Here is a 57,671-nt window from a genome sequence, read left to right on the forward strand (position 1 = left end):
GAAGTTCATGTCGCTGCGAAGACTTTGCGAGGGTTACGATCCGTCGACGATGGGGACAGTTGTGTATAACCGCATGGCCTCGCCTAGGGGAATTGCTGCTGTGGCCCCAGGAATGTTCGTCATCGCATCCATGCCGTCGCGGCTGCTGAGATGGCGCGGATGCGGATCCATGTTGGGGCGGTGCATAAGCGGGGTCGCGCTGACTGCGCTCGATGATTTTGTCGAGTTCTCCCCGGTCAAGCCAAACTCCCCGGCATTGAGGGCAATAGTCGATTTCGATCCCTTGTCGTTCGGTCATGACAAGGGTGGGTTCTATACAGACTGGGCATTTCATGACGGTTCTCCTTGAGTTAGGCCGAACGTGCTTCGGACCTTGAAACCGCTCGGCACCTTGGAGCGAGCATTACCGGCTCGCCTTGAAATCATTGCTCCGAATCCGGATCGAGCCGGCGCACGATTGCGTCTCGGCTCGAACTGTCAGCCCGCTCCAGCGCTTGGTTACCGCGTAGCGGCGTGCCAGGCGCGCGAGCGCGAGATCCCCTTCGCTACTTCAGCCGACGTTCTCCGTTGCCGTCCTTGCCCGCTGTCGGGCGCCTTGCCCGATAGGCCGCCTGCCGCTGGGCTGCCGTCTGCGCCATCCTGCACTCCTTCGCCATGGTTACCCGGTAACGCTTCTAGTCTGGCGGCAGTCGCTGCGGGGCCGCTTTCATTAAACTCGGCGGCCCCACTGTTTTCGCATAGTCTGAGGGATGCACAAAATCTGGCTTCGTACGAGCCGCGCTGTGGGCACAGTGATCGCTTGGCCGCTTCCCCTACTTGCTGCTAGTGTCCAGCGCCCTCATTACGTCGTTGGTGATGTCGATGCGCGGATTCACATAGACGGCATCCTGTATGACCAGGTCATATCTGCGCTCCTCGGCCAACTGACGGATCACGCGGTTGGTGCGCTCCAGCACCTGGGCCAGTTCCTCGTTGCGGCGCCGCTGCAATTCCTCGCGGAAATCTCGCTGCATACGCTGGAGTTCGCGGTCCAGGTCGGCGACCTCTCGCTGGCGGCGCTGACGGTCGGGGTCGGCGAGCATGGGTGTGTCCTTGTCGAGCTGCTCGACAAGGGTCCTGATCTTCTGGGCCATGTCCTGCAGTTCACGGTCGCGCTTGGAAAACTCCTGTGCGAGCTTGTTCTGGGCCTGCTCGGCGGGCCGCGAGTCGCGCAGGATACGCTCGGGATTGACTGCGGCGATGCGCGGCTGCGCTTGCGCCGGTGCTGCTGCGCACAGCGCGGCGGCCATTGCGGCAGCGGTCAGCGTTCTGCACATTGGGGTCGACGTTTTCATCAATCGGAATCTCTATTGGAGCGCCGTGGCAATCAGAGGTGGACTTCCCACAAGGAGAAGTGTCTTGCTATCGACACAGAGAATCACTACTTGGCTACCGTAGTCTCTGATCGTTTGAACCAGCCGCTTCCACTACCGACCAGTCGCGAAGGTGGTAAGCCGACCGCCTCAGCGGTATGCTGCCAACGCTGTGCCTTCGCGGTCTGCGAGGTGCGCTGCTGCCTTACCCATGGGATGCTTCTGCATCAGGAGCTACAGGTCATCAAGGAGACGCGGTGCGCCCACTAGGTGGTGGCTTAGAATGCCCCGAAATGCGAGAATCAGTGACAGCGCCAGCAGCAGTTACCCCAACAGTCTTAGTTTCCGGCGGATAGCACACGCCCATTGCTTCGTAGCACCCCTGGTACCTTGCGACGACGGTCACGGGCTCGTGCGATGCCCCTTCCAGTTGCAAGGTGAGCACGAACGGCTTGGTATAGACTTCCGACCGCCCAAACGTCTGATCCTGCTTGGTTACCGTCGGCGGATAGTCGACGCGGGCGATGCGCACGCCCGGCGTGCCTTTTAACGCGACAAACAGGCGTTCCTTGTACAGGTAATAGCCCGGACGCACCGAGAAATCGAGTGCGATACGCGATGCATTCACTCGGCGGGCCGTGACCGAGAAAGCTTGGTCCGGCGACACGGGTTCGGCTGTCTTTCCGGTTAATTTTTCCAGCAGGCTGGTAGTCTGTGCCAGTGCAGGCAGCGCGAACAAAACAAGGCTAGCTATACACAGCATTGCATGTCGCGGGAGCATACGAACACGACGGCGAAGATCTAGACTATTCATTCGGCTTTTCCGTTTGACGCAGGGTGACATACACCAGCAACACGGCGCCGCAGACGATACCGACATCCGCCGCGTTAAATGCCGGCCAATGCCAGCCGCCAAGGTGGAAATCAAGGTAATCGACGACATGGCCGCGCATGACGCGGTCGACGGCGTTCCCGAGCGCACCTCCGAGTATCAAGCTATAGGCCAATGCTTGCAAGGCCGGCAGCGGCTTGCGCAGTTCGAGGACCAGCCAAATGGAAACGCCGAGCGCAAACAGTACAAAAAGATACCGTTGCCATCCCCCGGCATTGGCTAAGAAACTGAACCCGGCGCCGGTATTCCAGGTATGCACCAAGTTAAAAAAACCAGTCAGCGGAATTGACTGTCCATACGGCATCAGCGCCGTTACGGCAGCCTTGCTGCTGATATCCGAAAGCAGTACCGCGAGCGCGATTTTCCACCAGCGCTGCGCATGTGGGCGAACCTGACAGGGTGCGCCGGAGTGCATCAGTCTACCCACCATAGTGTTCCTCCAGACTCTCCTTGAGACGGGCGGGTATCGGCATTGGCCGGAATGCACTCACTTGCGCATCCCCAGTGTTACCCAAGGGCAGTCGCCCCATGACATTGCCAATCGGGACCAAAGCAATCCGCAAAAGCTGTCCGCGCATTTCTTCCCCGTCACGGTGCGCGAAGGCCAGGCGCAACATCCAAAGATGGCTGAGTAAATGCGGCCACAACAAACACTGCCCGAGCACGTGCGCATCCTGCAGCAGTGCGAACGCCCGCGCCCGTTGGCCGGCGACATGTGCTCGCCTGGCTTGCGCCAGCACGTGATCAAATGCGCGTCGCATCGGAGCCGGATTGCCCTCCCCTGGCAGGGCCTGTACCAAGCGGTGTGCTGACATCCCCGCCACGGAGCCAAGCAGGGCACCCGCTACCACGTCGGCGGGAAAATGCGCACCCGCCACGACCCGCGACCACCCTACCCATGTCACGAAAATCAGAAGCAACGGACGAAACACGGGGGTCACAAGCATCCAGGACACCACCGCGACCAAAGCGGCATAGGCCGTATGCCCGCTCGGCAGGCTGTAAAGATCGTGCGGGGTGCCGAACACATGCACGTTAGCGCCCAGTACCGTTAGAGGCCGCGGAAAATCGAGCCAGACTTTCAGCAGCGCTACCCCCAACCACGTGAACAAGAAGCCTGCGATCAGGCGTCGGACTTGCAAACGCAACCGGGCCGCGGCGAGCAAATCATTGCGATGCGTGCTGTTGCGTGCCAACAGCACGAGCACGCAGAATAGCGCCGGCATGCCCCAGTAGTCGCCGGCAAGATTGCCGGCATGCGCAAGGCGAATCAGGAACTCGCCGCTGGAGTCATTGATTGCGTGAAACAGCGACACGTTGACGCCGCCCCAATCGTAAAAGAGCTGTTTTAGGGTCATTTCCGCAATAGGCGCAAACCGTTGAACACCACCAACAGACTGGCACCCATGTCGGCGAATACGGCCATCCACATTGTCGCTTGGCCGGTAAACGTCAGCACCAGGAACACCGCCTTGATCGCCAAGGCCAGCACGATATTCTGTGTGAGGATGGCGGCCGTGCCGCGCGACAGCCGCACGAACGCCGGTACCTTGCGCAAGTCGTCGTCCATCAACGCCACGTCGGCGGTTTCGATCGCGGTATCCGTGCCTGCGGCGCCCATTGCAAAGCCGATGTCGGCCTTCGCCAGCGCCGGCGCATCGTTGATGCCGTCGCCGACCATGCCGATAGCCGCGCCTTGCGCGGCAAACGATTCCACTGCCCGCAACTTGTCTTCGGGGAGTTGGTTGCCGCGCGCGTCGTCAATCCCGACTTCGTCCGCGATGGCTTGCGCGGTATGTTCATTATCGCCGGTCAACATTACCGTCTTAACATTCAACGCGTGCAATTCCGCGATCGCCTGCCGGCTGGTGTCGCGCACAGTGTCAGCCACGCCAAAGATTGCAAGAACGCGCTCGCCCGCACCCAGCATGACCACAGTGCGGCCCTGGCGCTCCAGGGTTTCCAACTGGACTGCAAGTTCCGGCGTCACCTGACCGCGCTCGGATGCAAGCCGATGGTTGCCGAGCCAGTAAGGCTGAGCATCGACCGTCCCCTCGACGCCGCGGCCGAGCAGCGCACGGAAGCTATCCACCTCGCGATGCCTTGCCGCCTGTGCATCGCCATACACCGCTATTGCGTGCGAGACCGGGTGGTCGGAACGTCCTGCCAGACTGGTGGCCAGTGCGAGGATCGTCTCGGGATGATCTGCCAGCGGCCGGTAGTCGGTCACGCTCGGTTTGCCCAGCGTGAGCGTGCCGGTTTTATCGAGGGCCAGCCAGGTAAGCTTGCGTCCCTGCTCCAGGTACACGCCGCCCTTGACCAGGATACCCTTGCGCGCGGCCGCGGCGAGGCCGCTGACAATTGTCACCGGCGTCGAAATCACCAGTGCGCACGGGCAGGCGACGACCAGCAGCACTAGCGCTTTGTAGATCCAGTCATACCACGGCTGTCCGAACGCCAGCGGCGGCACCACGGCGACCAGCAGGGCAACCACGAAAACTGCCGGAGTATAAACCTTAGCGAACTGATCGACAAAGCGTTGCGTCGGCGCGCGACTGCCCTGAGCTTCCTCGACCGCGTGGATGATGCGCGCCAGCGTTGTGCTGTCGGAACGTGCAGTGACTTCGAATTCAAAGGAACCCGCTACATTAATGGTGCCGGCGAATACCGGATCGCCGATGCCTTTCTCGATCGGCACGCTTTCGCCGGTAATCGGCGCCTGGTTGATCGTCGACTGCCCGCTGACCAGCTTGCCGTCCAGCGCGATGCGTTCGCCCGGACGGACTCGGATCACCGCCCCGAGGGGAACCGTCTTCGCCTCCATTTCTTCCCAGGAGCCATCAGCCTGGCGCACCGTAGCGGTTTCTGGCGCCATGTCCATCAGCCCGCGAATTGCGTTGCGCGCGCGGTCCAGCGATTTCTGCTCGATGAATTCGGCCAGCGCAAACAGGAACATCACCATTGCCGCTTCCGGCCACTGGCCGATGACCATCGCGCCGGTAACCGCGATCGACATCAGCGCGTTCATGTTGAGATTGCGGTTCCTGAGGGCAATCCAGCCTTTCTTGTATGTATGCAGTCCGCCGGTGAAGATTGCCGTCAGCGCCAGTGCGATCACGATCCAGGTGTTGCCGCCGCTGGCCCAGTGAACCACTTCGGCCGCCGCGGCCGCGATGCCGGAAAACGCCATCGGCAACCAGGAAATGGTTGACATCGGCTTGGCCTGCGCCCCGTCCTGGCCGGCCTCCAGCATATCCGCCGCGTCCGGCTCCAGACCTATCTCCTTCAGCGCCTGCCTCGCCGCCGCCAGCGCCTCAGGCGCATGCGTGAGCGTTAGCGTGCGCTGCACCAGGTTGAACTGCATATCCTCGATACCGGCCATGCCCTGCAGTTTCTTGCGGATCAGCGTTTCCTCTGTCGGGCAATCCATCTTGGAAATGCTCAGCGTGGTACGACTGCCGCCCAGTTCCCGCGCTTTCATGCCGACACCCGACAATGCCGTCAACAGCGGCGCACTCGACGGCAGCGAGTGGGTGACTTTGAGCTTGCGTTGTAGCAGGTTGAAGTCGAGTGACTTGACCCCGTCGATCTTATGCAGGCTGTTGCGGATCAACGCCTCTTCGGTTGGGCAGTCCATGTTCTCGATGTGGAATACTGCTTGCTTGCCGGTTGCAGCTGGCGCTGCAGGTGTCAGAATCGGCATCGCGCTATCGCAGTCACAGGAGGGGGAGGACGATGCCCCGGGCGAGCAAACTTTCTCGGCAGTCGTTTTAGTGCGGCGTGTACCCTCGTCCGCCACAGCGGGATTCGGCTGTGGCGCGAACCCGATCTCATCGAGTGCCGCGTTCGCCGCCCTTAACGCTTCGGGTTCGTGTGTTGTAAGCGTCAGAGTCCGCTTTGCGAGATCGAACTGCAACGCTCCAATACCCGCGATGTCCTGCAGCCGTCTACGGATCAGACCTTCTTCCGTCGGACAGTCCATATTCGGTATATATAAGGTGGTACGCGCATCGCTTTCATGGCCGTCCCATTCCTGCGCCTGCATGCCGATGCCTGACAAGGTCGATAGCAACGGTGCCGTCGACGCAAGCGTATGGGTCACCCGAAGTGTGCGATGCGGCAGATCGAAATCAAGGTCCGTCACGCCTTGTAGCGTCTGCAGACTGGTGCGAATCAGCGCCTCTTCCGAGGGGCAGTCCATGTTGCTGATGCGAAACATCGTTTGAGTAGAGCTCCCTGCGCGGACATTGTTTTCGCCCTCGGCAGGGGCGCTGCATCCGCATGACGTTGGCGCTGATGCGCAGGTGCTCATGATTCCCTCCTGGAGGGGCTCCGATCGAAATAATATTAAAAACCATGCACCCACTTTAGGGTCAAGAGCTTCCATCACAGCTTGACGACAACTCGGAAAACCGTGAAGCTGTTATAAGGTTTTGGATGAGGAGGCGATGTGGACAAGAAGACCCTTAGGATTGGTGAGCTCGCCAAGTTGGCTCACTGCCAAATACCGACGATCCGGTATTACGAACGAGAAGGCCTGCTGCCAGCGCCAGCTCGCACTGAAGCTAACTATCGTATGTATGGCGACGCACATGTCGAGCGTTTGTCCCTAATTCGTCATTGCCGCTTGCTCGACATGACGCTGGAGGATATTCGCACCTTGCTGCAGTTCCGAGATACACCCGACGAAAACTGCGGTGAGGTTATCGCCCTACTTGATGCGCATATCAGCCATGTCGCCGCCCGTATTGCCGGTCTGGAGGTGTTGAATAAGCAACTGAAGGGGCTGCGCAAACTTTGCAATACGGCACAGGTGGCCAAGAACTGCGGCATACTGAACGATCTTGCGGTTGAGGCGTATGCAGTCAATAAACGACGTCACTCACAGCTGCGTCAGGCATAGCCCAAGGTAGCAGCGCGGCATAGTCATCGGCCGTGGTGGCCAGAGGCAACTTTGAACAGCCAGAGCAGGTAGCGATACGGGTCAATGCCGTTGGCTTTGCACGTCTCAACGAGGGAATAAAGGTTGGCACTGGCAGGCCCCTCCGGCATGTCCGGCAAGTCTGCGTTTTGCTCGGGGGCGACCGCTTCTATCGACGCTGCCGTGGTAATCGCGCGCTCGCGCTCCAGCAGATACTGCGCAATCCACTTGGGCAGCAGGTTGGCGTTGAAGCCGTTCTCTTGTGCCTGACGCACGATGGACACGCCAGGGCGCAGGCAAGCCTCGACCAATGCTCGCTTGCTAGCTTTATCGTATCGCCGCCGGCCTCTGCTGTTGCAACTGACGACTTTCAGTTCCGGGGATTTCTCTGTCATCGGTGTCCTCCTGAAGTAGGGGTCATCGTACTTTTTGTGCGAATTCTGGCGATTTGCATCGAAAAGGCTATGTAATTCAAAGGCTTGTGATTCGTGATATATCACAGTTGGTCAGCAACGAGTAACCCTTGCTGCGCGAGGCTTTCCAGCCACCGACCGCCAGGTTCTGCACAAAAAGTACGATGACCCCGAGACGGCGGTGCAACTTGTCCGATCATCGACGTGCTGGCGAAAGATCGACCCGGAAGCACGGGCCCAATGGATTCTGATAATGTAGTTGGTACGCGCCGCATCGGGCGCGACTGCATTGGCTGATCTCCGGTCATGCCGATGCGCAACGGGCAACATTGCATCGCCGACTTTGCCTTGCCCCGAGATCGGGCCCGTATCGACATCGAGCGGCAAGGCCGCGTTCCTACTGTTTGGTGGAGCCTGCCATGAAGGCGTGCCATGCCTTGACGACGATGATGCTGGCCATCGCCGCGACCTCCGTCTATGCAAACGGCACCCCCCCTCGCCCCTTCGGCTGGGACTCCCAAGCCATGGCGTATGCTGGCCCGCCAAGCCAGTCCAACGCCTTTTCCGTCGGTACGCGTGGCGCTGAGCGTGACAAGGCAATGGTGTACGCCCGTGGCGGTATCCAGCACCAGCGCAAACGCAACACAAAGCAGACGTGAGCTGAATGCCGTGGGAGGCCCTTGCGTGCGGCGTTGCGTGCTGGATGACGGTGCGCGGCTCTTGAAGCGACAGGCGACCTGGCTCGCGTGCTCAACAGGAAACGCCATGCACGACAACTTGCCGTGGAATATTGTTGTTGCGGGGCTGGCCGCGTTGACGTTCGCTGCCACGGCTGCCCAGGCAACGCCTGCGGGCTCGACCCCAGCGGCCTCCGCGGCGCAATCCATCAAGCCCGCTTCCCACTACGAGGGGCGCAAGCGCGAGCGGAGAAAGGAACGGGAGATGAAGGAAAAGCAGGAAACACAGGCGGGAGAGGCCTCAAAGCCGGAACGGAAGGCTGACTGAAAAAAGCTCGGCGGTTTCCAAGCAGCACGGTCGCAGAGCGCTGCAAGACCGCCCCCCGAGTATGGGAACAGACCCACGGGAATGGGCTATCGCAGAAAAGCCACGCTCGGCACATCGGGATGGCAAAATTCGTTTGTGAGCCGGCGAATCCTTCTGGTATGCTGCGCCCCGTCATCACTCAGGGTTCTCCTTCTCCTCATGGACTGTTGTTCTAGTCGGCGTCACGCCGATCTCTGAACGGCTAGTCAGTCAAGGCGACATCTCGCCACTGCCTAGCCGTTACCGGCGGGTAGTGGTAACCATGCAGGTTCTCTGCATGGCCACCTCCCGATCTTATTGTTTGCGACCTGTCCCCGAAAGGCAGCCGCGGGCGACGCTCGTCCGCAGCATTGCCTTTTCGCGCGCAGTCGCTTCAGCGCCTACACGTGCCACAGAAGCGCGTGAGGGAGGTCTCATGTCGTTCATTCACTGTTTTCAGCTTGTCTTCTCGACCCTGGTCTTTTTGAAGGGCGCCCATTGGTGGCACCGTACGCTCGCGGTGCTGACCTTGTCGCTGCTTGGCATTGGCCTCGCCCATGCGCAGGAGGCAGGTGAGAGCCAGCCGGCGGCCGGCGTCCCAGCCAGCAATGCGGCGGCGGATCCAACGGAGGATCGATTTGCCTTCCATGGGCAGGCCACCTACATCTGGCAGCGCAAGCCGTCGCTTGGCGCAGCCTATTCGGGTGAGCACAGCCTGGGCACGGACCGGGCCAAGAGTTATTCGTTTACCAGCACGCTCGACCTGGGCCTGCGCCTGTGGCAAGGGGCGGAGTTCCACTTCAATCCCGAAGTCTCGCAGGGTGTGCTGTTCTCTGGCCTGCACGGCCTTGGCGGCCTGCCCAACGGGGAGCTTGCAAAGTCATCGGGTTCCAACCCTACGTTCTACCGGGCCCGGGTCTTTGTCCGCCAGACGTGGGGCCTGGGTGACGGCGACGAGAAGCTCGATGCCGACTTCAACCAGTTCGCGCGAACCGTCGACAAGCAGCGCGTGGTGCTAACCGCCGGCAACTTCAGCGTGCTCGACGTCTTCGACCTGAATCCCTATGGCTCCGACCCGCGCACGCAGTTCATGAACTGGTCGTCGCTCACACATGGCTCGTTCGACTATCCGGCCGATGCGCGCGGCTACAACTGGGGCGTGTCACTCGAATACGTCGGTGACGGCTGGTCGGGACGGATCGGCCGGTTCCTGCAGCCACTGGAATCCAATGGGTTGGAGCTGGACACGCGAATGTTCGAGCACTATGGCGACATGATCGAGTTGGAGAAGCGCTATAACCTGGCCGGCCGTCCCGGGGCCGCGCGCCTGCTACTCTGGCGCAACAAGGCGAAGATGGGCAAGTTCAGCGATGCCATCGCATTCGGGCAGGCCAACAACGTGACGCCCGACGTGGCCGACGAGCATGCCAAGGTAGGCGTGGGCATTACGTTGCTGCAGGAGGTCAACGATTCGCTGGGTGTGTTTTTCCGGGCCAATATGTCGGACGACAAGACGGAAACGTATGCCTTTACCGAAATCGGCAAGCAGGTCGCCGGTGGCGGCACGCTGAAAGGCACGTCCTGGGGTCGTCCGAACGACGAACTCGGCGTGGCGATGGCAGTCAACATGATGCGCTCACCGCACCGCGACTACCTGGCGGCAGGCGGCCTCGGCGCCTTCCTCGGGGATGGCGCACTGCGCTACGGGCCGGAACAGGTGCTCGAGATCTATTACAGCCTGGCGTTGCTGAAGTACTTCAGCGTCAGTCCGAACTTCCAGTACATCCGCAATCCCGGCTACAACCGGGACCGGGGACCGGCAACGTTCTACGGCATCCGGTTCCATGCGGCGTTCTGAGAGTCGCCCCTGCGCACTCCGATCCTTTTGACACGACAGGCCGGCACGCCGGCCCCGCGAAATTCAATCCGCTAGCGCCGCTTGGCCTGAAGCGTTGGACAGCCCATCCTCGGTCGAGGCCAGGATGGGCCGCCACGCCGTGGTATGCGCGCACACGCCGGCGCCAGCGCAAACCGATCCGGGAGATTCGGTCATGAACTTTGACTTCCTGAAAACCCTGTACGGTGCCTTCTTGCGCACGCGCCGGGTCACGCACCATTTCCGCCGCCTGGCGCTGTTTGAGTCGCTGGGCGAGCCGGGGCCGTCGCGTGCCATGCCGGAGCACCTCACTCGCGACCTGCAGCGGGCAGCTAGGGACGACGTCGCCGCGGTGCTGGTGCGCCTGCACTCCCACGAGGACGGCTTGACCGGCGCCGAGGCGGAAGAGCGCCTCAAGCACTTCGGCCCCAACGAGGTCGACCACGAGAAGCCACTGCCGGCCTGGCTGCACCTGTGGCACTCATATCGGAACCCGTTCAATCTGCTGCTGACGGTGCTGGCCGCGATCTCCTATGTGACCGAGGACATCAAGGCGACTATCGTGATTGGCACGATGGTGGTCCTGTCGACACTGATCTGCTTTGTCCAGGAACGCCGCTCGAATCAAGCGGCCGAGGCGCTGAAGGCAATGGTAAGCACCACCGCCACGGTGGTGCGGCGGGATCTGGCTGCCCAGATTGCAGCGGCCAGTGCGCAGTTCTTCAACGTACAGTTGCACTCCAAACCACCGGCCAAGACCGAAGTCCTGCTCCGCGCGCTGGTGCCGGGCGAAATCGTGTCCCTCTCGGCCGGCGACATGATTCCCGCCGACTGCCGCATCCTGGTCGCCAAGGACCTGTTCGTCAGCCAGGCGGCCATGACCTGCGAATCGCTGCCGGTGGAAAAGTTCGCGGAGCGGCGCGGCCATATGGAGCCCGCTGGAACTGAACAATATCGCTTTCATGGGCTTTGTGCTGACGCATCGGCTGGCGGACTTGACGGTACGGATTCCGCGCCGGCGTCGCTGGTGGGCGGCCGTTCCTGGCCTGGGCCCGGCAAACGCGCGGCGGATCGAAGCCTTCTTTGCCGGGCAACTGCTGCTTCCACTCTGTGATCTGCCGGGCCAGCTCCGCCAGCGTCTTGTCGCCCTTGAGCGCAGCCATGGCCACCTTGGCCTTGAAGGTTGCCGAGTGGGTCTGTCTGCTTCGTTTCGTCATCTTCTGGGTCCTTTATGCCTGCCACTATGGCCGGCTCAGGCCCCAGCTTTTCCACTTAGCCGACTGTCCGAATTTCCGCCGCCACCTCTTGCTGCGTACTCTCTTGCTCGACAAAATGAACCTGAAAGTGCGCTTGGCCAGGTCGATGGCTACTGTGGTCGGTTCCATGTGGATCCTCCTTGGCAGGCTGCGACGACAGAATCAAAACTGTGGCACATGGGAGCTCGGTCTGGCGGAGACTGGGCTGGCCACGGTCTGCGATTCGCCGAGGCGGGAGGCGACCATTCGATCTACACTTCACGACAGCAGCTTCGGCACGCCTTCGCGCGTGCCGCGCAGCGTGTTGACAGGGCGTGTGCCATCAGTGCCGCGTACTCAATTGGCAGAGTCGACCAGCCTGCGGGCCTCGACCACCTTGCCGCGGTACGCCTCATAAATGCGGCGCAGCGCCTGCTCCATGGTGATCTCGGGCTTCCAGCCCAGCTCTTCGATGGTGTTGTCGATCTTCGGCACGCGGTGCTGCACGTCCTGGTACCCCTTGCCGTAGAAGTCGCCCGAGGAGGTCTCGATGATCCGCGTCTTGCGCGCCTCGTCGGCGTATTCCGGATAGTCCGCCGCCATCTTCAGCATCATCTCGGCCAGCTCGCGCACCGAGTGGATATTGCCCGGGTTGCCGATGTTGTAGATATTGCCGCTGGCCACGCCGCCCGGATTCTCGATGATGCGCATCAGCGCGCTGACGCCGTCGAAGATATCGGCAAAGGCGCGCTTCTGCGCACCGCCGTCGACCAGCTTGATCGGCTCGCCGCGCACGATATGGCCGAGGAACTGCGTCACCACGCGCGAGGACCCTTCCTTCGACTCGAAGATCGAGTCCAGCCCCGCGCCGATCCAGTTGAACGGGCGGAACAGGGTGTAGTTCAGGCCCTGCTCCATGCCGTAGGCGTGGATCACGCGGTCCATCAGCTGCTTGGAGCAGGCGTAGATCCAACGCGGCTTGTTGATCGGGCCGTAGACCAGCGGCGAAGCCTCGGGATCGAACTCGTCGTCGCTGCACATGCCGTAGACCTCGGAGGTCGACGGGAACACCAGGTGCTTGCCGTACTTGACCGCGGCGCGCACGATCGGCAGGTTGGCCTCGAAGTCCAACTCGAACACGCGCAGCGGCTGGCGCACGTAGGTGGCCGGGGTGGCGATGGCCACCAGCGGCAGCACCACGTCGCACTTCCGGATGTTGTACTCGATCCACTCCTTGTTGATGGTGATGTCGCCCTCGAAGAAGTGCATGCGGGGGTGTTCGACGAGGTCGCCGAGGCGGTCCGACGACATGTCCATGCCATAGACCTCCCACGGCGTGGTTTCCAGGATGCGGCGCGTCAGGTGGTGGCCGATGAAGCCGTTGACGCCAAGAATCAGGACCTTTTTCATCGATTTCCCTTGTTGGATGGTTCGGTAAATGAGTTGGGCTAAGGCGTCGGGGATGCTTCGGCGTCTGCCAGGCGAGCATTGCGGGCAGCACGCGCCACAGGGTCTGGTCCGCGGCCACCGTGATCTTCTCGAAGACTTCGCCCACGGTATTGTCGGGCAGGATCGGCACCGCGGTCTGGTCGACGATATTACCGGCGTCGGGCCTGACTTCCATCGCGTGCAGCGTGGCGCCGATCTCGGTCTCGCCGTTCAGCAGAGCCCCCGTTGACCGGCACGCGGCCATGGCGCGGTAGCCGAACGAGAAGATGACAGCCGGGCACGCCTCGAACGGCCTGTGCGATCGCAGGGTCGGCCGGATCCTCGCCGTAGACAAACGGGATGCCCGGTTCGGCGGCCGTGTCGGCCACGCGCCAGAACCAGATGTTCTCGTCGGGGCGGTCGACGCTGACAGACGGTCGACCAGGGCTTGCAGCCCGTCTTCTTCGTTGTAGACCGGAATGACGGCCGAAAAAACTTCGACCGGGCTCATTGGGAGAGACGTTTGCATGTTTCGCTGAGGGTTGCGCAGACCCGCTCCATGTCGGTGGCTTGCATCGCCGGGCACAGCGGCAGCTTGACGATGCCGCGCCCGATGTGTTCGGCGTGCGACAGCATGCCTTCGCGCCAGCCAAGCGAGCTGTAGCCGAACAGTCACCATGCGGCCAAGGCATTGACCACGTAGCCCAGTGACAGCATCGGATAGGCGATCGACACGTCCACTTGCGACAGCCCCACGATCCACACGCCCACGCTGACGACATACAGCGTCAGTCCGGCCAGCACCGGCCAGCACCGGCCATTGGGTCAGCACGCGCAGCGCCGTGACCAGCCCGCCGACGGCGTTGACGCCGGCCTTGAGCAACAGTTGCGCGGCCGCGTTGAGCAGCACGCCGGAAAAAATGAAAGCGAAAGTCGAAAGCGTCATGGCGCTGCGTATTGCGGGTTTTGGCCGGCGGATCCTGGCAGGTTACTGTCCCTGGGCTTGCGCCTGCGGGCCCTGGCCCGGCAGCGCGAAATTGGCCACCGCCACGCGCCGGCGGTCGCCGGCGATCTTGTGCATCGGCATGCCGCGGGCGGCCAGCGCGTTGTATGTCTCGGGCAACATGATCGCCACCGCGCGCTGCCCGTCCTGCCAACGGGCGATAAAGCCGTCCATGGTCGGGATCCACTTCTGCGGCTCCTGGCCGACGCCGAATTCCAGCTCGTCCGGATGCGCGACCAGGATGGTGGTGCGGCGCAGGTAGAACGGCAGCGTGTGGTCCAGCAGCCCCACGCTGTACAGCGGCATGTCCGGCGTCAGCACGGCGTTGATCGCGGGCACCAGGTCCACGCCCGAATTCGGCCGGCCCATCGCTTCATGGCCACGCAGCGCCACCGTACAGCAAATGAACATCGTCAGCGCATAGGCGACCCCGCTGGGGAACACGCCGCGCGTGCGCAGCAGGCGGCGCGCCAGCAGCGCGCCGGCCAGCATCACGGCAAAGGCAATGCCGATCCACAGCGCAAATTCGCGATAGACCACATTGGGCGTGCTCGGCTTGTCCAGCATGGCGACGAACGGGCACGCCAGCAGGCCCACTATGCCGAACGCGATCATGGCATTGACCTGCCAGCGCCAGGCGCGTTCCGTCACGGTGTCGAGCGCCACGCCGGCCAGCAGCGCCAGCGCGGGGAAGATCGGCACGATATAGCCGGGCAGCTTGGAGCCCGACAGGCTGAAGAAGACAAAGATCGCCACGGCCCACAGCGCCGCCAGCAATGCCGGCTGGAACGGCCGCGTCGAAGTGCCGCGCGCGACGCCCGCGCGCTCGCGCACCGCCTGCAGCATCTGCGGTGCCAGGCCCAGCCATGGCAGGAAGCCCATCAGCAGCAGCGGCACGAAGAACCAGATCGCGCCTTGGCGCTGGTGCACGTTGGAGGTATAGCGCTGCCAGTGCTCGTGGATAAAGAAAAAGCGCAGGAATTCAGGATTGCGCTCGGACACCAGCCAGAACCAGGGCACCGTCACCAGCAGCATCACCGCGATGCCGGCCAGCGGATGCAGGCGGCGCCACAGCCCGAAGTCGCGTGTCACCAGCGTGTAGACCACCAGCACCAGGCCAGGCAGCGCCAGCCCGGCCAGCCCCTTGACCAGCACCGCCACACCCATGGCGGCCCAGCAGGCCAGCATCCAGTTGCGGCGCGTGGTGGGCGTGGCCTCGGGATGCTGCGCCAGCAGCATGAAGGCCAGCACGCATGCCATGGCGCCCGAAAGCGTCATGTCCAGCGAATTGAAGTGGCCGGCGATATTCCACATCGGGGCCGATACCAGCACCAGCGCGGTCAGCAGCGCCGCGCGCGTGCCGAACCAGCGCGCTGCGGCCAGCATCGACACACCCAGGCCGAGCATGCCCGACAGCGCCACGCACAGGCGCGCCTGCCAGTCGCCGACGCCGAACAGCGTGTAGGCCAGCGTCGTCACCCACAGGTGGAAGGGCGGCTTCTCGAAGTACTTGAGTTCGTGGTAGCGGATCGTCACCCAGTCGCCGGTGACGAACATCTCGCGGGCAATCTCGGCATAGCGGCCTTCATCGGAGCGCAGCAGGTGGCGCATGTCGAGGGTACCGAACCAGACCAGGAGGATCAGCAGGCTGACCAGGACGACGGCACTGGTGGTGGCACCAACGGACAGCGCGGCAATTCGCGAGGTTGATGAACTACGCATAGAACTCCTGGAAGAGCGCGACGGATGGATGGTCTTGCGAGGGCGCGCGGTCACTGGACGCCATCACAACGCACCCCGCCCTAGGGAAAATCTGGGGTTGCATTACCGCCGATTCGGGCGAAAGCCGGCCGAGTTGGAAGCGCCGGAAGCATCACAGTCACTGCGGGCGCGCACGCGGCGCGCAATGCTAGCACGGCTCCCTGACGCAGCGTGTCGCAATTGGCGTGGATGCGCGGCAGACTACCCGGCTCCCAAGCCATGCCGCGCTAACTGCCCTTGCCGTCCATCGACGGCTGGGATGCTGCCCAGGTGAATTCTGTGGCATTGAACTGGCTTCCCTAGCCTGTGAAGATGATCTCCGGTGTGTGGGTGTTTCGCAAAGGCCGCCACGAGGGCATCGATAGCATGACAGCTCTCCAGCGTGATCGCGAGCCGGTTGGCCAGCACCTTGCGGCTGGCCCAGTCCACCACCGCCATCAGATACACGAAGCCCCCGCGCCATTGGAAGGTAGCTCGTCCGCCCCGCGTCGCTGCCACGGGAGCTTGGGCGTTTTCGAGCCGTCAAGCGGCAGGCGCAGCCTCAAGCGTTGCCTGGCCCGCCGCAGGAAAGGCCGCCCGATAGGCCAACAACCGCAGCGCATTGGCTACAACGACCACGGTCGATCCCTCATGAAACAGCACAGCGGTGCCGATGTTCAGACCTAGAATCGTTGCCGGAATCAGCATCGCTACGACTCCCAGACTGACGAACAGGTTCTGCCGGATGATGCGGCTGGTGCTGCGCGACAAGCTGACCGCGAACGGCAGTTGGCCAAGGTCGTCGGCCATCAGCGCGATATCGGCGGTTTCCAAGGCGACATCCGACCCGGCGGCACCCATCGCGATACCCACCGTCGCATTGGCCATCGCCGGCGCGTCGTTCACGCCGTCACCCACCATCGCCACCTTGCCGTGCGCCAGACGCAAAGCCTTAATTGCCTCTACCTTCTGCTCGGGCATCAGGTCCCCCTTCGCTTCAGTCAACCCCACGGCGGTGGCGACAGCCTCGGCCACCCGCTGGTTGTCGCCTGAAATCATGATCAGCCGCTCGATGCCGAGCCCGCTCAGGTCCGACATCACCTGACGCACCCCCGCGCGGGGCGTGTCCATGACCGCCAGCACGCCGAGGAAGCGCCGGTCCTTGCGCACGACCATTGTCGTCCTGCCCGATGCCACGAGCTGCTCGTTCGAGGCCGCTACATCGGCCGGCATGGCCGCATCGGCGAGTTCCGAGAACAGCACCGGCTTGCCGATGTGCACGAGATCGCCGTCGACCTGTGCCTGTACACCACGGCCGGTGATGCTCTTTACGCCGCTCACCGCCGGCAGAATAACCAGATCACCCAGGCGCTCGCGAGCCCCCGCAACAATGGCTGCAGCCAACGGGTGGTCGCTATGGCTCTCGACCGCCAGCGACACGGCGAGCAGCTCCTCCTCGGCCACGCCCTGCGCAGGCACGACGCTGGTCAGCCGGGGCTTGCCTTCGGTCAGTGTGCCCGTCTTATCGAACGCGATCGAACTCAGCGTACCCAAGTTCTCCAGCGGCCCGCCACCCTTGACGAGCACGCCGCTGCGCCCAGCACGAGCCACGCCGCTGAGCACCGCGCTAGGCACCGAGATCGCCAGAGCGCAGGGACTGGCCGCCACTAGCACCGCCATCGCGCGGTAGAAGCTCGTGGCGAATGGCTCATCGATCACCACCCAGGCAAACAGCAGAACCCCCACCAGTGCCAGCACCAGTGGCACGAAGACGCGTTCGAATCGCTCGGTGAACTGCTGTGTCGGCGAGCGCTGCGCCTGGCCTCGGTGACCATCTTGACGACGCGCGCCATCGTTGACTGCTCGGCAAGGCGAGCCACCATGACCTCCATCGCCCCGGAACCGTTGATTGTGCCGGCGAAGACGCGGTGCTCGGCGCCGACGCGGTCGAACGCCGTGAGGGCGGACTTCGCATCGGACAATGGACGCTTGTCCACCGGTACGCTCTCGCCGGTGACTGGCGCCTGGTTGACGCTGGACGTGCCGAGGACGACGACGCCGTCGGCCGGCAGCCGCTCGTTCGGGCGCACAATCACCACGTCGCCCATCTGCAGCTGGCCCACGCCGACCTCTTCCGTTGACTTGCCGCGCCGCACGGTGGCCGTCTCGGGCGCGAGCTTGGCAAGCGCCTCGATTGCCTTGCGCGCTCGGCCCATCGCGTAGTGTTCCAGCGCGTGTCCAAGGCTGAACAGGAACAGCAAAAGCGCACCCTCTGCCCACTGGCCCAGTGCCGCCGCGCCAAGGGCTGCGACCAACATCAGCGTGTCGATCTCGAAGCGGCGAGCGAGAAGGTTCTGGACCGCCTCGCGGCCTGTGAAGAAACCGCCGAAGCCGTAGGCCGCTATGTAACAGGCCGTCGGCAGCCACGAAGCTCGGGCGGCCGACTGCTCGATTAGCCAGCCGGCGCCCAGCAGCACACCCGCCAGCGTAGCGAAGACAAGCTCGGTGTTCTCGCCGAACAGGCCGCCGTGGGCATGATCATGGCCGGCGTTCTCTTCCTTGCCGAGCTCGTGGCCGTGGTCCCCACGGTCGCTGGCGGGATGGTCGCCATGCGCATCGCTCGACACGACTCCAGCCGTCGGCGAAGAACGCCACATTCCCAACGCGGCCACCTGCTGCAGCAGGGCCTGCTCGCTGACGCGCTGACGGTCGTACTCGATGCGCACCACCCCAGACGCGGCCGCGTCGGCTTCGAGCACGCCCGGTACCGCGCGCAGCCGGTCAGCGACTCGACGTGCGGCACGCGCATGCACTGGCTCGTCGCCGACGATGATGAGGTGCGAATAGCGGGCGCTGAGGTCCGCCCCGGTGGCTTCGACCAGTTCGCGCACCCGGCTCAATGAGATGGCATCAGGGTCGTAGTGGATGCACAACTGGGGTGTGCCGTCGGGGCCCACACGCACGTGGACGTCGGCGATGCCGGGTCGGCCAGCTAGGGCATCGGTGAGTCGGCCGACGCAGCGATCCTCGGAATCGTCGACGTCGGGCAGCACTAGCGGCACGTCAAGGCGGAGCTTGGGGGCTTCGGGCATGGAAGGACTTTCGTTGTTGTCGTCGGTGGTATCGGCGTGAGACTTACGGTTGCACAGCCGCACGCAGCGGCACAATGGCGCCCTCCAACCCGGCACAATGGCGCCCTCTAACCGATATGCGGCGCTGTGTTTAGGGAGCTGCACATTACGGGAAAAAGCGCACGCTAAGCATGTTTCGTTGGTTGAGCACGGCCACGAGCCAGCGGGCGGGGTAGCCGCGGTCGAGCAAGAGCAAGTCGTCGGATTGCAGGCGGTCCAGATGCTCGAACAGGATCTGGCGTTCGGATTGGGTAGAGCAGGCCCGCCAGCAACCACGGGTTGACGGTATTCAGCAGCAACTTTGCCAATGGCGTACCCGCGCCGAACAACAGTGCGGCCCCGAGCGTCGCCGCGACACCTGGATGCCGCAATCCTTTGCGCCAATTCATGGGTTCATCGCTCAATCAAGGAGACAAGTCCGGACGGCAATACAGCAGATCGAGAGCGCGTAGCTTTCACGAAGAATTCGATCCTCTACTAATTGCCCAATTGGTTGTGTCTACGATGAACGGCGAATACAAAGAGTTCAACATGGCATCATCATGCCCCCGCCGCAGCTGACAGGGTCGTACCGTTATCATGCCATCAGTTCCAAAAGGTACAGGGAGACAAATCCTGCAAAGAAAGCAGCGGTGATGAACGGAGTTTCTTGGACTTCGTGCGCCTCGGTCAGTAGCTCTTCCACCACCAAGTACATTAGGGCTGCGGCGCCAAATGACAGCACGATTTCCAGCGCGACTCCTGAAAGCCCGCCCAGCAGCGCGATGCCCAACAAGGCTCCCGCAACGACCACGCTGCTCAGGCTTGCGACGCTGAGCAAGTTGCGTCCTCGCCCCCAGTTGGCCTGAGCAAGGCTCGTGGCCACGGAGAGACCTAGGAACAGCAGCTCAAGCGTCAGCGCGATTACAAGCAAGGTTCCAACTCGGGCACCTGCGGCGAATCCCACGCCAATCAGCAAGCCATCGATAAAGATATCGATGGCCACGGCAGCCAGCAGGCCGACCTTGCCGCCCGATGTTGCCTCATCGCGTGCCTCAATACGCTCGGCAACTAATTTGACGCACAGCATCAACCCAACACCGAGGATAAAGCCGATCACGACTCCGAGCGGTTGGTGCTCCCTGGTCATCTCGGGCAACAACTCGCCGGCCACAGCCGCCAGCACAACACCGGCGGCGAAGTGCTGAATCACGCTCCGTACGGTTTCGCTGGGCGTTCGCCATACAGCGATTGCGCCGCCCAAAACGGTGGCGACCGCCGGAATGAGGGTCAGCGCAAGGACTTGCTCACGGGGGCTAGCCATGCGAGCGGCCCTGTGTTTAGGCTACAGCCTTGCCACATTGCCCGCAAAATTTGGCCCCGGCCTGTAACGTCGTGCCGCACTGCGCACAAGCAGACGGCGCCAGCGAAGTGCCGCACTGCTGACAAAACCGGGCCCCGACTGCGTTGACGGCCCGACAGCTAGGACACGCAATCGCGCCGCCTGGGGGCGGTGGAACATTGCCATAGCCGCCCGGAGTAGCGCCATAGCCTCCGCCGTGATGCCCGCCACCACCGTGGTGGCCCCCACCATGATGGCCACCAAATATCCGGTCAAGGATTCCCATGGCTGTTTCTCTGTTGGTTACGAGTTTTAAGCATTGCCGGTGCGTTGATATCCGCTAGTCTTTCCGGAGTCGAAACAGGCTGAGTACAAGAAGAGTATAGCTGGTCGCGACAGCAGCAGTTATCGCGTGCCCAAGTCCACAGCAACGCCGATTGCGGCTGCCATCCAAATGCTCGCGGCCGTAGTAAGTCCGCTCACGCGCGTCGCATCTTCCCTTTTTGGAATTGCGCCTGCGCGAGCATGTGGGTACGCCCACCGGCCGCTCTGCCGGCGGCTTCACGCTCGTAGCCGATCACCCCCCAAGAGCCATGGATACCGTCATCCGAGTGATTGCGCGAATCCCCCTCTGTCACGTTTGCAAGGTCAATTGAGGGGCGAGTATAAAAACGCGCAGATTGCTGTCACATTGCGAAGCTATTACAAGGCCCCAGTTTTGGCATTGCTACTACAGCGCTCCGCGCTATTCGATCAATCAGGTGAGCAAACGCTTGGGCCCGCAAAGCAGACGGCGATCAGATTGCAAATCTGTAATGTGAAGCTGCCTGGAAGTGCCGCCTGTTTGTGGAGATGCCGGCATTGCGGTCCGAATTCGCTGCGCGCTTCAGACCGAGTGGACGAGATGACCGATAGCGGATACGTCGCCAAATATGCGCGAAGCGAAGAGAACATTCACGAGCAGGCGCTTCGGCTCCGAACTCGGAGATTCGAATTGCTTGGCTCGAATATTGCCAACGCAGACACGCCAAACTACAAAGCCAGGGATATCGACTTTGGCGCGGAGGTGGAGCGGGCGATGGGCAACACCCACCAGTTCCCTTGAGTAACCACGTCGACACGACACATGGAAGCCACCAAGCCCGCTGTTACCGAAGACTTGCTCTTTCGTCAAGCATGGACAGTCGAGATGGATGTTGAACGTGTGGCTTTCGCGGAGAACGCTATGCGCATGCAGTTTTCCACCCAGAAGACCGCGGAGGAGCACAAAGGCATGCTTAAGATGTATCGGGACATGCGGCCCTAGGAGGCTGCGCGGCAGAAGCCAAATCGGCGAAAGATCGAGGACAATACGGGCATGGCTGCCAGTTACCTTCCTTATCAACCCGACCAATCCTATCTGCTGCCCCCTTCTCTGGAAGAGTGGCTACCTGAAGGGCATCTCGCCTACTTCATCAGCGAGACCGTCGATGCGCTGGACTTGTCCGCATTCCACGGCCGGTATGCCGGCGGCGGCCCGCGCAATCAGCCCTTTCATCCGGCGATGATGGTCAAGGTGCTGATCTATGGCTACGCGACCGGTGTGTTCTCCTCGCGCAAGCTGGCGAGGAAACTGCACGAGGATGTCGCTTTTCGTGTGCTGGCCGCCGGAAACTTCCCAGCCCACCGCACGCTGAGTGACTTCCGTGCTCTGCACCTGATCGAGCTTGAGAATTTGTTTGTGCAGGTGGTGCAACTGGCGCGCGAATGCGGGCTGGTGAAGCTGGGTACGATTGCGGTGGACGGCACGAAAGTGAAAGCCAACGCCAGCCGCCATAAGGCAATGAGCTACAAGCGCATGAAGCAGGCCGAGGACGAATTGAAGTCCGAGATCAAGGCGCTGCTGGATCGCGCCAAGGCCACCGACGAGCAGGAGCGCAACGAGCCGGAACTGGACATTCCTGCCGAGATCTCTCGCCGTGAGAAGCGCCTGGAGGCAATTCAGGCGGCAAAGGCGCGCCTGGAAGCGCGTCAGCGCGAAGAGGATCTGGCGCGGGGGCGCAGCGAGAACGATGGCCGCCGGCCTCGCCATCCGGATGGCTCGGACAAGGGCGGTGGATCGTACAAGCGCGAGTTCGGTATGCCGGATGATCGTGATCAGGAGAGCTTCACTGATCCGGACAGCCGGATCATGAAACACGCCAGCGGCGGCTTCGAACAGAGCTACAACGGGTACACGGCGGTGGATGCCGCGCACCAGTTCATAGTGGCGGCGGAGCTGACCAACTGCGCCGCGGACAGCCAGGCGCTACCGGGAATGCTGGCGGCGGTAAAGTCCAACACCGGCGAAATGCCGGCACAGACCTTGGCCGATGCGGGATTCCGTAGCGAGGCAGTCCTGGCGAAGGTCGCCGATCACCACGGCGAGGTCATCGTTGCCCTGGGTCGAGAGGGGCGTGAGGATGCCAAGGTCAATGCCCAGACCCATCCGCACACGGCGGCGATGGCGGTGAAGTTGAAAACGGAACAGGGCGAGGCGGCCTACCGCCGACGCAAGGCGATCGTCGAAGCCCCGAATGGCTGGATCAAGGCCGTGATGGGATTCCGCCAGTTCAGCATGAGGGGCATCGACAAGGTGAAGGCGGAGTGGAAACTCGTCTGCATGGCGCTGAATCTGAGGCGAATGGCGTATCTGTGAGGACGAAGCTGAATGGGGTGACTCAAGAGGACCCCAGTCGTCATAACACGCTGCGCGCCGCAAGATTGGCATCCTTGGCGCCGACGCCTTGCCAATTGCGGAGAGCGCCGCCGCCATCGTCAGCGCTCTACAAAAAACCGGTCACACGGCTCTGCCGCGCAGCCTCCTAGCCGCTCATACTACGCGATCAGCGTGGGGCCTCTTGAATGGGGAGACCAGCGGGAGACGAAGCTCCCTGTTGACAGGGTTGCGCATTGGCGGATGATGGCTTTGAATCTGATCCGTGTCTTATCAGCCTGTGACGCGGGTTCGCGGCAAGCGCAATAGAAAGGCTTGGGGCATTGCCTTTCTCGATATCCGTAGGGAGGCCTTGCCTATCGACTGAGTTCCCTGCATACGCGGGCGGGGGACTCGGATGCCCCGGAGGTTCATGCCAACCCTCCGGGTAGTCTGCCGACCAAATGGGACCCGGAAAAGTCACCGCAATCGCCGCACAGACCAAAAATTTTCTCATGCATACCTCGTATTACGGCGTGCGTACACGTGACACCTTGGCGGCGGACGCTTCCAGTACTTGGTGCTGACAAGCACGGCAAGACTTGCTTGTTGCAGTATGGAGGGACGTCATTGCCCGGGGATTGCCGGAACATTACGGGCTCGCAATCTGGGCGCGATGTGCACGAAGAACTGGCACGATATCCAACTTCTCCCGAGAAACACAACTGAAGGCGGCTGGGTTCAAGTGGCCACCGGCACCGGATTGAGCTGGAAGCCCAAGGCTGTGGCGCGGCGCTTGAGGGCGGCGATGCTGCGCTGGCGCTGCTGCTCTTCATAGAATTGCTGGCCTTGGTCGACGAAGGCCTCGCCGCGCGTCAGCATGAAGTACACCATGCGCGCGAGTTTGTGGGCGACCGCGGTGTTGGCCGGTGTTGGCCCGGGGCTTGTCCATGCGGGCACACAGGCGGCGGTAGAACGCGTCCAGCGCCGAGTCGTTGCGCGACAGGCTCATCGCGGCCAGCTTGAGCGCTTGGCGTACCCGGTTGGTGGAACGCTTGGTGCGCGCGCTGAGTACCTTGCCGCCGCTGATCTTGGTGCCGGGACACAGGCCCAGCCACGAGCAGAAGTGCTTGACGTTGGCAAAGCGGCTGAGGTCGGTGCCGATCTCTGAGAGGATCGTCATCACCGAGGTGACCGCCAGGCCATTAATGCGCGTGAGGTCCACGCCAGCCCAGCGCGCCAGCGCGGTGCGGGCATCGAACTCCGGGGTGTTCTTGCCGCGCCGCTTGCCCGGCCCGCCGAGTTCGAGCTCGTGACGGCCCAGCGGCACCAGCAACGCCTCGATCTTGGCGTCGCACTCGAGGATGCGCTGGGCCAGACTGTCGAACATCGCTAGCGCCTGCCCAAGCACGAACAGTTGCTCCTCGCGCCAGTTGCCGGTCAGTGCGCGCTGGATGTCGGCCACGCTGGCCCTAACGCGACGATTGCGGTGCTGCGCCAGGACCGCGGGGTCACGCTCGCCCGCGACAATCGCCCGCACGATGGCCTGCCCGGTCATGCCCATCACGTCGGTCAGGACTTCGCTGAGCTGGAGATACTATGAAGGGCCGCGGAGGCAAGCCCCTGGAGTAAAACGAAGATTCGCAGTCTCGTTTCTCGAAAGGAGCACGCAAATGAACACGGCTGACACAGCCCTTCAGGGGCAGAATACGACGATCACCGGCTGGCTGTACATGGCTTTCGAACTGGGCGACAAGAGCTGGAAGCTGTCGCTGGGCGACGGCGTGCGTGGACCGAGCCGGCATACGCTACTTGCTGGTGACCTGAATGCAGTCCTGCAAGTGATCACCAAGGCCAAAGCTCGCTGCGGCCTGGCGCCGCTAGCCCCGGTGCGCAGTTGCTACGAGGCCGGCCGCGATGGCTTCTGGCTGCATCGCTGGTTAACGGAACAAGGCATCGCTAACCTGGTCGTGGATTCGGCCAGCATTGAAGTCAACCGCCGCGCCCGACGCGCCAAGACCGACCGTGTCGACGGCGACAAGATGCTCTCGATGTTGATGCGTTACCACGCCGGCGAGCGGCGCCTGTGGGCAGTCGCGCGAGTCCCGACACCACAGCAGGAAGATGAGCGGCGTTTGCACCGCGAGCTCGGGCGGCTCAGGCTCGAACGCACGTCCCACACCAACCGGATTCGTTCGCTGCTGGTATTGCACAACCTGCGGGTCGCCCATATCGGGGACCGATCCTGGAAACACTGGTACAACCCACATCGGCTGCACAGTTTTGAGACGCTGCCAGTCGGCGTCATGCATCCGTCGCTACACCGGGCTTACACTGCCCCATCACAAGGAGACCGCCCATCGACCTAACATTCCAATAGCAGATCTGTCCGATAAAACGGGGTAACCCCAGCTCACTCCACGGCGTGCATGCCGCGAGCGCGCACCATTGGGCGGTCGGTCATCGCGGCGCTACCGTTCACCGGTATAGCTCATCTCAGTTTCTCTGCCCACGCCGGGCCCGGCACGGGACTGGAATGCTCCTAACGTCCTCGTACCATGGCCGCCCGTCCCCAACCTGGTGTTGGGCAGTGGGTGTCCTCGGGCCCGTGGTGATGCTCGACTCGGCGCAGGTGGGCAGGCAGTGGCTGGCGACGGGGCTTGCGCTTGGACTTGGTCTTGTCTTCGGCAGAGGGCTAACCCTTAATCTGCTGCAACTGCACTTGCAGACTGGCCTCGTCTCTTCTCGATCTTGACGTCCTTGAGCTTGACCTCGTTCCTGCAGCTGGATGTGCGCGAGAATCTGCTGCGCCAGCCAAGACGTCCTCTGGCGCGAGGCGCTGAAGGTCTTGGTCTTGTCGTTGGCGCAGGTTCAGGATAGGGCCTTCGTGCCAGCCACCGGGCAACACCGCCATCCGGATTTATGCTGTCAGCGCGCCGGGCTCATCGTCATAACCGTGTAATGGCGCGCAGGTCCTCCAGGCGCTGCCAGGGTAGGCCGACTACAAGGGCGTCGAACTGCGCCTGAGTCAGTTGCGCGCCCCGTGGCGCGTAGCAGATATTCGTTCGCAAAGGAGCCGCGATGCGCCCGGCATTGCAAATGCGGCGTGAGCGGCGCTCGCGTCGCAATGATGTATGGCGAATCAGGGATTACCGCAGAGCTGACCGGTAACCAAGCGACTCGGAGACTGTGTCACCGGCGCGTGTGCGTTTCACTTGGCCGAACACGGACCACGTCGCCAACATGGGGATCTGCACGCCTTCCTAGACTAGGTGCCATCTGGCCAGAACCGGCCGCGAGATTTTTAGCACGAGGCCGAGCAACGACTTGATGGCGGCGGACGTCTGAGATCGTGCCGTGGTTCAAGAAATAACCGGGCAGCGCGAGTGATATGATGAAATAGATGCACCGATGCGACCGTGAGCAGAGAATGCCTCAGAAAAACACCAGGCGCCATGGTAGCAATGACACTGGACGCAGACGGCAAGGCCTTCACTTCGTCTGGCATCGGCATCGATCGTTTCGGGGCTGGTATGAAATCGGTGGGGCGCAAACGAAGCTTGTTTCGTGCCACTTTGCCGTGATGCCTGTGCTGAGGCCGTGGTGGCACTCCACTGCCTTGCAGCAGCAGGCGCTGCAAGTCGGCGACCTGCTTCAAAGCCTCATGCAGTCCCGACGCCGGCACAATCGCCTCGCCGGCACTGATCGCCGAACGGCTCCCATCTTGGTACAGCTTGCACCAGGCCAAAGTGCAGATTGGGGCTCATGCCAGGCTGGCGGGCCACCGTCGACACTGTCTTGCCAGGTTCCAGCCCTCGCACATCCAGCTTCTCTTCTGCGGACCCACCGGCGCCGGCGCTCCCGGTCCCGTCAAAACTTGCACTAATTCCTGCTCTTCTGTTGTTCACAAAAATCCGGTAAGTGGCATCGCCGCTGTCCCTCTGACCGGAGACCTTCGGAGCCACCGGCCGGCAGTTATCCGGCGCCTCTTCGTGGACAAACTACCTGCTGTGAACGAAAATTACCATATGGATCGACTTCGATTGAGATCGAAAGAGAGATAGTTGATAGGGGCCGCTATGAAACAAGTAATTGTAGTTCTGCCACCACATCGCCTGGAGAGCGTCGAAGCCGCCTTACACGAAGTTGACCATTTGCCTGGTTTTACATTGTTTCATGCACGAGGGCATCCGCGAGGGACCGGCCAGCACCATGCTTTCACTGGCTCCGAATGGAACCCCGACGCCCACGATCAGGTGGTTCTATTGATATTTTGCGCAGATGAGCACCTAGAGGGAATAGTGGGTACCATACGTGCCGCTGCTTACACTGGCAACCGTCATGATGGCTTGATTGCGATTTCCGATTTAGAGGACATTCTCCGAATTCGAACGGGTGAGCGCGGCGACGCTGCTGTCTAGTTGTCCATCGGACACGTCCGACCCCGTAGGATGAAACGGGCTGGCGGCCCGTGCACGGCATCTGGGACAGAATAAGATGGTAGTTGGTCTCGGTAACGAGGGCGGCTTGTGCTTGGTGCCCCGAGCCCGTCTAGTAGTTGGACCCGCAGCCCTGCGAGCACCCCGAATTGTGACCACAAGTGGCGACACCCCGGACCACGTCTAAAAGATTTCGACGAGGGCTGCTGCCGATGCCATTCAACGGCGGCCAACATTCCGACAGTCGCACTGACCGGGAGTTTTTCGCGTTGAGCGATCATTTTCTTCCCAGAATGTGAGATTGAGCATGCCCAAGAATCCCGTGGTCGCGACTTTGGTAGCGGTGGTCGCCGTAGCGGCATCTGCTTGGTCGGTGGTCAAGCCGGCCTTCGCGAGCCCGGCAAAAGCACCGCTGCCAGCCGAAGCGCCTATGCAAAAAGGACCAATGGCGACGGTGGCCGACATGCCGGCTGTGCCTGATTCGAGCAATCTATACAGCGAGGCGGGGGTTAGCCGCATGAGCCCAGCGGTAACTGAGGCCTTGGAGCGGGTGTACGTGCCCAACCACACGTCCAATACGGTGTCGGTGATCGATCCGGCCACGCTTGAGGTAATCGATACCATCAACGTTGGCGTCAACCCACAGCATGTGGTGCCCGCATGGGACTTGCGCACGCTGTGGGTAACCAACAACGCCGAAGGCCGCCGCGATGGTAGTCTGACGCCGATCGATCCCAACACTGGCAAACCAGGTAAATCGATCCGGGTGGAAGATCCCTACAATCTATATTGGTCGCCAGATGGGCAATCGGCCATCGTGGTGGCCGAGGCGTACAAGCGTCTAGACTTTCGTGAACCGCGCAGCATGAAGTTGCAATATTCGATACTCACGCCGAAGTGCGGCGGCATCAATCACGGTGATTTCTCCATTGACGGCAGGTTCGCGCTGTTCACCTGCGAATTCGATGGGGCAGTCATCAAGATCGACCTAGTGAATCGGAGCTTAGCGGGCATCCTCAAGCTGAGCAAATACTTTGATCGACCGGACGTCCTGTTCGCGACATCGCGCAAGAGAAAGGCTAGGATACTTGACCCGGGTCAGCTTGGCGGCGAAGACCGCGCCGCCAAGGCCATGCCGCAAGACGTGCGGGTATCGCCAGACGGCAAGGTATTTTTCGTGGCGGATATGATGGCCGATGGTGTCCATGTGGTGGATGGCGAATCGTTCAAGCAGGTTGGCTTTATTGCCACTGGCATCGGCGCGCATGGTCTGTATCCCAGTCGCGACGCCAGAAGCCTGTACGTGACCAACCGTGGCACAAACAAGGTCCACGGCACGCCGGGCGGCAAAGGCAGCATATCAGTGATTGATTTCGCCACCCGCACCGTCACCAAAACCTGGCCTATTCTGGGGGGCGGCAGCCCTGACATGGGCAACGTCAGCGCCGACGGTAAATACTTGTGGCTATCCGGCCGGTTCGACGATGTGGTGTACCGCATTGACACAGCCACGGGCAGCGTCGACAAGATCAAGGTCGGCTGCGAACCGCACGGGCTGACGGTGTGGCCGCAGCCTGGTCGATACTCGCTGGGGCATACGGGGAATTTGCGCTAGACCGGAGGATTTTTAGCGCAGTGGTCGGCGCCGTCCGATGGGCGCAGGCACGGCGTGAAATCTTGCATCCGCTTCGCTACAAATTCTTTGAGTAAGCCGCTTTGCCAAACCGTAGGTTGAAAGCCAGCAAGGCAGTCTTGACCCGGACTCGGTGGCCTTCGCGGCCTTTGCCGCCAGACGCTGGCAAGGTTTGACGAGCGGTCTATTGCCGATGATGCGAAACACGACGACATGCTGGGCCGCGATGAGGCGAAGAATGGCATTCCCAATATCTACAAACACTTCGGCCAGATCGATAGGTCCAGGCATGGCGCCGCCAGCAAGGTGGATATCGGCGCTTGCCGAGGGGAAGGAAGCAGGCAGCGCCAAACGTACGCAGGCAGGGACGACTTTCGCCTGTCCAAACACCGTATCTTGATGCACAGCTACAACGATACCGGCTATCCGTTCGGCGCCCCCGGTGCGGGCTGAATGCGCCGTAAACGCCCTGCGCAGCCTGCCGGTCGCGGGCCGCACTTGTGGAAAATGGGTTTCACGCCCCGATGATGCCCGGCGACAGTTGCGCGCGCGGCTACACACTTGCAGCATGCCAACTCCGATCCTAGTAATATTAGAGCAAGTGGTGCGCGCGAAGGCGCGCACCACTTGCGCTTGGGGCCAGCATGCCCACCGTGTTGGCGGGCGCCGGTACAATGGGATGGCCGAAACGTGTCACGACGTGGCTGGATTTTCGCTGGCTTGGCGGTCGCCCTCTGCGGGGGCGGGTATTTTGTTTATGGTCTAGTCGCCAGCGAAGTGCGCAATTCGCAATGGCAGGCGCGCCTACTAGGCCAGTTGAACAAGCAACTTACCTTCGAGGTGCTGCCCGGCGCGAGCGACAGCATCCGTTTCCCGCATTCCGGCCCCTACGACGCGCGGCTGGGCTACGGGCGGCTGCCGCTGTTCGCCGAGCGGCTGACGCAGCGCGGCTACGTGCCCGTAGAGCAGGCGCGCATGTCGCCCGAGATGGTTCGCCTGATGGACCAGGGCATCATTCCTCCGTACCGCGAAAAAAACCAGGCCGGCTTGGCGCTGCGCGACTGCAATGGCCTGACGCTGGTGTTCGAACGCTATCCGCAGCGGCAGTATGCAGACTTCGCCGCGGTGCCGCCGGTGCTGGTCGGTGCGCTGCTGTTCGTCGAGAACCAGGGGCTGCTCAATCCCGAGTACCCGAGCATGAACCCAGCGCTGGACTGGAAGCGACTGTCTCGCGCGGTGATCGACCAGGCGATCCGGCTGGCCGACAAGTCCCACGAATCCCCTGGAGGCAGCACGCTTGCCACCCAGATCGAGAAATACCGGCATTCGCCGCAGGGCCGCACGCAGTCGATTTCCGAGAAGCTCCGGCAGATGGCTTCGGCTTCGCTGCGCGCCTATATGGACGGACCGGACACGCAGCGCGCCCGCGAACGCATCGTGGTCGACTACCTCAACACGGTGCCGCTGTCGGCGCGCGCGGGCTTTGGCGAGATCAACGGCATCGGTGACGCGCTGTGGGTCTGGTACGGCGAGGATTTCGGCGAGTTCAACCGGCTGATGAAACAGATGGATCCGCGCGCGCCGAGCGATCATGAGGCGCAGGCCTTCAAGCGGGCGCTATCGCTGATCATCTCGCAGCGCCGGCCGTCCTACCACCTGCGCCGCGACGACACCAACCTGGACGCGCTGACCGGCAGCTACCTGCGCCTGCTGGCGGCCAACCGCATCATCACGCCGGAGCTGCGCGATACCGCGCTGCGGCAACCGCTGGGCAAGGCCGCTCCGCCGGCTAGGCCAGAGCAGGAGCCCTTCGTCACGCGCAAGGCCGTCAACCGCGTTCGCGCGGACATTGGCCGGCTTATTGGTGTCGACAGCCGCTACGACATGGACCGCCTGGACCTGACCACGGACAGCACCATCAACCGTGAGGCGCAGCGCATTGCCACCGATACGCTGATGCGCATGCGCGATAAGGACGACGCCCGCAGGATGGGCCTGTACGGGCACAATATGCTGCGCGACCAGGATGATCCATCAAGGCTGACGGCCAGCTTCACGCTGTTCGAGCGCGTGGGCAATGCCAGCGTGGTGCGGGTGCAGGCCGACAACGTGGACCAGCCTTTCGACATCAACAGCGGCGCCCGGCTCAACCTGGGTTCCACGGCCAAGCTGCGCACGCTGGTGACCTACCTGGAGATCATCACCGAACTCCATGACCGCTATGCCGCCATGAGCCGCGCGGAGCTGGCCGGAGTGAGGCTGGCGACGCAGGACGCGCTTAGCCGCTGGGCGGTCGATTACCTGGGCAAGGCGCGTTCGCCGGAGGATCGCGAATTGACGCCTATGCTGGAGGCGGCGATGGAGCGCAAGTACTCCGGCAGCACGGGCGAAGGCTTCTTCACTGGCGGCGGCCGGCAAAGTTTCTCCAACTTCGAGCGCTGGGAAGGCGAGCGCATCATGACCGTGCGCGCGGGCTTCCAGCATTCGGTCAACCTGGTCTTCATCCGCCTGATGCGCGACATCGTGCGCTATGAGATGTTCCACGCCAGGCCGGACATGAGCGATATTTTTGAAGATCGGAGTTCGCCCGAACGCCTTGCCTACCTGGAGCGCTTTGCCGACCAGGAGGGTAGCGCCTATATGACGGGCTTTTACCAGCACTACCGCGGCAAAAATTCGGAGCAGCGCCTGGCCACGCTGCTGGGCCGCGTGCGCATGACCACTCCGCACCTGAATGCGGTGCGCTTGTCGGTGACGCTGCTGAGCGCGCGCCCGGGCCTGGACGAGGACAGCTACATCCGCATCATGCGCGCACGCCTGGGCGACAAGCAGCTGGCCGGCGAAGACTTGCCAGCGCTCTACCGCAAATACGGCAAGGACAAGTTCAACCTGAACGACCGGGGCTACCTGTCGCGCATCCACCCGCTGGAGCTGTGGATGGTGGAATACCTGGGCAAGCATCCGGACGCCACGCTGTCGCAGATCCTGCGCGACAGCACGGCCGAGCGCCAGACGGTATACCGGTGGCTGTTCCGCTCGCACAGCAAGTATGGCCAGGACAACCGCATCCGCACCCTGCTGGAGCAGGAGGCATTCCAGGGCATTGCGCGGCGCTGGCGGCGGCTGGGCTATCCGTTCGATTCGCTGACGCCTTCGTACGCCACCGCCATCGGCGCGTCGGGCGACCGTCCCGCGGCGCTGGCGGAACTGGCCGGCATCATCCTCAACGACGGCGTCGCCACGCAGACGGTCACCGTGCGCAGCCTGGAGTTTGCCGCCAACACCCCCTATGCGACGCGCTTTCTCCTGCAGCCGGGGCCGGGCAAGCGGCTGCTGGCGCCGGAAGTGACGGCGGTGGTGCGGCGCTCGATGCTGGATGTGGTGGAGCGGGGCACGGCCAAATCGATCCTGGGCGCCTTTGCCGTGCCGGGCAAGAACGGGGCGCCGCTGCCGGTGGCCGGCAAGACCGGTACCGGTGACCAGCGCTTCCAGGTGTATGCGCCGGGCGGGCGGCTGATTTCGTCACGCTCGGTCACTCGTTCGGCGACCTTTGTCTTTACACTTGGCGAGCGTTATTTTGGCACCGTCACCCTCAGCGTGAGGGAGCCCTATGCTGCCAGGTACAGCTTTACCAGCGCGCTGGCGGTACGCCTGCTGCGCTACATGGCGCCGCAGGTGGCCGCCATGGCCACGCCGGGCAGCCAGCAGGCGCTGCTGCGCTGCCGCGACCGGTCGCAGGAAATCCGGCTGCCGCGGGCAACCGTGGCGGCGCCGCCGCCGGACGCTGCCGGCGTGACAGAAGGCGCCGACGTTGATGTGGTGAAGGTCGATCAGCCTTTGCCGCGCACCATGCCGTAGATCACCAGCTGCACGATCGCGCCGAGTAACGAGGCGATCTAAATCTATCCTGCAGGCTGCCCCGGCTGGTACCAGCCGACCGCGCGACCGCCGACCAGGCGCAGCAGCGGACCACCGGCGACCTGGCCGCGGCACAGCGTCGGGCCGAGGCCGAAGCGGCGCTCGCGCGCCAGCTGGCCGGCGGAATTGCGCGTGGCGCCGCGCGAGCGGACGGGCGCTCGGCGGAAGGCCGGTGGCCAAGGGCCGACCGCGAATGATGAACAGGGCGTGCCTGCGGCCCCCTTATAACTCTCTCCTGACGGCAAGACGGCAACGAAAATTAAGTATCGGCTGACGATGGCCGTTGCTGGCAGCCGGGTGTTTCGTGCGTACGCCGCAACGCCGAAGGGCTGACCTGAGAGGGGGCCGGCGAACGATCCCGTCCACATAGTGCCGGCCGCTTTGCCGTCGCGCCCACTGCTCTTGGCACCGATCGACGCCGCGCGCCGTGCCGCTCACCACCTTGCGGTACCCCCTGCCAGCTGGCGCGGCTCTCCCTCATAGGACCATCCGTTGCCGGCTCTCGAGGGGTAAGCTGGATGGAAATTGGGGAAGTGGGCGGTGTGCTTCACGCAAAGGCTTGCCACGGCTGGGACCTTCGTAAGCTTTTGACTTTATCTCCACGGCTGGCGGCCGGAGACATCGCTCGGCTCTGAACTGATGAACCGCCTGGCCCTGTGATGAAGCCGTTGTTGACGAAGGCGCAGAGGGCCAAAAACTGAGTGCTACAATGCCCATTACAAGCCCCCCAAAGAATAGGCGTAGTGAGTCCCTGCAATTGCTTACTGCCTTCTCTTGAAATTCTCTGGCGATACGCCGGCGCTCGTCTCGTTCGCCCCGCGACCGCTCCCCTGTAGACGCCCAGATGTGAACATCCGTAAAGACGTCCTGGCTGCAATAACGTTGAAACGATGCCCTGGCAGCGGTTAAAGCGCCGCAGGCAAAAATAAATAGGGGGAAAATCATGGCCCCAAAATTGGGTAGGGGGCTTCGGCTCAAGATGCTACCCAGAAAAGCCAGAAATGCGACTGCAGCACCGCCGTTTAATAAAATGGCTACGTTGATGGCTGTTTGGCCTGCCTCAATCGCTGCCTTGTAACTTTCCCCAGGGTCTGGGGCTGTGGCCGACAAGATAAGTTTATTTCGGTTTTTTTCCCGATGCTCCGCCTCATCTGGCCACGGTAGATTCGTCACTAAAGGCTCCTCTTCTGCTAGGAACGCCCGGAGGGCAGCGGGAGATATTATCGTGTGGCCGTTATCGGCTACTCGTTTCAAAGCCGCCTTCAAGTCCTCGATAATGTCTTCCTTGTTCATTTTTTCTTCTCCCTCCGGCCGCAGTTTGAGTTACGGTCCGCTGAAAAATGTTGCAGTAGTTATACGAAGCCCTGGGGCTGATGAATACTTTAATTCTCCGTATCTTGGCATGACTATATGAACGACTCCCGTTTGCGCAGGGATTTCGTGTGCTCTGGCGGACAATAGGTTGCAGCTCTATATCCGTACATGGACTCCCGCCTCAACCTTGCTCAACCAACGACAACTGCCGTTCTGTATGCACGTCGATGGCAGCGGCTTCACTGCCGTGCAGCACTTCGTCCGCTCCGGCCGCGACGAGGTCATCGTCACACTCCCTGCGCCAGCCCGCAACGATGCGCGCGACTACGCATGCCTGGCTTCCCTGCAGACCGTGCGCCTGATCCGGCAGGTCTCGCCAGCGGGTAAGGTGCGCGTACTGATTACCAATTTGCTCGACACCCAGCGCTATCCCGCTGCCGCGTTCCGCGAGCTTTATCACCAGCGCTGGCGCATCGGTGTGTCCAGCTAAGGACATTATCCAGTCGGTGAAAGTCCGACCGAGGCAAAAGACTCAAGCCTCGTAGCTTGGGAGGCGTCATGGCGCGAAAGCAAGATGACGGAGGCCTCCGACAGTATGCTCAGAAAGGAGTATATGCAACGCACCAGGTTGCAACGTGCAGTGAATGCAGATGTAGCCTCGTCACACGAAAACCCGGTGGCTGAGACGGTCGATAACGCGCGAAAGCAGCAAGAGTTGTCCGAAACGAGTCCGATGCGGCAGCTCTCACCGGCGGGGTATCAGCGGTGACATGGTGTGAAGGATAGCGTGGAAACTGGAGAAGCCCTCGGCACCCGGCGGAGAAAGCCCGTCAAGGAGATGCCCGCTATAATCGCGAGTGGGAAATGCGGGCATAGGTGCCAGGGTGACGGATCGGGTCGTAGTACTATCGATGGGCGTGCAGCAAAACGCGCCCCGGAGGGAAGGGCCCGGACCGGTGGCGCATCGTGGGCTGGCGGGTGAGCAGTTCGATGCGAACAGACTTCGTGCTCGATGCCCTGGACGATGCTCTCGTCTGCCATTCGGACCGCGGCTCGCAGTACGTCAGCATTCGCTACACTGAACGCTTGGCCGAGGCCGGCATTGAGCCCTCGGTGGGCAGCAAGGGCGACTCCTACGACAACGCCCTTGGCCGAGACGTGCGTGACGGTGACATTACGAATTTGTCATCCGAGCTAGAGGCGTCGCTGACAAGCGCTAGGCGAGCGAAGCGTTCCTTCATTACAGGACTATAATGTAATGAAGGGGATTTCCTCCTGTCAGGACGGTTCAATTACACTTGCGGCCTGAGTTAATTTCGTGGGCCGGCATTCCCGGCAACTTATCAGCCCTTCTATAAGAAGCAGGAATAGCCGACGCATCGAAGAAGTATAGCAACCCATTCAGCACGGACCGTAAGCAGGGAGTGGCCTATCCGGTGAAGCGGATTCTGGATTGAATTAACTGCGATGAGCAATCCAACGGCAGGCCCACAGAACGCACGCCAGCGCAGGAGGCTGCTGCTGGCCACCGGCACGGTGGGCGGGGTAGGACTCGTCGGCACCATGCTGCCGTTCGTGGCGAGCATGGCGCCAAGCGAGGCAGCCAGATCGAGAGGTGCGCCTGTCGAGGTGAACCTCGATTCCGTGGAGCCAGGGTCTCTGGTCACCGTCGCCTGGCGCGGTAAGCCAGTTTGGATTTTGCATCGGACCCCCGACATGCTAGATCGTCTGGGCAAGCACGATAGCCTGTTGAGCGATCCCTTGTCCAAGAAGGACCAGCAGCCCGCCCATGCACGCAATGCAACCCGCTCGCTCCGCCCGGACTTCTTTGTGGCAATTGGCATCTGTACGCATCTTGGCTGCGTACCGACCTATCGCCCAGACGTCGGCGCGGCGGATTTGGGAGGCCGCTGGCCTGGTGGCTTCTTCTGCCCCTGCCATGGTTCCAAGTTCGATCTGGCGGGACGCGTATTCCGGAACGTTCCAGCGCCGCTCAATCTGGAGATCCCACCGTACGAGTACCAGGGCGAAACCAAACTGGTGGTCGGCAAAGACCGAAATGGACCCGCATGAGTGATTCTTCAAGGAAGCACGCACCCGATTGCCGGTTGCCATGAAGGGGGTCGACCGCGATCCGACCAGGTCTTGCCTGTCTTCGGATCCATTACTTCGGTGGTGTCGAGTCGTGCCTGCCGGGCGACCACGACGCCTGGGAACGAGGTCTTCCGCTGACAGTCCATATTCCGCCATGAGGTCTTGAATTTTCGCGATGACGCTTGCCACCTCCGACGCACGCGCTGCCTGGAGTTGCGCTTCCAGGGTTTTCTGTTGGGCAATCAGTTCTCTATAGTTCGCCATACGCACCCGAATGATTCAGCAAGGCGTTTATCTGCCCTATGGCATTTGCGGATAAGCTGACTGCCCGCCTGCGTCTGTGGGCTTCCATTGGACTTGAATCCAGTGCCTTGGACTGTAGCCGCTCGCGCGCAATGCGACAATCCAGAAAAGCCCTTCGACCCTGCGAAGGGGCGTCCATCCCATTAACGCCCTGCGAAGGGCTTCTTGTTTCTAGCGCCATCACGGGGGGCTGCCTAACAATCGCTTTGGTCTCGCCGTCGGCTTCGAAAACGGTTTCCAAAACGCCGCCGGGTACCCGGTAGCGGCACGAACTCGTCGCGCGACCCACGAGCTAAAGTCGAAACTGGTGTACGGACGGGGAATTTGAGGCGCGGAGTAGAGGGCGGTGGAGCTTTCCGCTGAGAATCTGATTGTCGAGATCGGAAACCAGCACAAGAAGGGCCCACCATGAGCAAGGATAAAGGGAAAGAAGCAGTCGGTCTATCGGAAATCGGGCTTGGGCTCGAGGAGCTGATCAGGCGCGGGGCCCGGCGGGTCATCCAGGAGGCGATTGAAGTGGAGCTGGCAGAGCTGCTTGAGCAGTTCAGTAACGTCAAGACGTTGAGCGGGCAGCGCGCCGTGGTTCGCAATGGCTACCTCCCGGAGCGCGAGGTGCTGACGGGCGCTGGACCGATTGCCGTGAAGGTGCCCAAGGTGCGCGACCGGTCCGGTTCCGGCGTAAAGTTCAACTCGGCGATCGTGCCGCCGTATGTGAGGAAGTCGCCGCGGGTGAGTGCGGCGCTGCCCTGGCTGTACCTGAAGGGAGTCTCGACAGGCGACATGAGCGAGGCGCTGTCGGTGCTGCTGGGCGAGGATGCCAAAGGGCTATCGGCCAACGTGGTGAGCCGATTGAAGGCGCAGTGGTCAGACGAGCATGCGAGCTGGAATCAGCGCGATCTGTCGGCGGCGCGCTATGTGTATTGGTGGGTGGACGGCATCCACACGGGTCTGCGCAGCGAGGGCTCGGACGGGCAATGCCTGCTGGTGATCATCGGTGTCACGCCCGACGGCAGGAAGGAGCGCGTGGCGATCGGTGACGGCTATCGGGAATCGAAGGCATCGTGGGCAGAAGTACTGCTGGACCTGAAATCCCGCGGTCTGCAGGCTGGCCCGCTGGCGGCGGTCGGCGATGGCGCCATGGGATTCTGGGCTGCCCTGGAGGAGGTGTTCCCGGCCACGCGTACCCAGCGTTGCTGGTTCCACAAAATGGGCAATGTCCTGAACGCCTTGCCAAAATCCCAGCATGGCCGCGCCAAGGCAGATCTGCAGGCGATTTGGATGGCAGCCACCAGGGCAGATGCCTATGCCGCCTTCGATCGCTTTGTGACGATCTACGGCGCCAAGTACCCAAGGCGGCCGGCGTGCTCACCAAAGATCGAGACAGCCTGCTGACGTTCTACGACTTCCCGGCCGAGCACTGGCAGCACATCCGCACGACGAACGCGATTGAGTCGACCTTCGCGACCGTGCGTCACCGCACGACGCGCACGCGCAATTGCGTGTCACGAGCAACCTTCCTTGGCCTGGCCTTCAAGCTGATCGAGGAAGCCGAGAAAACATGGCGCCGCATCAATGGCGCCGAACACATCGAACTGCTCTTGAAGGGCGTTCCCTTCAAGGACGGAACTCCGGCGCATGACAATCCGCAGGTTCAGCAGAAACTCGCCGCCTGACGACCGGCCACGATCACCCCCCGTACACCACAATTGACTTTATCTCGCGACCCACCGGTCGGACATGGAAGTAGCCGCCACAGCCAGTATCGAGCAGAGTGCGGCATGCAGCACCAGTCGATGGGCCCCGCCACCAACGCCACGCTATGGGTGTTGCCGATGACGGCATAGTCGGCAATGGGCGGGGATCGCTGAACACACCGTCTCCTTGACGCACCGCGATGGAAGCGGGACTTCCTGACTCTCGGGGCATCGCTTGCACTCTATTATTAGCGCGGGAAAGAACTACAACGTGCTATGCCTGCCGTTACACGGCTCGACCTGCCGGTATGCCATTGCCGTACGGCCGAGCAGCGCCGGCCGTTGGGGATCGAGCCGTCTCGTGCGCCTCGGCCTAAGCCATGGCGCGACAGGCCTGCGCGCACTCGCGACAGGTGCGTGCGCAGTCCTGGCAATGCTGCGCCTCGTGCTTGGCGCACTGCGCCCCGCACTCTTCACAGACCTTCGCACAAAGCGCGCACACCTCGCGCACGTACTGGCTGTCGCGGGCAATCGTGGCGACCGCGTACGCACAAGTCTCGGCGCAGTCCAGATCCAGCGCGATGCAGCGCTTCATTGCCTCGACGTTTGGCTCACGCAGGCAGGACGCCGCGCAGTGATGACACGCGACCGCGCAGGCGTTACATGCGCGTTAATACAAGATACATAGTTTTCGTGTGGCATGGCAAAGCTCCTTAGTGAATTCAGGGCGCGCTTGGGACGCCACCCAAGCGGGAGCAATTCGCGCGCCAGAGGATTCAAACGGCGGCATGGGCGCCCACACCTTACGGGAGCATTACGCGACGATGACGCAATGATTGCCAGCCCTGTTTTGTACATCATTGATGGCGTCAAAGAAGCTTTTGCTTAGACGTGGCGCACACTATGCTAAGGGGACGCTTGACCATGCGTGAGGAGGCAACGTGTTCGAACGCTTTAGCCATGCCGTTTCCCCCGTTTCACTGAGCCGCCGCCGGCTGCTGGGAAGCCTAATGGCGGGTAGCGGCCTGGCAAGCGTCGGTGCCTATCCACGAGCCGTTTGGGCCCTGAAGAATCAGGACCATCCGGTGGTGCTGACGGGCACGGCGTTCGACCTAGTCATCGGCGCGACGCCAATGTCGTTCACTGGCCGTAGCCGGCCAACCACCAGCGTGAATGGCTCCATCCCCGCGCCGATCCTGCGCTGGCAGCAAGGCACCGAGGTCATGCTGCGCGTGACTAACCTTCTCGATACCCAAACGTCGATTCACTGGCATGGCATTCTGCTGCCGTTCCAAATGGACGGCGTGCCGGGGATCTCCTTTCCCGGCATCGGCCCCGGCGAGACGTTCGTGTATCGCTTTCAGGTCCGGCAGGCCGGCACCTATTGGTACCACGCGCATACCCGCTTCCAGGGGCAGACCGGCTTGTACGGACCGCTCGTCATCGAGCCGATGCATCCGGACCCAATCAAGGTCGATCGCGACTATGTCGTGATGCTCAGCGAATGGACGGATGAGAATCCAGAGATGGTGTTCGCGCATTTAAAGAAGATGAGCGACTTCTATAATTTTCAGATGCCGACGGTGGGCGATTTCGCGCGCGACGTGTCCCAGATCGGACTGTCCCAGGCACTGGCCAAACGCGCCATGTGGAACCAGATGCGGATGAATCCCACCGATCTGGCCGACATCTCGGCAGCCACCTATACCTACCTGGTCAATGGCACCACGCCGGATGCGAACTGGACTGCCGTGGCCAAGGCGGGCGAGCGCGTGCGGCTACGTCTTATTAACGGGTCGGCGACAACGACCTTCGATGTGCGCATCCCAGGTATCAAGCTGACCGTGGTGTCGGCCGATGGGCAGGATGTCGAACCGGTACAGGTTGAGGAGATCCGCATCGCCGTGGCGGAGACCTACGACGTGGTGGTGCAGATGCCAGACGACAAGGCCTACACGATCTTTGCGCAATCGATGGACCGCAGCGGCTACGCCCGCGCGACGCTTGCACCTGAGCCAGGCATGCGCGCGCAGGTCCCCAGGCTGGATCCGAAGACCTGGTTGACCATGGCGGACATGGGCATGGGCGACGTGGGCATGGATGGCATGGAGATGGGCCACAAGCACACGGGGCACATGGGCATGCCGGGCATGGATATGGACGCCATGTCGGGCATGCAAGGGATGCAGCCCATGGTGCCTAGGTCTGGCATGGCCGGGATGGATCATAGTAAGCCCGCCGCCATGCCTGGCATGCAGAAGGCGAGCAGCGAGATGGGGCACAGCATGGGTGGGATGGGCGGCATGAACATGAGTGACATGGGGCCGCAAGTCGACATGCGTTCCATGAATCCCTCGGGTGCATTGTCGGATCCGGGACCGAGACTGCGCAACAACGGCAGGCGGGCGCTGACCTACGCCGACCTGAAGACACTCGGCCCCGTAATCGACAAGCGCCCACCAGGCCGCGAACTGGAGCTCCGACTGACCGGCAACATGCACCGCTTCATTTGGGGCATCGATGGCAAGAAATTCTCTCAGGCCGAGCCGATCCGGCTTTACTACGGCGAGCGCCTACGCATCACGCTGGTTAATGACACCATGATGAACCATCCCATGCACCTGCATGGGATGTTCAGTGAGCTGGAAAACGACGAGGGTATGGCGCTCGTCAGAAAGCACACCATCAACGTTCAGCCGTCCAAGAAGGTCAGTTTTCTGGTCACCGCCGATGCGCCCGGGCAATGGGCCTTTCACTGCCACTTGCTCTATCACATGGAAGCCGGCATGTTCCGCAAAGTCGTCGTCGCCTAACCAAGATGAGCACGCTGCCAGAGCCCCGGAAGCTTCACGCGCTGAACTGGCGCTGGTTCCTGCTGGGCGGCGTCGCGCTGTTGGCCGGCGCTGGGCTCAACAGCGCGCAGGCCCAGCCGATGGCGCCACACATGGGGCCGGGTGTGGGGCCGATGCCAGGCATGGCGCATGGTGAGCCGATGGCACCGCCGGCGAGCCCTCAAGAGCGGCCGTCGGGGCAGCCTGGCAGCCCGGCGGCCGCGCCCTCTCCTTCTGCCGGCGCGAACACGATCATCCAGGTAGACGAACCGCCCGTGCCGATGGTAGATCCGGACAAGGGCATACCGATGCCGGGCGACACCATGGCCGATGACGACATTTTCTATCAGGTTCTGTTCGATCGGCTGGAATATGTCAAGGCACCTGGCGCATCGGGTCTTGCCTGGGACATGCTCGCCTGGGTCGGCAGCGATCTCAACCGGCTCTGGGTCAAGTCGGAGGGGTCGCGCCTCTACGGCAAGACCGAGCAAGCCAGAGCCGAGGCCTTGTGGGGGCATGCCTTTGCGACCTTCTGGGACTGGCAGCTGGGTGTGCGGCAAGACTTTGGCAATGGCCCGGCGCGGACGTGGGGAGCCTTTGGCGTACAAGGCCTCGCACCATACTGGTTCGACATAGAAGCCACGGCTTACGTGGGCGTCTCCGGACGCGCTGCGGCCCGGTTGCGCGCGACCTACGATATCCGTTTCACGCAACGCCTGCTTCTGACGCCGGACTTCGAAGCGAACGCCTACAGCAAGAGGGACGAGGCGCGCGGCATTGGTAGCGGCCCGTCGGACCTGAAGATCGGATTGCGCCTGCGCTATGAAATCCGACGGCAGTTCGCCCCCTACATCGGCGTGGTTTGGGGTAAGAAGTTGGGCAATACCGCAGACCTGGCGCGAGCTGCCGGTGAGCGGACCACCGACAAGCAAATCGTCGCCGGCGTGCGCATCTGGTTCTGAGCTCAGCGGAAAAACGCCCGGAGCAGTCCCTTAATGGGCAACTCAATCCTCGTTCGGTCACACGGCGTCGTCGCTTGAAGGGGACTGTGGTCCGGCGCTGCAGGTAGTCGCGGCTTCGACGCCACGGCCACCCATTGGGCCAGCGCTGGGCGTGGATGACGGTAAGCTTTCCGGGGGATTACATTTCGTATCAACCCTCGAGCGCGGCGGGCAAGGCTTCCAATATCGCTTATGCTGCATGTGGCGGACTGTGACGCCGCGCTGCCGCTATCCACACGGCCATTTTCCGACAGCAGGAGGCACAGGCCGGTCAACTCGTCCAGGAATGAAGAATGACTGTCGGAAGGTTCCTCGTCCTGCTCAGCGGCGTGACGTTGGGGATGATGCCCGGTCCAATCCTGGCCATCCGTCTTGCCTGGGAGCCTATGAGCGATATTGGGAATGACTTGCGCCTAGGGTGCCAGGAGGAGCGAGGCTCTGTTCCGATCGAAGCGCACTCCTGCGGCAACCAAAGCTTCATATCCACGCCGCCTCATGCCGAGCAGGCCGACAGGAAGGCGTTGCGGTATGCGCTTGCCGTGAACCCAAGACACCGGTTGTTCAAGCATCGCGGCAGCGCTTCAGGAAACTCGCAGCCAACGCAGTCATCGCGAGATCAGGGACGCTCGAAACGTGACTGCGAGCAGGCGCGCCCTGCTTCACCGCCTCAGCGATGAGACTCTGTCTCTGTCACCCTCGCACCTAGCCAGTCCGGGGGGGGCGTGCTGTATGTTGTGTTATGGAACCAAGGAGGCCTTGAGATGAAAAGCAAACTTGCTGTTGCCACACTGATTGGCGCACTATCGTTTACCGCTTCCGCGGTGGACCAGAGTAACGTCGTCAAAACCTATGAGCTCAAGGACGGCTCAAAGGTCCATGTCTTCAAAGATGGGAAGATGGGCATGGAGAACAAGTTCGGCAAGGCCGTGAACATGCCCCAAGGCAAAGTCATGGAAACCAAGGACGGCAACAAGATCCTCATGAAGGGAAACGAGGTGTTCCGCCTTGACGATGCCCTGATCAAGGGGCACCGCGAAGGCGGCTAGGAGGTAGACGCCGGCCCGAATGGCCACAGCGGAAGCGATCGTGCGCGGGAACCGACCGCTTCGGCGCCTCGGCTGGCGGTTCGTGGCACCGTCGATATCCCCTCATTGCCTTATTTGCCCTCCGCGTACACGGACACGCGCAACGGCCTGGATGCCTGCAGAATCAAGGCATGGCGGCCATGTCCCGCAATCCGAAACGAAACAGGTTGGGTGCCGGGCATCGGCTGTCCGGCGTCATCCTGGGAAATGACAATGGTTACGCCGGCCGGTTCCTCGCCGGCATTCCGCAAGACGAGGACACAGCCTTCCCCCGTGACAAGCTGTCGCCTCCACGTCGAATTGGCCTGACCCGCGACATCGATGACCCACTGTGCCGGTCGGGACTCCACCCCTGACACGGGATTGGGCAAGAAGGCGGAAGGCCCGCGATCGAGATCGAGGATTGGCACGTGTGCCGACGCCGAAGCACTCGCGAAGGCAAGCAATGCCGCGAAACCTGCTCGGATGAGGATCAATTTCGGTCTCCCTTGGGCGAAGCCAGCGCCGGTGTGCTAAACATGTGGAGACGTCTCCAAACGGTCCATACCGATATCAGACGAAATCGCTTAGCAGAGCTTGGCGGGCGGCGTCCATTGTTCCCTGCGACAAAGCAGGGAATTTAAGACTTTGAGCCTGACAGTCCCATTACCAAAAGATTACAAGCTTTCGTTGCCTCCGGCACCCAAAGCTTGCGCTTGACGCCGTGCGGATTGAAAACGTAATGTCTTGGTCATCATATCGTTGGCATTGGCCCATTAAACTGAATTCAGGCAAAAACTAGCTTTGTTGCCATGCACGGGGCCAATCATGAGCATGAAGAAAACAATCATTACCGCACTCGTACTTTCATTCCTTGGCGGCTCGTCGGCGTGGGGTGCCGACAAGTCGCTAGGTGACGGAGGCGATAACTGGCTCGAGCATGTACGCGAGCAAGAGCCAGCCACTATGATCCCCGTAAACCAGACGCCCGCACTTTTCGGGAGTCCAGCGCCCGTCGAGTCAGCCTCTCGGCGCGTGACGTTGACACCAGAGATAAGAACGTTGCGAGTCGCGTCTGGTGAAACAGTCGCCTTCCGCGCTGGCAATCAGACTGTCGGCTGGACGTTCCTGGAGGCTATCGGAGGAACGTCTGTCGACATGAGCTTCAGCTTGCCGAGCCTACCGGAAGCGAAAGGTATCCCCGTCATTATTGAGCCGAGTACGCTATTTGGCGGCGGCTAGTCGCCCAATCGCCGGAAGGCCATCTATCAAGGCGAGCCGCAGTCTATCTCCATCGGAGAATTTGCAAATATGCCGCGTCGGTCAAGCTAGCAAAGGGTCACGACATCGGCGGCTCAACTACAACAGGATCGCTGTGGTACCGGCGACAACCTGATCGGCATTTCTGGGTACAAGATGCGCACTCGGCATGGCACATGTCGAGCCTGCCGCAAGTTTGATCGTCGCCTCATGATGCCGCACGCCTCCTCTTCAAGAAGACCAAGTAAGGCCGGCATGTCCAATCCACGGCACTTCGGTCCAGATGAGTACAATTCTGCCCGACATGAGCGGCCCGTTGCGTCGGCGTCATCGGCGCGCACGCCGAGGCGAGACCCAGTAAGGAGAATGAAAGCGCGCGAAGAAGCGTTGCCTTGGTCATGACTCTATTCGGAAGCCCAGCGCCGGTCCCGACGGCGACCAGGACGATTACGCTAGCTTCGGGTATGAAATATGTGAACGTGAACTCGGGCGAAACTGTGGCATTCAAAGCCGGGGCACAGACCGTGGCCTGGACATTCCTTGAGTCAATACCGGAAGCTCAGGGAATCCGGGTCTATGTTAAGCGGAGCGAGTTCCCCTTACCGGCGGTTAGTCGAGTCAGCATCAGGTACGGTCTTTTTTCGGTAGTGACTCCGACTCCCTGGAGTTCCACGCACGGCTAGCGGCGGAGGGAGTTTCCCTGACAGATTCGTCATGTCCGCGTCATTCATTGAAGTCCACCGCCAATTGGCCGCTCGCCGAAGGGCGCGTGGCCTGGGGTGTGTGAATGGCTCAATCGCGTTCGCGGCCGTCGTCGACGCGAATCCAGCCGCCTCTGGCCGACCATGATGCAGCAGCCTTTCGGCAACCATCCCTGAGAGAACGACCCTGCTTACCATCAGACCCGTCAAGAGCAGACGACAGCGCGAGCGAGCTGAGGCGCTATCGGGCGCCGCGACGCTGCCGCCGTCGCCCGAAGGGCGTGGTGTGACCTTGCGGCGGCGCTCAAGTTTCGTGGGCAGCCTCAATGTAACTTCCTCGCAATGTTGCGGTAATCTTCGTCTCCCTAGACTTCAATTTCTGTTGCATTCCAAAAAACGTGTCGAATTGGAGACGCCATGAGAAGAACAGGAATGACCGCCGCTGGCATGCTGCTGGGGTCGCTGTCGCTTGGCACTTATGCTCAGTCAAGTGTCACGCTGTACGGCGTGGCCGATGCCGGGATCGAATACTTGTCGAACGCGCCGTCATCAAGCGGCGGTAGCAACCTGGTGCGCATGTCCGCCGGCAGCATGTCGACCTCGCGCTGGGGCCTGCGGGGAACCGAGGATCTGGGTGGCGGCCTTAAGGCCGTGTTCGAGCTCGAGAGCGGCTTCTCGCTCGATACCGCCCAATTGAGCAGCGCCGAACGCTTGTTTGACCGCGGCGCCCTGGTGGGGCTGTCCAGCCCGTACGGTCAGCTGACCTTGGGGCGTCAGACAACGGTGCTCTACGATACGGCCATCCAGTTTGATCCAATGGGGTTCGCGCCGCGCTACTCGCTCTACAAGAGCGATGACACCATTGCCGGGCGCGCGGACAATTCCATCAAATACAAGGGCAATTTTGGCGGCCTGACCGCCATGGCGCTCTACAGCTTCGGGCGTACCAACGGCGGCGAAGTCCCCGGCGAGCCAAAGGTGGACAGGGAGATGAGCGCGGGCCTGATGTATGCGTTCGGGCCGTTTTCCGTGGGCGCTCTTTACGACGAATACCGGGGCCCAACGGTGGCCTCGCAAGGGCTGAAGGACCGGCGTGCGCTCGTGGCCGTGAGTTATGGGATCGGTCCGGCGAAGCTGTACGCCGGTTACCGTTGGTTCAACGGCAATATCTCGGCCTCCGCCACCGACACGCGCTCCAACCTGTATTGGGCGGGCCTACGCTATCAGCTGACCTCGGCCTTGTCCCTCACTGGCGTAGCGTACTACACGGATGTGCGTGGCTCCGGGGCAGATCCGCTGATGTTTGTGGCATCCACCGATTACGCCTTCTCCAAGCGCACCGACGTGTACTTCAATGTCGGTTACGTGCGCAACAAGGGAGGCTCGCAGCTCGGGCTGAACGGCTTCAACGCCAGCAGTGGCGCGCCCGTCAATGTGGCGCCGGGCGACAATCAGACCGGCGTGGTGCTGGGCGTGCGGCATAAGTTCTAAGTCCAAGCCATCGACGGCCAAACGGTTGAAAGGTCCTTTTACCGAAGGACCAGTAGCCACGGCGTTGCGCCGTGGCTATTTTTACATTGGCCTCACCCGAGGCTGGCGCCGCCGGTGCAAAAAGGCGGCTAGCTGCGAGCCTCGCTGCGCTGGCGCGGAAACGTCAAGACGAAACGCGTCTTGCCGCCGGACGATTCGGCCGAGATCTGGCCGCCGTGGGCAACCATAATGGCTTGCGTGATGGAAAGGCCCAAGCCCACGCTATCGGAGTCCTCCGCCCGGGTCCGTGACTTGTCCGCGCGGAAGAAGCGGTCGAAGAGCGAGGGCAGCAACTCGGCGCTGATCTCCTCGCCTTCGTTCTCCACCACGATGGTGGCGTGGCCCGACTGCTCGCGCGCCTCCACGACAATCTGCTTGCCCTGGGGCGTATAGCGCAGCGCGTTGGAAAGCAGGTTACTGAGCGCGCGACGCAGCATCAGGCGATCGCCAGCAATTCTTGCCTGCCCCTGCAGCCGCAGATTCACGCCCTTGTCCTCCGCCAGCGCATCATAGAAGTCGAACAACGCCCGCACTTCATCGGCCACGTTGATCGCTTCCTCGTTGGGCAGCGTGATGCCATGCTCCATCTTTGCCAGGTACAGCATGTCGGAGACCATCCGCCCAAGCCGCTGCAACTCCTCCGCATTGGAGGCAAGGACCTCGCGGTATTTGGCGGCGTCGCGGGGCTGCGCCAGCACGACATGGGTCTGGGTCATCAGGTTGGTGATCGGCGTGCGCAGTTCGTGGGCCAGGTCGGAAGAGAATTCCGACAATCGTCGGAAGTCATCCTGCAACCGTTCCAGCATCGCGTTCAACGTTGCAGCCAGATCCGCCATCTCGACCGGCACGGCTTCCACCGGCATGCGCGCGTCCAGCTTGTTCGCGGTTACGTCCTTGGCACGTGACGCCATCATGCGCAACGGTGCCAGCCCGCGTCGCGCGGCCCACCAGCCAAAGAGGCCGGAGGCCACGACCGCCAGGGTCGTATAAAACGCCAGCGATTGGCGGAATGCATGCATGAAATGGTCGTGAATTTCCGTGTCCATGCCGACCACGACGCTCAACGGCCCGACCCGCGTATCGGAGACTCCCACCTGGGCGCGCATGCCACGGTATTCCTGCGCGCCCTCCTGCCAGACAAAGGTGTCGTCGGTTGCGGACTTCTGCGCGATGGCCTCGAAAGCTGCCCCAAAATCGAAGCCCTGGGTGGCATACAGACTATGACCGTGAGCGGTCTGCACCTGCGCGACGAAGCCGGGGTGGTGATCGACCATTTCCTTGAGCCGCTCGGGCAAACGATCGGCCGGGGTTTCCTGCGCAATCTTTTGGATCAGGCGAATGTTGTCGCCGAGCACCACATAATCCTCGTTGGTGAAATGGCGATCCATCGCCAGCCAAATGAGCACGCCCAGACCGAGCAGTACGACGGCCGACGAGAGCGAAAACAGGATGGTCAGGCGCATCGTCAACGACAGGCGATGCTTCATGCCTGCTCCTCCGGCGCTTCCAGGACGTAGCCCATGCCGCGAACGGTCTGAATCAGCTTGGTGTCGAAATCATCATCGATCTTCGCCCGCAAGCGGCGAATGGCAACATCGATCACATTGCTGTCGCTGTCAAAGTTCATGTCCCAGACTTGGGAGGCAATCAACGAGCGCGGCAGGACCTCTCCGCGCCTGCGGGCGAGCAACTCGAGCAGTGCGAATTCCTTGCTGGTCAGCGCAATGCGGCGCCCGCCACGAGACGCGCGACGCCTGCCCAGATCCAGCACCAGGTCGCCCACCTGGATGCGGTCCATCGCCAGCTGTACGGTACCGCGACGCAATAGCGTGCGGACCCGGGCCAGCAACTCCGAGAAAGCGAAGGGCTTCACCAGGTAGTCGTCTGCGCCCAGCTCCAACCCCCTGACCCGGTCGGCCACGCTGTCGCGGGCGGTCAGGAACAAGACCGGGACCGGGTTGTCCGCGGCACGAATGGTCTGCAGAATGCGCCAGCCATCGAGATCCGGTAGCATGACATCGAGGATAATCAGGTCATACGACTCATTGAGCGCCAGGTGCTGTCCGTCCAGCCCGTTGGCGACCAAGTCGACCACGAAGCCGGCCTCGGTCAGCCCCTGGCGCAGGTACTCGCCGGTCTTGGATTCATCCTCTACCACCAGCAGCTTCATCTTCGAGCCCTCCCCCTATTTTTTTCGATTATGTGCCAGCCCCCTGGGCCAACTCTATACGGGGTAGTCTACCCAGAGGCTCTGGCAGTGACCTCAACCTTACCGGAATGTAATGTTTGGGTAAGTTGACGGTAGCCTCGCTCTCGTTACTCTCTGCATGCCGCCTTCGGACGCGGCCATTCGAGCAAAAAGGACTAATTTCATGCGACGTGATCGACCGTCTGGCCTTGTGCTGCCTAACCTGCCGCGCCGCCGTTTTGTACAGGGTCTGGCCGCCGGCGGCGTGATGGCGGGACTGTCTGGTCTTGGCGCCAGCGCCTGGGCGCAGGCGTCGGAGCGGCCGCCAAATGCCTCATTCGGCACTTCACCCGTGCTGCGCGGGACCGAATTCGACCTCGTGATCGGCGAGTCGGTGGTCAACTTCACCGGAACCCCGCGGGTGGCGACCACCATCAACGGCATGTTGCCGGGGCCCACGCTGCGCTGGCGGCAAGGCGAGACGGTGACGATCCGGGTGACGAACCGGTTGCGCGAACACACGTCGATTCATTGGCACGGGATCATTCTGCCGTTTCAGATGGACGGCGTGCCGGGCATCAGCTTTGCCGGCATCGCGCCGGGCGAGACCTTCACCTACCGCTTTAAGGTCGACCAGACTGGCAGCTATTGGTATCACTCGCACTCGGGCTTCCAGGAGATGACCGGCGTGTATGGCGGCATTGTCATCGATCCGGCCCGCGGCGTGGATGGCGTGCGGGCCGATCGCGATTACACGGTACTGCTCTCGGACTGGACCGATGAAGATCCGATGCGCGTGCTCTCGAAGCTGAAGGTGCAGAGCGATTACTACAACTATAACCAGCCGACGGTTATCGATTTCTTCCGCGACGTCTCCAACGAAGGGATGAAGAGCGCGCTCGCCAAGCGCAAGATGTGGCAAGAGATGCGCATGAACCCGACCGATCTGGCGGACCTCTCGGGTGCCACGCTGACTTTCCTCACCAACGGCGTCACGCCGGCCGGTAACTGGACCGGCGTGTTCAAGCCCGGCGAGAAGATCCGTCTGCGGTTCATTAATGGCGCGGGCAACACGTTCTACGACGTGCGCATTCCCGGCCTGAAGCTCAAGGTCATCCAAGTCGATGGACAGAACATCGATCCGGTGACCGTGGACGAGTTCCGCTTCGGCCCGGGCGAGACCTGTGACGTGGTGGTCGAGCCTCGCGACGACGCCTATACGATCTTTTCGCAGTCGATGGACCGCACTGGCTATGCCCGCGGCACCCTGGCGACGCGCGAGGGACTGACTGCGCCGGTGCCGGCGGTCGACAAGCCGCAGTGGCTCACGATGGCAGACATGATGGGCAGCATGGGCGGCATGGATCACGGTGGCATGGGCGGGATGGATCACGGTGGTATGGCCATGCAGGGCATGAGCCACGCTGGCATGCAAGGCATGGATCATGGCTCCATGGGCGGCATGAGTCATGGGGCCATGACGATGGATCATAGCCAGCACGCCATGGGCGGCATGGCTAGCATGGACGCTGCCGCATCGCTGAAGGTCCCCAGTACCAAGGCGCGCCACGCGAAGACTGAATATGGCGCCACCACGGATATGCGCGTCGACATGGCGCGCACCAACCTCGATGACCCCGGCATCGGTTTGCGCAACACCGGGCGCCGTGTGCTGACGCTGGCCGACCAGCACACCATTGGGGGTCCCTTGGACAAGCGCGGTCCGGGGCGCGAGGTGGAGCTGCACTTGACCGGAAACATGGAGCGGTACTCCTGGTCCATTGATGGGGTGGAGTTCGGGAAATCGACCCCGGTCTACTTCAAGTACGGCGAGCGACTGCGCGTCATTCTCCACAACGATACGATGATGACGCACCCGATGCACATGCACGGCATGTGGAGCGAACTCGAGGCGCCGGACGGCTCGTTCCAGGCGCGTCGGCACACCATTGCCGTACAGCCGGCGCAGCGCATCAGCTTCCTGGTCACTGCCGACGCATTGGGCCGGTGGGCGTGGCACTGCCACCTGATGTTGCACATGGATGCAGGGATGTTCCGCGAAGTGGTGGTGGCCTGACCTCTTAATCGAATACGCACATGCATAAACCAACAAGAACAGTACTGGCCGCGTTGCTTGCGTCCGCGGGCATGAGCGCCGCTTGGGCGCAACACGCCCACACACCCGATAGTCAGGCAGGATCCTCGTCCACAGCTGTTGAAAAGGCGAAACCTACGCCAAAAGCAAAGTCGCCTGGCACGCAAGCCATGGACCATGGCCAGATGCAGGGCATGGACTCGATGCAGGGCATGGACCATAGCCAGATGCAAGGCGTGGAGTCGATGCAGGGCATGGACCATAGCCAGATGCAAGGCATGGAGTCGATGCAGGGCATGGACCACAGCCAGATGCAGGGCAAGGACTCGATGCAGGGCATGGACCACAGCAAGATGCAGGGTATGGACCATGGCGACATGCAGATGCAAGGCGGAAGCGCTCCCGCCGATGCGCGCGATCCGCACGGCTACTCGGGCGGCTACCAGCTCGGTGTGGGCCAGTACGCCGTCGGAACGGCCCGGTCGCTGCACATGGCCGACGAGCACCTGTTCGCCTCGGTGCTGGTTGACCGGCTGGAGTGGGTCAAAGGTAACGAAAGCAATGCCGCCGCCTACGAGGCGCAAGCGTGGATCGGCAGCAGCTTTAACAAGCTAGTCATCAAGGCCGAGGGGGAATCCGAGAAGCGCAGGATTCCGGAGGCCCGCACCGAGCTGCTGTGGGGCCATGCGATCGCCACGTATTGGGACACACAGCTGGGTATCCGCAACGATGCCGGCTATGACCGGCCGACCCGCAACTGGCTGGCCTTCGGCGTGCAGGGCCTGGCGCCGTACTGGTTCGAGGTCGACGCAACCGGCTATATCGGCACGGAAGGCCGTACTGCGCTGCGCCTGTCAGCCGAGTACGAGCTGCTGATTACCCAGCGCCTGATTCTGCAGCCAAGAATCGAGGCCAACCTTTACGGCAAGAACGACCCCGCGGTCGGCGTGGGCAGCGGGCTTTCCAACGGCGCGGTGGGACTGCGTCTGCGCTACGAGTTCAGCCGCCAATTTGCCCCGTACATCGGCATCGAACGGTTTCAGACCTTTGGCAATACCGCCGACATGGTTCGCGCCTCAGGCGGCCGTAGTGGCGAAACTCGCTTCGTGGCGGGTGTTCGCATGTGGTTCTAACCACGCCTTTTAACCACGCTTTAACTTGGAGTTCACCATGCAAGCGCCCCGCTTCACCATCCGTGCCACCCTGGCTGTCGCAGCCGTGCTGGCCAGTTCCGTCGCCTTCGCCCATCCGAAGCTGGTTTCGTCCACGCCCGCCGACAAGGCCGAAGTGTCGGCGCCGCAGAAGATCGAACTGAAGTTCTCGGAAAACTTGGCGACCCAGTTCTCCGGCGCCAGTCTCGTCATGACCGGCATGCCCGGGATGTCCAGCCATGCGCCGATGAAGGTTGCCGCCAAGGTCTCGGGCAGCGATGATCCCAAGACGATGGTCATCACCCCGGCCCAGACGCTGACCCCGGGCAATTATCGCGTGGATTGGCGTGCCGTGTCGTCCGACACGCATCCGATCAACGGCAATATCGCGTTCACCGTCAAGTGATCCGCAGATGGACTGGGCAACTGTTGCAGTGCGCTTCGCACTCTATTTCGACCTGACCACGCTGTTCGGACTGCCATTGTTCGGTCTGTATGCCTTACGCCGTGATGAACTGTCGTCGCGGCTTGGCGCGCGCTTTGCGACGATCTGCATGGCTCTCGCGGCACTGGGGGTTGTCCTGTCGCTCGCCAATATTGCCATCATGGCCAAGGGCATGACTGGGGCATCGTCGTACGGCGAACTGCAGGGCCATGTCTTCGAAATGATTGTGACGGGCACCGATTTTGGCGCGGCCTGGGCCGCGCGCCTAGTTGCCCTGCTCCTCTGCGTCGTGGTCGCCTTGTTTGCTCGCCGGCGGCCGGCGCTTCAGTTCGGGGTATTGACTGCCGCAGGCGGCATCGCATTGTCGACGCTTGCCTGGGGCGGACACGGCGCCATGGATGATGGCGTGCGGCGCTACATTCACCTGACCTCGGATATCGCCCATTTGATGGCCGCGGGTGCCTGGGTGGGCGCGCTCCTGGCATTCGTCTTGTTAGCGCGCGCCTCGGCCACGCCTGCAAAGGTCGCCTTGTTGAGCCGCACGTCGAATGGGTTCGCGCAGGTGGGCACCATCGTCGTCGTGACGCTGACCCTCACCGGCGCGGTGAACTACTGGTTGATCATCGGGCCTGAATTGCCGGATCTGTCGCTCACCTCGTACGGTGGCCTGCTGGTGTTCAAGCTGGCGCTGTTCGGCTCGATGCTTGCTCTGGCCGCGGCCAATCGCTTTCGCCTCAGTCCGCAGCTGGAGCAGGCCATGCGAAGCGGCAATCATGCCGTGGCCGTTCGTACGCTGCGACGTAGTCTGATGTTCGAGACCAGCGCCGCGACGCTTATCCTGGCGCTCGTCGCGACCTTGGGCATCCTGTCGCCTGCAGGCATGTAGCGTCTTCGTCGACAACTGCGCGGCCTGGCTGCGCCCCCTTTGTCTCTATCAACCGCCAAGGAGATGCCATGAAGACCATCAAGCAACTACTGCTGGTGCTGGGCATGTCACCGATGCTGGCCTTGGCCGCCGGCAGCATGGACAGCCATGCGAGCCACGGCGCTGCCGCAACGTCCGCCGCGGGCCAACCGGGCAATCCCGCGAAGGTGAGCCGTACGATTGACGTGGCAATGGCCGACACGATGCGCTTCACGCCCGCGTCGATTGCCGTCAAGCGCGGTGAAACCGTGCGCTTCGTCGTCCGCAATGTCGGCAAGGTCGAGCACGAAATGGTCATCGGCAACGCCAGTGAGTTGAAGCAGCACGCGCAGATGATGCGCAGCACGACCCCTGCCAAGCACGGCGGCGCGAATCAGATTACCCTTGCGCCCGGCCAGAAAGGCGCGCTCGTCTGGCAGTTCGATGGGCCCGGGACCGTCGACTTCGCTTGCCTGGTACCGGGCCATTTCGAAGCCGGCATGGTCGGCAAGGTGGCCGTCAAGTAAAGCGCGACGCCGGTTTGGCGCGTCCGCGGCGGGCCGGGCTCCGCCAGGACGTAGACTTTACGTAGAAGGCGCGTGTCGACCGCTGCGAAGTGACGTCGTCGGTGCCCGTCGTCGATGCCGATGGTCCGGGGCGATCTCGCCGTCCGCGCCGCCGTGAAATTCCAACTCGATCCAAAACCCTCAACGACGCTCACGCATCGGCAGCGGATAGTTGGATCATGGTGCCATCATCACGGGCGCACGCCATTGCACTGGAGGTTCTTCACCCTCGCTCCGGACCAAGCCGCGCAGCAGACCGGACCGGAAGCGTGGTCTTTTGCCGGCAAACCTGTGGGGCATGACGTGGACTCGAATGTTTCCTGACGAGAATGTAACGTTCGGGCAACGGCATCGTTGGGATGCCCTGATTAGACTAGATCGTACGGCAACTAGCGCTCCGGTGTCGGTGGCGTTGCCAGCCTTGCCGATAGATCAGCCTTGTTGGCCCGACTGCGTGCCTTCTCGGCGAGATTGGAAGCTGGGTTGTCGCAAAGGCGTGGGTCCATTAGACCTTGCCGCTAATCGATAGGGAGTCTGATCATGACTACGAAGCAGGCCTTGCGGATCGCGCTTGCACTCTCGGCCTTCGGCATGGCCTCGGCGTGTGCGCCTTTACCACCTGCTAGGGCCGATTTGTATGGTACGGTCGCTGCCGTCGAGACGGCGACTCGTTCAATCACGCTGCGGCCAGGGATGCGATACGTTAACGTGACCTCCGGTGAAACCGTCGCGTTCCGCGGCGCTAACCGCACAGTGGCTTGGAGCTTTATGACTACCAATAGTGGACGATCGGCAGTTGAACTGGGCTTCCTTCTGCCGGATCTGCCAGAAGCCAAAGGCATCACGGCCGTCATCGCGCCGAACCCCCTTTTTCGGGGCAGCGCATGACGTGGTAGTTGCCAACTGGGGCTGTGCGACACGTTGGCAGCCATCCCCCGTCAGCGCGATGTTGGCCGCCGAGGCATTGGCGCTTGCAGATGCGGAGAGCAACGACGGTCTAGCCATATCGCAGCCTGCTCCGCAACGCTGGACGCGTGGCCTTGGCTGCGCATGCGCGCTTGCAAGCCAGCAAAGCGTGGTCTAATGCAATTTGGCGAGAGCATGCAGAATATTGCTCCCCCGCGTCGTGATGTGGAGACGATCGCCGTAACCCAATTTTTCCAGATGCACCAGCTGCCGCTCGACCAATGCCTCGATCGCCGCGCGATCGAGGTCGGCGAGATTGGGTGCTGCGTCTTCGATCAGCATGAGTGTGGCGACTTCATGTGGTGTCAGCATCGTTGTCTCCAGAGACCCCTAGGACTGAATTGGCGGATGGTTCCGCTCTCTTGGCGACGCGCTTCAGCATTGATTCAATGACCGCAGTGCAGAGACGTCAAGGTAAATCACCGGCGGTGGGTCTACCATAGGGCAATGCCCTACTTTCCTCAACGGCCATGAGACTTCTCTTCCACCAGCCATGCCGCCCGGACCAGCCCCTACACGGCGTTCGCTATTACTTGATCATTGGAGTGGCGCTCGTCCTGCTGGGGGCTCTGTATCTCGTCTGGGCTAGATAAGCTGTTCCCCCAGCGCAGAGTCTGGGCCGATGACCCATTGTGGTCATCGGCGCGGTGGCACGCGCCCTGCGGACCAGTCCTGGCGCCGGGCAGCCCTCCAATAGAAAGCGCCCGTCAGGAACGGGACGAGAGTCCCTGTCCGCGATGCAGAGAGGGCGAATGCAAGCAAGCCGGCCACCTGCGGTAGGCAGATGGTGCGCAGGCACCCGCACTGGTGGTGCGCGGGCGCTGCGTGGTACGCCTGCAGTCGCCTGAGCACGGCGACAGGGCCTCGCCGTTTAGCCGCAGCGCCCATGCAGTTGCCCAGCAGCGAACGTCGTTGCCGTCGCCTATTTGGGGCTCGCATACTGATCGGTCGCTTCGCGCTGCGCCGCAGCCATTTTTTCCGGCCAAGTGCTCTTGATGTAGGCGAGCACGGCGATGATGTCGTCATCGGGCATCGACTGGGCAAACGCTGGCATGTCGCTCACATAGCCTTTGGGCGCGGTCACGCCAGCAACGAGCCCGTGCTTCGTGATGGCAAACAGCACCGCGTCGGCATGGTGCCAGGTATGGCCCGACGCATCGTGCGGTGGCGCTGGCATACGGCCGTTTGCAAGCCGCTCACGCCAATTGGGCTGGCCGTCCAGCTTGGTGCCATGGCATGACGCGCAGGTCTGGGCGTACAGTTGCTTGCCTCGGACAAGGAGTTCGGGATCTGTCGCATCGATGCGCAGCTGGCGCGCCTCAGCAGGACTCGTCTGAGTAGCCGGCGCCTCCAGATAACGTTTGGTCTTCAGTGCAATCCCGGTGGCAGCCGCTGCGCCCACCACCAGTAGGCACGCCGCGATCCAGCGCGACTTGTTTGACTCTTCCATATGCTTTGTCTGGCAGCGCTGGCCGCGTTGCCAGACCGGGCCCCTAGTCTTTTGAGAATGGCTTACCGCTGAAATCAACGGTCACCAGGTTGCCGTCCATCCGCCCCATGCCAGGCGAGTTCGCCGGCATGCCGGGCACGGCGACACCTTTCAGGGTCGGATGGGCGACGAGCTTTCGGACTGCTGTCGCCGGCACATGGCCCTCCACCAACTGAGCGCTGCCATCGATCACCGCGGTATGGCAGGAGCCGAACTGGGCCGGTACACCGAGCTTGGTCTTCATTGCCGTCATGTCGGACGAATGAATCACCTTGGTACGGAGGCCGGCCTGGTTGACGTGTTTGACCCATTCTTCACAGCAGCCACAATTGGGGTCCTTGTACACCATTAGCGTCGGCGAGGCCGCATGCGCGCCGGCGGCGACCGCGAGGAACGCGACAGTGCTCAACAGATATTTCATTGATCCTCCTAAAAAAGCCATTGATGTCGATTGACGAGTAAGTACGGGCGGCGTCATCGCTTGCTCAGATATCCGCCCGGCGTAGGCGCAGCGCATTCGAGATCACCGACGCCGAGCTTAGACTCATCGCCAACGCGGCAATCATAGGCGACAGCAGCAAGCCGGTGAACGGGTACAGCACGCCTGCGGCCAACGGTACCCCAAGCGCGTTATAGATGAACGCGAAGCCAAGGTTCTGTTTCATGTTGCGGATCGTCGCCTCAGACAGTGCGCGCGCGCGCACAATGCCGCGCAGATCGCCTTTGACCAGCGTCACCTGGGCACTGTTCATCGCAACATCGGTGCCAGTGCCCATGGCAATGCCCACATCCGACTTGGCGAGCGCCGGCGCATCATTGATGCCATCCCCGGCCATGGCGACCACCGCACCGCCTTGCTGCAGCTGGCTAACCAGGTGGAGCTTGTCTGCGGGCTTCACTTCGCCGTGGACCTCCGCAATCTCCAGCCTTGCGGCGACCGCCTTCGCGGTGGCCACACCGTCTCCGGTGGCCATGACTACGCGGATGCCTTCCGCCTTCAGGCTCGCCAGCGCTTGCGGCGTGGAATCTTTGACGGGATCCGACACCGCGAGCAGGCCAGCCAGGCGGCCATCGAC

The 57,671-nt window shown here is 62.1% G+C and carries 44 protein-coding genes and 15 pseudogenes (1 of these 59 running past the window's edge); 30 read left to right on the forward strand and 29 right to left on the reverse strand.

Translation table 11 applies throughout. The annotated features are described in order from the left end of the window. The 6 genes from AC3WQZ_RS24330 to AC3WQZ_RS24355 all read right to left on the reverse strand — a co-directional run. Positions 1 to 334: TFIIB-type zinc ribbon-containing protein (locus AC3WQZ_RS24330; RefSeq protein WP_492301407.1), on the reverse strand; the 334-nt coding region annotated here is incomplete at its 3' end. Between the two features lie 478 nt (positions 335 to 812). Beyond that, a complete protein-coding gene (locus AC3WQZ_RS24335) occupies positions 813 to 1,334 on the reverse strand; it encodes an OmpH/Skp family outer membrane protein (protein ID WP_454749771.1) in 522 nt (173 codons plus the stop codon). 262 nt (positions 1,335 to 1,596) lie between these two features. Beyond that, the gene (locus AC3WQZ_RS24340; RefSeq protein WP_454749770.1) at positions 1,597 to 2,166 is read right to left on the reverse strand and encodes a protein-disulfide reductase DsbD N-terminal domain-containing protein; all 570 of its coding nucleotides are present in this window, start codon (positions 2,164 to 2,166) and stop codon (positions 1,597 to 1,599) included. Continuing rightward, complete coding sequence (gene lspA / locus AC3WQZ_RS24345; RefSeq protein WP_492301410.1) at positions 2,159 to 2,674, reverse strand: signal peptidase II; 516 nt, start codon at positions 2,672 to 2,674, stop codon at positions 2,159 to 2,161. Before lspA ends, AC3WQZ_RS24340 begins: the two co-directional genes overlap by 8 nt. Next, a complete protein-coding gene (locus AC3WQZ_RS24350) occupies positions 2,664 to 3,602 on the reverse strand; it encodes a DUF3703 domain-containing protein (protein WP_454749768.1) in 939 nt (312 codons plus the stop codon). Before AC3WQZ_RS24350 ends, lspA begins: the two co-directional genes overlap by 11 nt. Next, positions 3,599 to 6,556, reverse strand: coding sequence for a heavy metal translocating P-type ATPase (locus AC3WQZ_RS24355; RefSeq protein ID WP_454749767.1), 2,958 nt, complete (start codon positions 6,554 to 6,556; stop codon positions 3,599 to 3,601). Before AC3WQZ_RS24355 ends, AC3WQZ_RS24350 begins: the two co-directional genes overlap by 4 nt. A gap of 138 nt (positions 6,557 to 6,694) precedes the next feature. Here AC3WQZ_RS24355 and cadR point away from each other — a divergent pair, with 138 nt between their 5' ends. Continuing rightward, complete coding sequence (gene cadR / locus AC3WQZ_RS24360; RefSeq protein WP_454749766.1) at positions 6,695 to 7,147, forward strand: Cd(II)/Pb(II)-responsive transcriptional regulator; 453 nt, start codon at positions 6,695 to 6,697, stop codon at positions 7,145 to 7,147. On the opposite strand, the pseudogene AC3WQZ_RS24365 reads toward cadR, so the two are convergent. After that, positions 7,110 to 7,281: pseudogene (locus tag AC3WQZ_RS24365) on the reverse strand (transposase domain-containing protein); the annotation flags it as partial. The gene cadR and the pseudogene AC3WQZ_RS24365 overlap by 38 nt on opposite strands. A 90-nt stretch (positions 7,282 to 7,371) precedes the next feature. Next, positions 7,372 to 7,560, reverse strand: a pseudogene (locus AC3WQZ_RS24370) (transposase); the annotation flags it as partial. A 437-nt stretch (positions 7,561 to 7,997) separates the two neighbouring features. Between AC3WQZ_RS24370 and AC3WQZ_RS24375 the strand changes: the two are divergent. The 5 genes and pseudogenes from AC3WQZ_RS24375 to AC3WQZ_RS24395 form a co-directional block, all read left to right on the forward strand. Beyond that, positions 7,998 to 8,237 (forward strand): hypothetical protein, encoded by a 240-nt coding sequence (locus tag AC3WQZ_RS24375; RefSeq protein WP_454749765.1) that lies wholly within the window; start codon positions 7,998 to 8,000, stop codon positions 8,235 to 8,237. A gap of 106 nt (positions 8,238 to 8,343) precedes the next feature. Further along, complete coding sequence (locus tag AC3WQZ_RS24380; RefSeq protein ID WP_454749764.1) at positions 8,344 to 8,583, forward strand: hypothetical protein; 240 nt, start codon at positions 8,344 to 8,346, stop codon at positions 8,581 to 8,583. Between the two features lie 316 nt (positions 8,584 to 8,899). Further along, positions 8,900 to 10,459, forward strand: a complete 1,560-nt coding sequence (locus AC3WQZ_RS24385; RefSeq protein WP_454749763.1) for a carbohydrate porin — start codon at positions 8,900 to 8,902, stop codon at positions 10,457 to 10,459. A 313-nt stretch (positions 10,460 to 10,772) separates the two neighbouring features. Next, a pseudogene (locus tag AC3WQZ_RS24390) lies at positions 10,773 to 11,366 on the forward strand (cation-transporting P-type ATPase); the annotation flags it as partial. A 91-nt stretch (positions 11,367 to 11,457) separates the two neighbouring features. Next, positions 11,458 to 11,565: pseudogene (locus AC3WQZ_RS24395) on the forward strand (phage integrase family protein); the annotation flags it as partial. A 3-nt stretch (positions 11,566 to 11,568) separates the two neighbouring features. Here the strand turns inward: AC3WQZ_RS24395 and AC3WQZ_RS24400 are convergent. From AC3WQZ_RS24400 to AC3WQZ_RS24445, 10 genes and pseudogenes are all read right to left on the reverse strand, one after another. Continuing rightward, positions 11,569 to 11,694 (reverse strand): annotated as a pseudogene (locus tag AC3WQZ_RS24400) (transposase); the annotation flags it as partial. A gap of 375 nt (positions 11,695 to 12,069) precedes the next feature. Next, entirely contained in the window at positions 12,070 to 13,122 is a 1,053-nt protein-coding gene (locus AC3WQZ_RS24405) for a bifunctional UDP-4-keto-pentose/UDP-xylose synthase (RefSeq protein WP_492301413.1), read from the reverse strand. Positions 13,123 to 13,159: 37 nt separating this feature from the next. Further along, positions 13,160 to 13,562: pseudogene (locus tag AC3WQZ_RS24410) on the reverse strand (formyltransferase family protein); the annotation flags it as partial. An 85-nt stretch (positions 13,563 to 13,647) separates the two neighbouring features. Continuing rightward, a pseudogene (locus AC3WQZ_RS24415) lies at positions 13,648 to 13,803 on the reverse strand (DegT/DnrJ/EryC1/StrS aminotransferase family protein); the annotation flags it as partial. 12 nt (positions 13,804 to 13,815) lie between these two features. Continuing rightward, a pseudogene (locus AC3WQZ_RS24420) lies at positions 13,816 to 14,086 on the reverse strand (4-amino-4-deoxy-L-arabinose transferase); the annotation flags it as partial. A gap of 42 nt (positions 14,087 to 14,128) precedes the next feature. Next, positions 14,129 to 15,865 carry a glycosyltransferase family 39 protein gene (locus tag AC3WQZ_RS24425; RefSeq protein ID WP_454749091.1) on the reverse strand — a complete coding sequence of 579 codons (1,737 nt, stop codon included), beginning with the start codon at positions 15,863 to 15,865 and terminating at the stop codon, positions 14,129 to 14,131. Between the two features lie 561 nt (positions 15,866 to 16,426). After that, positions 16,427 to 18,975, reverse strand: a pseudogene (locus AC3WQZ_RS24430) (heavy metal translocating P-type ATPase). Between the two features lie 616 nt (positions 18,976 to 19,591). Next, on the reverse strand, positions 19,592 to 20,317 hold the full coding sequence (locus tag AC3WQZ_RS24435) for a ZIP family metal transporter (protein ID WP_454749092.1): 726 nt from the start codon (positions 20,315 to 20,317) through the stop codon (positions 19,592 to 19,594). A gap of 16 nt (positions 20,318 to 20,333) precedes the next feature. Beyond that, the gene (locus tag AC3WQZ_RS24440) at positions 20,334 to 20,621 is read right to left on the reverse strand and encodes a double zinc ribbon domain-containing protein (RefSeq protein WP_454749093.1); all 288 of its coding nucleotides are present in this window, start codon (positions 20,619 to 20,621) and stop codon (positions 20,334 to 20,336) included. Between the two features lie 119 nt (positions 20,622 to 20,740). Then, positions 20,741 to 20,818, reverse strand: coding sequence for a hypothetical protein (locus AC3WQZ_RS24445; RefSeq protein WP_454749105.1), 78 nt, complete (start codon positions 20,816 to 20,818; stop codon positions 20,741 to 20,743). Positions 20,819 to 21,239: 421 nt separating this feature from the next. Between AC3WQZ_RS24445 and AC3WQZ_RS24450 the strand changes: the two are divergent. From AC3WQZ_RS24450 to AC3WQZ_RS24460, 3 genes and pseudogenes are all read left to right on the forward strand, one after another. Beyond that, positions 21,240 to 21,393: pseudogene (locus AC3WQZ_RS24450) on the forward strand (flagellar basal body rod protein FlgB); the annotation flags it as partial. Positions 21,394 to 21,461: 68 nt separating this feature from the next. Continuing rightward, positions 21,462 to 21,641, forward strand: a complete 180-nt coding sequence (locus AC3WQZ_RS24455; RefSeq protein WP_454749094.1) for a hypothetical protein — start codon at positions 21,462 to 21,464, stop codon at positions 21,639 to 21,641. Between the two features lie 51 nt (positions 21,642 to 21,692). Further along, positions 21,693 to 23,012 (forward strand): IS1182 family transposase, encoded by a 1,320-nt coding sequence (locus AC3WQZ_RS24460; protein WP_454749095.1) that lies wholly within the window; start codon positions 21,693 to 21,695, stop codon positions 23,010 to 23,012. 738 nt (positions 23,013 to 23,750) lie between these two features. On the opposite strand, the pseudogene AC3WQZ_RS24465 reads toward AC3WQZ_RS24460, so the two are convergent. After that, a pseudogene (locus AC3WQZ_RS24465) lies at positions 23,751 to 24,603 on the reverse strand (transposase); the annotation flags it as partial. 79 nt (positions 24,604 to 24,682) lie between these two features. On the opposite strand from AC3WQZ_RS24465, the pseudogene AC3WQZ_RS24470 reads away from it, so the two are divergent. After that, a pseudogene (locus AC3WQZ_RS24470) lies at positions 24,683 to 25,282 on the forward strand (transposase); the annotation flags it as partial. Positions 25,283 to 26,634: 1,352 nt separating this feature from the next. On the opposite strand, the pseudogene AC3WQZ_RS24475 reads toward AC3WQZ_RS24470, so the two are convergent. After that, a pseudogene (locus AC3WQZ_RS24475) lies at positions 26,635 to 26,892 on the reverse strand (transposase); the annotation flags it as partial. A 196-nt stretch (positions 26,893 to 27,088) separates the two neighbouring features. Here AC3WQZ_RS24475 and AC3WQZ_RS24480 point away from each other — a divergent pair. From AC3WQZ_RS24480 to AC3WQZ_RS24495, 4 genes are all read left to right on the forward strand, one after another. Beyond that, on the forward strand, positions 27,089 to 27,430 hold the full coding sequence (locus AC3WQZ_RS24480) for a P-II family nitrogen regulator (RefSeq protein WP_454749096.1): 342 nt from the start codon (positions 27,089 to 27,091) through the stop codon (positions 27,428 to 27,430). A gap of 325 nt (positions 27,431 to 27,755) precedes the next feature. Then, positions 27,756 to 29,063, forward strand: a complete 1,308-nt coding sequence (locus AC3WQZ_RS24485) for a YncE family protein (RefSeq protein ID WP_454749097.1) — start codon at positions 27,756 to 27,758, stop codon at positions 29,061 to 29,063. Positions 29,064 to 29,294: 231 nt separating this feature from the next. Next, on the forward strand, positions 29,295 to 29,534 hold the full coding sequence (locus tag AC3WQZ_RS24490; protein WP_454749098.1) for a hypothetical protein: 240 nt from the start codon (positions 29,295 to 29,297) through the stop codon (positions 29,532 to 29,534). 237 nt (positions 29,535 to 29,771) lie between these two features. Further along, positions 29,772 to 32,939 (forward strand): transglycosylase domain-containing protein, encoded by a 3,168-nt coding sequence (locus AC3WQZ_RS24495; RefSeq protein ID WP_454749099.1) that lies wholly within the window; start codon positions 29,772 to 29,774, stop codon positions 32,937 to 32,939. Between the two features lie 537 nt (positions 32,940 to 33,476). Here AC3WQZ_RS24495 and AC3WQZ_RS24500 read toward each other — a convergent pair. Then, the gene (locus AC3WQZ_RS24500; protein ID WP_454749100.1) at positions 33,477 to 34,292 is read right to left on the reverse strand and encodes a hypothetical protein; all 816 of its coding nucleotides are present in this window, start codon (positions 34,290 to 34,292) and stop codon (positions 33,477 to 33,479) included. A gap of 169 nt (positions 34,293 to 34,461) precedes the next feature. Between AC3WQZ_RS24500 and AC3WQZ_RS24505 the strand changes: the two genes are divergently transcribed. The 4 genes and pseudogenes from AC3WQZ_RS24505 (at position 34,462) to AC3WQZ_RS24520 (ending at position 38,383) form a co-directional block, all read left to right on the forward strand. After that, positions 34,462 to 34,803: a hypothetical protein gene (locus AC3WQZ_RS24505; protein ID WP_454749101.1), complete on the forward strand. Its 342-nt coding sequence runs from the start codon at positions 34,462 to 34,464 to the stop codon at positions 34,801 to 34,803. Between the two features lie 470 nt (positions 34,804 to 35,273). Next, positions 35,274 to 35,474: pseudogene (locus tag AC3WQZ_RS24510) on the forward strand (DDE-type integrase/transposase/recombinase); the annotation flags it as partial. 306 nt (positions 35,475 to 35,780) lie between these two features. Then, positions 35,781 to 36,386, forward strand: coding sequence for a ubiquinol-cytochrome c reductase iron-sulfur subunit (gene petA / locus AC3WQZ_RS24515; RefSeq protein ID WP_454749102.1), 606 nt, complete (start codon positions 35,781 to 35,783; stop codon positions 36,384 to 36,386). Positions 36,387 to 37,118: 732 nt separating this feature from the next. Next, positions 37,119 to 38,383, forward strand: a pseudogene (locus AC3WQZ_RS24520) (IS256 family transposase). 394 nt (positions 38,384 to 38,777) lie between these two features. Here the strand turns inward: AC3WQZ_RS24520 and AC3WQZ_RS24525 are convergent. Next, positions 38,778 to 39,023 carry a four-helix bundle copper-binding protein gene (locus AC3WQZ_RS24525; RefSeq protein WP_492301424.1) on the reverse strand — a complete coding sequence of 82 codons (246 nt, stop codon included), beginning with the start codon at positions 39,021 to 39,023 and terminating at the stop codon, positions 38,778 to 38,780. Positions 39,024 to 39,345: 322 nt separating this feature from the next. On the opposite strand from AC3WQZ_RS24525, the gene AC3WQZ_RS24530 reads away from it, so the two are divergent. The 3 genes from AC3WQZ_RS24530 (at position 39,346) to copK (ending at position 43,282) form a co-directional block, all read left to right on the forward strand. After that, positions 39,346 to 41,217, forward strand: coding sequence for a copper resistance system multicopper oxidase (locus AC3WQZ_RS24530; protein ID WP_492301416.1), 1,872 nt, complete (start codon positions 39,346 to 39,348; stop codon positions 41,215 to 41,217). A gap of 5 nt (positions 41,218 to 41,222) precedes the next feature. Then, positions 41,223 to 42,197, forward strand: a complete 975-nt coding sequence (locus AC3WQZ_RS24535) for a copper resistance protein B (RefSeq protein ID WP_454751251.1) — start codon at positions 41,223 to 41,225, stop codon at positions 42,195 to 42,197. Positions 42,198 to 42,997: 800 nt separating this feature from the next. Then, the gene (copK, locus tag AC3WQZ_RS24540; RefSeq protein WP_454751252.1) at positions 42,998 to 43,282 is read left to right on the forward strand and encodes a periplasmic Cu(I)/Cu(II)-binding protein CopK; all 285 of its coding nucleotides are present in this window, start codon (positions 42,998 to 43,000) and stop codon (positions 43,280 to 43,282) included. A gap of 110 nt (positions 43,283 to 43,392) precedes the next feature. Here the strand turns inward: copK and AC3WQZ_RS24545 are convergent, their stop codons facing one another. Next, positions 43,393 to 43,797 (reverse strand): hypothetical protein, encoded by a 405-nt coding sequence (locus AC3WQZ_RS24545; RefSeq protein WP_454751253.1) that lies wholly within the window; start codon positions 43,795 to 43,797, stop codon positions 43,393 to 43,395. 331 nt (positions 43,798 to 44,128) lie between these two features. On the opposite strand from AC3WQZ_RS24545, the gene AC3WQZ_RS24550 reads away from it, so the two are divergent. The 3 genes from AC3WQZ_RS24550 to AC3WQZ_RS24560 all read left to right on the forward strand — a co-directional run bounded on the left by AC3WQZ_RS24550 (position 44,129) and on the right by AC3WQZ_RS24560 (position 46,752). After that, positions 44,129 to 44,542, forward strand: a complete 414-nt coding sequence (locus tag AC3WQZ_RS24550; protein ID WP_454751254.1) for a CzcE family metal-binding protein — start codon at positions 44,129 to 44,131, stop codon at positions 44,540 to 44,542. A gap of 416 nt (positions 44,543 to 44,958) precedes the next feature. After that, entirely contained in the window at positions 44,959 to 45,243 is a 285-nt protein-coding gene (locus tag AC3WQZ_RS24555) for a CzcE family metal-binding protein (protein WP_454751285.1), read from the forward strand. Between the two features lie 450 nt (positions 45,244 to 45,693). Then, complete coding sequence (locus tag AC3WQZ_RS24560; RefSeq protein WP_454751255.1) at positions 45,694 to 46,752, forward strand: porin; 1,059 nt, start codon at positions 45,694 to 45,696, stop codon at positions 46,750 to 46,752. Between the two features lie 128 nt (positions 46,753 to 46,880). Here AC3WQZ_RS24560 and AC3WQZ_RS24565 read toward each other — a convergent pair whose 3' ends face one another. Beyond that, positions 46,881 to 48,278, reverse strand: coding sequence for a heavy metal sensor histidine kinase (locus AC3WQZ_RS24565; RefSeq protein WP_454751256.1), 1,398 nt, complete (start codon positions 48,276 to 48,278; stop codon positions 46,881 to 46,883). Further along, entirely contained in the window at positions 48,275 to 48,961 is a 687-nt protein-coding gene (locus AC3WQZ_RS24570) for a heavy metal response regulator transcription factor (RefSeq protein ID WP_454751257.1), read from the reverse strand. The genes AC3WQZ_RS24565 and AC3WQZ_RS24570 overlap by 4 nt, the downstream gene beginning before the upstream one ends. A 202-nt stretch (positions 48,962 to 49,163) precedes the next feature. On the opposite strand from AC3WQZ_RS24570, the gene AC3WQZ_RS24575 reads away from it, so the two are divergent. The 6 genes from AC3WQZ_RS24575 to AC3WQZ_RS24600 all read left to right on the forward strand — a co-directional run bounded on the left by AC3WQZ_RS24575 (position 49,164) and on the right by AC3WQZ_RS24600 (position 55,028). Further along, positions 49,164 to 51,056: a copper resistance system multicopper oxidase gene (locus tag AC3WQZ_RS24575; RefSeq protein WP_454751258.1), complete on the forward strand. Its 1,893-nt coding sequence runs from the start codon at positions 49,164 to 49,166 to the stop codon at positions 51,054 to 51,056. Between the two features lie 221 nt (positions 51,057 to 51,277). After that, the gene (locus AC3WQZ_RS24580) at positions 51,278 to 52,207 is read left to right on the forward strand and encodes a copper resistance protein B (protein WP_454751286.1); all 930 of its coding nucleotides are present in this window, start codon (positions 51,278 to 51,280) and stop codon (positions 52,205 to 52,207) included. Positions 52,208 to 52,244: 37 nt separating this feature from the next. Next, on the forward strand, positions 52,245 to 52,631 hold the full coding sequence (copC, locus tag AC3WQZ_RS24585; RefSeq protein ID WP_454751259.1) for a copper homeostasis periplasmic binding protein CopC: 387 nt from the start codon (positions 52,245 to 52,247) through the stop codon (positions 52,629 to 52,631). A 7-nt stretch (positions 52,632 to 52,638) separates the two neighbouring features. After that, positions 52,639 to 53,556: a copper homeostasis membrane protein CopD gene (gene copD / locus AC3WQZ_RS24590; protein WP_454751260.1), complete on the forward strand. Its 918-nt coding sequence runs from the start codon at positions 52,639 to 52,641 to the stop codon at positions 53,554 to 53,556. A 68-nt stretch (positions 53,557 to 53,624) separates the two neighbouring features. Then, on the forward strand, positions 53,625 to 54,101 hold the full coding sequence (locus AC3WQZ_RS24595; RefSeq protein WP_454751261.1) for a cupredoxin domain-containing protein: 477 nt from the start codon (positions 53,625 to 53,627) through the stop codon (positions 54,099 to 54,101). A gap of 579 nt (positions 54,102 to 54,680) precedes the next feature. Further along, complete coding sequence (locus AC3WQZ_RS24600) at positions 54,681 to 55,028, forward strand: CzcE family metal-binding protein (protein ID WP_454751262.1); 348 nt, start codon at positions 54,681 to 54,683, stop codon at positions 55,026 to 55,028. 192 nt (positions 55,029 to 55,220) lie between these two features. Here AC3WQZ_RS24600 and AC3WQZ_RS24605 read toward each other — a convergent pair whose 3' ends face one another. The 4 genes from AC3WQZ_RS24605 to AC3WQZ_RS24620 form a co-directional block, all read right to left on the reverse strand. Next, positions 55,221 to 55,418, reverse strand: coding sequence for a hypothetical protein (locus AC3WQZ_RS24605; RefSeq protein WP_454751263.1), 198 nt, complete (start codon positions 55,416 to 55,418; stop codon positions 55,221 to 55,223). Positions 55,419 to 56,028: 610 nt separating this feature from the next. Next, positions 56,029 to 56,556: a c-type cytochrome gene (locus AC3WQZ_RS24610; protein WP_454751264.1), complete on the reverse strand. Its 528-nt coding sequence runs from the start codon at positions 56,554 to 56,556 to the stop codon at positions 56,029 to 56,031. Positions 56,557 to 56,599: 43 nt separating this feature from the next. Further along, positions 56,600 to 57,016: a DUF411 domain-containing protein gene (locus AC3WQZ_RS24615; protein ID WP_454751265.1), complete on the reverse strand. Its 417-nt coding sequence runs from the start codon at positions 57,014 to 57,016 to the stop codon at positions 56,600 to 56,602. Positions 57,017 to 57,080: 64 nt separating this feature from the next. Continuing rightward, positions 57,081 to 57,671, reverse strand: part of the annotated coding region (locus AC3WQZ_RS24620; protein WP_492301421.1) for a copper-translocating P-type ATPase (this coding region is incomplete at its 5' end). 1,019 nt of the annotated region lie beyond the right edge of the window; 591 of its 1,610 annotated nt are in view.

It is taken from the genome of Cupriavidus sp. FW305-26 (assembly GCF_058787975.1).

Coding starts and splice junctions, on each gene's coding strand:
- AC3WQZ_RS24355 (WP_454749767.1), bottom strand. CDS start 6,556: ATGAGCACCTGCGCATCAGCGCCAACGTCATGCGGATGCAGCGCCCCT.
- AC3WQZ_RS24440 (WP_454749093.1), bottom strand. CDS start 20,621: ATGGGAATCCTTGACCGGATATTTGGTGGCCATCATGGTGGGGGCCAC.
- AC3WQZ_RS24425 (WP_454749091.1), bottom strand. CDS start 15,865: ATGCGTAGTTCATCAACCTCGCGAATTGCCGCGCTGTCCGTTGGTGCC.
- copD (WP_454751260.1), top strand. CDS start 52,639: ATGGACTGGGCAACTGTTGCAGTGCGCTTCGCACTCTATTTCGACCTG.
- AC3WQZ_RS24340 (WP_454749770.1), bottom strand. CDS start 2,166: ATGAATAGTCTAGATCTTCGCCGTCGTGTTCGTATGCTCCCGCGACAT.
- AC3WQZ_RS24615 (WP_454751265.1), bottom strand. CDS start 57,016: ATGAAATATCTGTTGAGCACTGTCGCGTTCCTCGCGGTCGCCGCCGGC.
- AC3WQZ_RS24460 (WP_454749095.1), top strand. CDS start 21,693: ATGGCTGCCAGTTACCTTCCTTATCAACCCGACCAATCCTATCTGCTG.
- AC3WQZ_RS24560 (WP_454751255.1), top strand. CDS start 45,694: ATGACCGCCGCTGGCATGCTGCTGGGGTCGCTGTCGCTTGGCACTTAT.
- AC3WQZ_RS24455 (WP_454749094.1), top strand. CDS start 21,462: ATGGAAGCCACCAAGCCCGCTGTTACCGAAGACTTGCTCTTTCGTCAA.
- copK (WP_454751252.1), top strand. CDS start 42,998: ATGAAAAGCAAACTTGCTGTTGCCACACTGATTGGCGCACTATCGTTT.
- AC3WQZ_RS24595 (WP_454751261.1), top strand. CDS start 53,625: ATGAAGACCATCAAGCAACTACTGCTGGTGCTGGGCATGTCACCGATG.
- AC3WQZ_RS24565 (WP_454751256.1), bottom strand. CDS start 48,278: ATGAAGCATCGCCTGTCGTTGACGATGCGCCTGACCATCCTGTTTTCG.
- AC3WQZ_RS24555 (WP_454751285.1), top strand. CDS start 44,959: ATGACTCTATTCGGAAGCCCAGCGCCGGTCCCGACGGCGACCAGGACG.
- AC3WQZ_RS24480 (WP_454749096.1), top strand. CDS start 27,089: ATGAAACAAGTAATTGTAGTTCTGCCACCACATCGCCTGGAGAGCGTC.
- AC3WQZ_RS24500 (WP_454749100.1), bottom strand. CDS start 34,292: ATGAACAAGGAAGACATTATCGAGGACTTGAAGGCGGCTTTGAAACGA.
- AC3WQZ_RS24385 (WP_454749763.1), top strand. CDS start 8,900: ATGGCCACCTCCCGATCTTATTGTTTGCGACCTGTCCCCGAAAGGCAG.
- AC3WQZ_RS24575 (WP_454751258.1), top strand. CDS start 49,164: ATGCGACGTGATCGACCGTCTGGCCTTGTGCTGCCTAACCTGCCGCGC.
- petA (WP_454749102.1), top strand. CDS start 35,781: ATGAGCAATCCAACGGCAGGCCCACAGAACGCACGCCAGCGCAGGAGG.
- AC3WQZ_RS24435 (WP_454749092.1), bottom strand. CDS start 20,317: ATGGCTAGCCCCCGTGAGCAAGTCCTTGCGCTGACCCTCATTCCGGCG.
- AC3WQZ_RS24550 (WP_454751254.1), top strand. CDS start 44,129: ATGAGCATGAAGAAAACAATCATTACCGCACTCGTACTTTCATTCCTT.
- AC3WQZ_RS24405 (WP_492301413.1), bottom strand. CDS start 13,122: ATGAAAAAGGTCCTGATTCTTGGCGTCAACGGCTTCATCGGCCACCAC.
- AC3WQZ_RS24485 (WP_454749097.1), top strand. CDS start 27,756: ATGCCCAAGAATCCCGTGGTCGCGACTTTGGTAGCGGTGGTCGCCGTA.
- AC3WQZ_RS24380 (WP_454749764.1), top strand. CDS start 8,344: ATGCACGACAACTTGCCGTGGAATATTGTTGTTGCGGGGCTGGCCGCG.
- copC (WP_454751259.1), top strand. CDS start 52,245: ATGCAAGCGCCCCGCTTCACCATCCGTGCCACCCTGGCTGTCGCAGCC.
- AC3WQZ_RS24605 (WP_454751263.1), bottom strand. CDS start 55,418: ATGCTGACACCACATGAAGTCGCCACACTCATGCTGATCGAAGACGCA.
- AC3WQZ_RS24610 (WP_454751264.1), bottom strand. CDS start 56,556: ATGGAAGAGTCAAACAAGTCGCGCTGGATCGCGGCGTGCCTACTGGTG.
- lspA (WP_492301410.1), bottom strand. CDS start 2,674: ATGGTGGGTAGACTGATGCACTCCGGCGCACCCTGTCAGGTTCGCCCA.
- AC3WQZ_RS24490 (WP_454749098.1), top strand. CDS start 29,295: ATGCTGGGCCGCGATGAGGCGAAGAATGGCATTCCCAATATCTACAAA.
- AC3WQZ_RS24335 (WP_454749771.1), bottom strand. CDS start 1,334: ATGAAAACGTCGACCCCAATGTGCAGAACGCTGACCGCTGCCGCAATG.
- AC3WQZ_RS24570 (WP_454751257.1), bottom strand. CDS start 48,961: ATGAAGCTGCTGGTGGTAGAGGATGAATCCAAGACCGGCGAGTACCTG.
- AC3WQZ_RS24580 (WP_454751286.1), top strand. CDS start 51,278: ATGCAGGGCATGGACCATAGCCAGATGCAAGGCGTGGAGTCGATGCAG.
- AC3WQZ_RS24375 (WP_454749765.1), top strand. CDS start 7,998: ATGAAGGCGTGCCATGCCTTGACGACGATGATGCTGGCCATCGCCGCG.
- AC3WQZ_RS24600 (WP_454751262.1), top strand. CDS start 54,681: ATGACTACGAAGCAGGCCTTGCGGATCGCGCTTGCACTCTCGGCCTTC.
- AC3WQZ_RS24350 (WP_454749768.1), bottom strand. CDS start 3,602: ATGACCCTAAAACAGCTCTTTTACGATTGGGGCGGCGTCAACGTGTCG.
- AC3WQZ_RS24535 (WP_454751251.1), top strand. CDS start 41,223: ATGAGCACGCTGCCAGAGCCCCGGAAGCTTCACGCGCTGAACTGGCGC.